The organism is Vibrio sp. YT-18, from assembly GCF_033337345.1.
Lineage (GTDB): Bacteria > Pseudomonadota > Gammaproteobacteria > Enterobacterales > Vibrionaceae > Vibrio > Vibrio alginolyticus.
This window is the reverse complement of sequence record NZ_JAWOQO010000022.1, coordinates 1-57,671: the sequence shown is the minus strand read 5'-3', so window position 1 is coordinate 57,671 and position 57,671 is coordinate 1. Positions and strand designations below refer to the sequence as shown.

The window sequence follows — 57,671 nt, the reverse complement described above, 5'->3', positions numbered from 1 at the left end:
CGTCACCGACTCAAACAAAATGCACAGAGCGTCTACCATTCGATGCAATGTGCATTTTTTATTTCTGACAAAAGTTCCTAGTTCCTAATCGCCAGAAGGCGTAAAATTTGACGATTAGGAACTAGATTCTACTAGTAGCAAGACAATTAGGCGGTAGCATGACACAAGCAAATACAAACAATGCTTACGGTAAAGACATCGCAATGACTGTGATTGGCGCAGGCTCATACGGCACCTCTTTGGCAATCTCACTCGCTCGTAACGGCGCGAACGTTGTCCTTTGGGGACACGAGCCAGAGCACATGGCTCGCCTAGAAGCAGACCGAGCTAACCATGCCTTTTTACCAGGTGTTGATTTCCCTGAAAGCTTGATCATTGAATCGGATTTAGAAAAAGCCGTTCAAGCAAGCCGAGATTTGTTGGTTGTGGTTCCAAGCCATGTCTTTGGCATCGTGCTAAACAGCTGTAAACCATTCTTGCGCGAAGACTCTCGCATCTGTTGGGCAACCAAAGGGCTTGAACCTGAAACGGGGCGCCTGCTGAAAGACGTCGCTTATGACATTATCGGTGAAAACTACTCACTAGCAGTATTGTCTGGCCCAACGTTTGCGAAAGAGCTCGCAATGGGTATGCCGACTGCAATCTCTGTTGCGTCTCCAGATTCTGAATTTGTTGCGGATCTACAAGAAAAAATCCACTGTAGCAAAACCTTCCGCGTATATGCCAATAGTGACTTTATTGGTATGCAATTGGGTGGCGCTGTGAAAAACGTTATTGCGATTGGTGCGGGTATGTCTGATGGTATCGGTTTTGGCGCCAATGCCCGTACTGCATTAATTACTCGTGGCTTGGCTGAAATGAGTCGCCTTGGTGCTGCGCTGGGTGCACAGCCAGAAACCTTTATGGGCATGGCGGGTTTAGGCGATCTTGTCCTGACATGTACCGATAACCAATCACGTAACCGACGCTTTGGCTTGGCATTAGGCCAAGGTAAAGACGTTGATACGGCTCAAGAAGAAATTGGTCAAGTGGTTGAAGGTTACCGCAATACAAAAGAAGTATGGCTACTTTCTCAACGTATGGGTGTTGAGATGCCGATAGTTGATCAAATTTATCAAGTATTGTATCAAGGAAAAGATGCGCGCTTAGCAGCGCAAGATTTACTTGCTCGTGACAAAAAAGCCGAAGGAAAGTAGCAATCTACCGCCCTTTGCAGCTCATCTGAGAAAAATTGAAGTTGTCGGGTCACGGAAGAACCACTCTGGATATTGAGAATGAAACACTGCGAAAAACAAAAAGTCTGGAACAAAATTGTCTCAGAAGCCCGTGAAATGTCAGAACAAGAGCCTATGCTGGCGAGCTTCTATCATGCCACCATTATCAAGCATGAAAGTTTGTGTGCCGCTCTGAGTTATATTCTGGCTAACAAATTGAACACCGCTTCCATGCCAGCGATGGCTGTGCGTGAAGTGGTTGAAGAAGCCTTTGCGGCTGATCCAACCATCACTGACGGCGCGGCTTGTGATATTTGTGCCACGGTCAATCGCGACCCTGCTGTTTCAATGTACTCAATGCCCTTGCTGTACCTAAAAGGCTATCACGCCCTGCAAGGCTACCGAGTAGCAAACTGGCTGTGGAAGCAAGGTCGTCACGCTCTTGCGACTTACCTACAAAATCAGATTTCGGTAGCATGTCAGGTCGATATCCACCCTGCAGCGCGCATTGGTAGTGGTATCATGCTCGACCATGCAACAGGCATCGTGATTGGTGAAACTGCCGTGGTCGAAAACGACGTGTCTATACTGCAAGATGTCACCCTTGGTGGTACTGGTAAAGAGTGCGGTGATCGTCACCCGAAAATTCGCGAAGGCGTAATGATCGGCGCTGGTGCAAAGATTCTTGGCAATATCGAAGTCGGTGAAGGCGCGAAAATCGGATCTTGCTCTGTGGTATTGCAAGCCGTGCCTCCTCACACAACGGTGGCTGGCGTGCCTGCAAAAATCGTCGGACGTCCAAAAACAGACAAACCCTCTCTCGATATGGATCAAGGCTTTAACGGCAAGTCGCAAAGCTTTATCCATGGAGATGGTATTTAATCGTCAACAAACCTTTTTGACAACAACGTGGTAGGTAACTCTCAAGTGCGAAAACAAAATCACCCTGTTCTACGCTCGGCTATTTTATTAACTTGTGCTTTATCTGCCACTTATCCCATTACCTCCTCTGCTGTGAGTCAGCAAGAGCTCAAAGGCGTATCCAGTGAGATAAGCCGTCAGCGCAAATCGCTCTCTTCCCAAGAAAAGCAGCTCAATGAGTTACAGAAATCACTAAAAGATCAAGAGCTTGGTATTTCTAAGCTTGAGCGTGAAATACGACAAACCAAGTCTAACCTCGCACAAGCAGACAAAAACATAGAAAACCTGGAAGAGAAAATTGCCTTGCAAGAAGCACAGCGTCAAGAGCAAGAAGAAGAACTCAAACAGCTGCTGCAAACGTATTACGTAACCGAGCGAGCGAAGGCCAATGGTCACTTGTTAAATCAAGGTGTGGAAGAAGACCGCATGAGCCAATACTTCCAGCATTTAGCTAAAGCACGTGCTGAAGTGATTGATGCGATCACCAAAATAACCCAAGAATTAGCGCACAACAAAAACCAGCTCGAGCTAGAAAAAGAGCAAATCGAGACTCTGCTCAAGCAGCAATCCGAAAAACGTACAGCGCTAGCGAGTACACAATCCAAGCGTAAGCAAACCCTGAATAAAATTCAGAGCAGTATCAAGAATGACAAACGCTACTTAGCCGAGCTGCAACGCAACGAAACCCGTTTAAAAGCAGAGATCGCCAAAGCAGCGAAGCGTAATGCGGTGCCAATGGACGGACTCGGCAAACAGCGCGGTAAGTTGCCTTGGCCACTCAAAGGCAGTGTGTTACACAACTTTGGTACGCGACAAACCGGGCAGGTAAACTGGAAGGGCATGGTGCTGTCTGCCAACTATGGTCAACAAGTGAAAGCCGTTTATCCTGGTACTGTCGTATTTGCTGAGTATCTGCGCGGATACGGTTTAGTGGTACTGCTCGACCACGGAAAAGGTGACATGACCCTCTATGGTTACAACCAAGCGTTAACTAAAAAAGAAGGCGATCGAGTCACCGCAGGCGAAGTGATTGCTCTCGCGGGTGATACGGGCGGTCAAGACAGGCCATCGCTGTACTTCGAAATTCGTCGTAATAGTGAAGCGCAGAATCCGAAATCTTGGTTAAAGCGCTGATTATCTGACTTATTGACTTGTCATAAAAAAGGAGCCACTCGGCTCCTTTGTTGTATTCATGTTTTGGAAAATGCTATGCGTAGTAGGTTTCTACCGCATCAATAAAAGCATGCACATCATCTTTGCTTAACGCGTTGATTCCTGCCGCCGCCTCTCGCCCCCCACCTGTCGGGAACTGACCACACACGGCCACGGCACCTTGTTTATTGTTTAACGGGGCACGAAGTGAAACCGTATAAGTCCCATCTGCATTTTCAGTAAGTACCGCATGCGCAGAGTCAGGGTTTTGGTTTGCCAGCGAGTTGCCATAAACACCACTGATTCGGCGTGATGCCGCCGTGTTTGGTAACTCAAACAACTTCAGCTTACCACTCTCATGCATGGCAGGCACTGCGAGAGCCGCCTCCATGTCTTGTTGGTAAGCCGATTGCAATTGGTAGTATGGCGAGGCCTTATCTTCAATAGCTTCAAATGGCGACGTGTACTTCAGCAAAGCTCGGTACAGCTCCGCAGGATGAAAGTGTAAATCTTCGACCTTCGATCCGTAGCCGTTGTAGTTAATTAAAGTACCCAGCTCTTTTAGCTGCTCTTTCTGTTGCTGCGACAAGCCCGCGTTATTCGCTAACTCATCAGCTTTAGCAATCATGTTATCGCCATAAGCCGCCGTAATCGCCCAGTCATGAAAACGCCCATCAAGCAACTTATCGACAATCAACGCCGTGCACATGTTGGCATCGAGATCGATGTGCGCATCCAAATTACCATGCTGAGGAATGTCGCCCGCTTTGTGATGATCGGCGTAAAAGACGTGCGCGCCTTGAGCCAAAGCTTGCTCTAGACCTGCCATGTTCTTTTCCATCGAAATGTCTAACACAGTCAGCTCATCACCCGCTTGCACGTCTACTTTTTCCACCAGCTTGATGTCGCGCTTTACACCGGTTATTAACTGGGCATCGACAGGATCAGCCAAACGCAATTGTAGAAGAGCAATGATGCCATCAGCATCACCATTAAAAATGTCGTAATTCATGGGGCGATAGTTCCTTTATCGAGAATCTTATCCCTGCAAGGGTTTTTAGCGTATGGGACTATTGTGCGTGGCATATTTGACAAGTCAACTCGAGCCACGACTCGAAAATGAGAGTGACTCTCGAAATATTAAGCAGTTTGACGTTTAACTGTGTAGATTGCTAACCGCATCTTCTAATACCAGTAGCTGCTCTAAGCCCTGCTCAGTTGCTAATGGCTTAACGACATTAAGCATCTGCAACATCCCTTGCTTCACCATTTGCTCGGTAATGTTGGTTTTTGAAGCCATCGCGGATTGATACGCCAACCAACTACACGCAATCAAATGCAATGTACATACCAATGACTTCAACTGTTGTTGATCGACATTCAACAGCTTCATCGTTACGAACTCTTGCATAATAGCAATGAGGTTCGCTTGCAGCTTCTCTTGCACATCGATGTACTGTTCGTGTAGCTGTTCATCTCGTGACAAGATTTCTGGTAAGTTTGCGTAGAAAAAGCGGTATTTCCACATCAAGGTAAAAATAGAGTCTAGGTAGCTCTTCAGCATAGTCAGGCTCTCTTGCGAACCTTGAATAGGGGTAAATCTTTCTAAAAGTTCTGCTGAATAAAGCGCAAAGATCTCACGAACGATTTCTTGCTTATTGCGGAAGTGGTAATACAGATTACCAGGGCTAATTTCGATGTGATCGGCAATGTGATTGGTGGTGATGTTGCGCTCACCATGTTGGTTGAACAACTCCAGTGCCGCGTAGACGATTTTGTCGCGCGTTTTCATTGTTATCGTGTTCCCTCTTCATTAACGAATCGAGTATAGCGACTTCACCAACCTAGGTCGATAGAGGCTCCAAATCCGGTAACATAACAGACCAGTTAAGATGCCAGTTGAGTTGGCGACAAGGTCTAACCAAGAAGTTTGTCGCCCTACATACCCTTGCAACCACTCAATAACGGCGCTGAATAGCAAAATACTAATCGCCACCGCCCAACGTTGACGCCAACGCCACACACAAAAACAACCTAAAAACGCAAAGCCGCTGTACGCCATAGCGTGCTGCATTTTGTCGAGATACGCTATATTGCCCCAGTCTTGCAGTTCACCTGAACTCAGAGATAAAAAAGCGATCAATATGGCGTAGCTAAAGATGACGAAACGTGCAGCCGTCAGGTTCATTGGACGTCCTTATGCAATTGGAAATGGAAAGGCCGTCACTTGATCAATGTGGTCACAACCTAGCGCCAGCATGATCAAACGATCAATACCCAACGCGACCCCTGCACAATCTGGCAACCCTGCTTCCAGTGCAGAGATCAGATGATAATCGATCGGCTGTGGTTTTAAACCCATTTCGATACGCTTTGCGTTATCTTGTTCAAAGCGCGCTAATTGCTCTTTCGGGTTATCCAGTTCATGAAATCCGTTCGCCAGCTCTATCCCCTTAAAGTACACTTCAAAACGATCCGCGACGCGATGATCTTGAGGATTGATTTTCGCAAGCGCCGCCTGTGATGCAGGGAAGTCGTACACAAAAGCTGGCACGTCCTGACCAATTTTGTTTTCTACTCCCACGCTAAATAGTAGTTGCAGCAGCGTATCGCGATCTTCTTCAGGCTCAGCAATGTCACTCAAACCCAGCTTGCTTGCCGCCGCTTTCAGCTCAGTCATCGAGCCTTCCAGTGGACACACACCCAACACATCAATGAAGGCTTGCTGATACGTCATGCGCTGCGCTGCGCCACACTTCAATACCAGCTGCAACAGGTCATCCATTTCATCCATCAATTTATGATGGTCAAAGCCAACGCGATACCACTCCAACATCGTGAATTCAGGGTTGTGGTAGCGACCATTCTCTTCATTACGAAATGCTTTGTTGATTTGATAAATACAACCGCTGCCCGCAGCCAAAAGGCGCTTCATATGGAACTCTGGGCTGGTCATAAAAAACAGCTTACTGCCATCGGCATAGCCTGGGCCAACAAACTCGGTTTGGAAAGTATGCAAATGAATGTCAGTCACGGTTGCGTGACTCATGGCTGGCGTATCGACTTCCATCACCTGTCGGTCAGCGAAGAATTGTCGAATCGACGCGATTAACGTCGCACGTTGACGAAGTTGGTCAATGGAAGCAGTAGGTTGCCAGTTGGTTTGCATAACAAGTCTCTCAAACTTTAATTCAGCGAGGAAAGCCTCATTCTACATGCTTTTTACTCTTCAAGAAGAGAGGAATATCCCTTCTTCTTTTTACTAATGAGCTCGCCAATTTGAGGCAAGCATTACTCGTGCCGCAGCACAAAAAACACTCAGTTAAAAACCTATTATCCATGCGGTTAATGTCACGCAACACAGGTTTAACATCCCTAATGTTAATGCTTGAGGGCCAAAACCTCGATGCCGTGATAGCAGTCACATAACCTATAAATTCTATGCCCTTAAGTGCATTACCGAAGCAAAAACCCAATTACATCAATTTTTCTGCCATGTGGCTCATCTACACTAACCCTACTACTTTTGGGGAGTTCTTTTTAAAGAGCGCCTCGTAATGACAATAACAAGCGGATTTCCGCAATCACACACTGGAGGATAACTGTGCAAATTATCACCACAGATATCGCAGTCATCGGCGCAGGCGGCGCTGGTCTTCGTACTGCTATTGCAGCGGCTGAAGCAAACCCAGACTTAGAAGTCGCTCTGATTTCTAAAGTTTATCCAATGCGCTCCCACACGGTCGCTGCAGAGGGTGGCTCAGCAGCAGTTATCAAGGATGAAGATAGCTTAGACAACCACTTCAACGACACTGTTGGCGGTGGTGACTGGCTATGTGAACAGGATGTTGTTGAATACTTTGTAGAGAACGCGACTCGCGAAATGATCCAAATGGAGCAATGGGGTTGCCCATGGAGTCGTAAAGAGAACGGTGAAGTCAACGTACGCCGCTTTGGTGGTATGAAGGTTGAACGTACTTGGTTCGCTGCAGACAAAACTGGCTTCCACATGCTTCATACGCTATTCCAGACATCAATGAAGTACAGCAACATCAAACGTTTTGATGAGTACTTTGTGGTGGATCTGCTTGTTGATGAAGGCGAAGTTCAAGGTCTGATTGCTATTCACATGTCTGAAGGCGAGCTTGTTACTATCAAAGCAAAATCGGTTGTTCTAGCAACAGGTGGCGCGGGCCGTGTTTACCACTGTAACACCAACGGTGGTATCGTAACGGGCGATGGTATGGCAATGGCTTACCGTCACGGCGTTCCTCTACGTGATATGGAATTCGTTCAATACCACCCAACCGGTCTTCCAGGCACAGGTATCCTGATGACGGAAGGTTGTCGTGGTGAAGGCGGTATCATCGTTAACAAGAACGGCTATCGTTACCTACAAGATTACGGCATGGGCCCTGAAACTCCAGTTGGCCAACCGAAGAACAAATACATGGAACTGGGTCCTCGTGACAAAGTTTCTCAAGCTTTCTGGCACGAACAACAGAAAGGCAACACCATCAAACACCCACTGGGTGACGTGGTGCACCTAGACCTTCGCCATCTTGGTGAAGAGTACCTACAAGAGCGTCTACCGTTCATCTGTGAGCTAGCAAAAGCTTACGTAAACGTGGACCCTGCAAAAGAGCCAATTCCAATTCGTCCAACCGTTCACTACACCATGGGTGGTATTGAAACGGACGGCGGTTGTGAAACTCGCATTAAAGGCCTATTCGCGGTGGGTGAATGTGCGTCTGTTGGTCTTCACGGTGCAAACCGTCTAGGTTCTAACTCACTGGCTGAGTTCGTGGTATTTGGCCGCGTAGCGGGTGAAAATGCAGTGAAACGCGCAGCAGAATTCAAAGGCTGGAACGACGCGGCAATTGACGCGCAAGTCAAAGCCGTTGAAGAGCGCATCGCGAAACTGATGAACCAAGAAGGCGACGAAAACTGGGCAGAAATACGCACAGAAATGGGCCACACCATGGAAGCGGGCTGTGGTATATACCGCCAAGAAGATTTGATGCAAGCGACTATCGACAAAATCACTGAGTTGAAAGAACGCTACAAACGCATCAGCATCAAAGACAAAGGTAAAGTGTTCAACACAGACCTTCTATACGCAATCGAAGTGGGTTACGGCCTAGAAGTCGCAGAAGCGATGGTTCACTCTGCGATTCTACGTAAAGAGTCGCGCGGCGCGCACCAACGTCTAGACGACGGTTGTACAGAACGTGATGACGTGAATTTCCTAAAACACTCACTTGCTTTCTACAAGCCAGAGTCAGCACCAAGTATCGATTACAGCAATGTGACCATCACTAAGTCACAGCCAAAAGCTCGTCTATACGGTGAAGCAGCAGAAAAAGCAGCGGCTGAAGAGAAGAACGCAGAGGAGCAAGCATAATGTCAGCAAATCGCATTCAAAAAGTAGACATCCTGCGTTACGACCCAGAGAAAGATGCAGAACCATACAAGCAAACATTCGAAGTCCCATTCGATGAAACCATGTCTGTACTTGACGCACTTGGTTACATCAAAGACCACCTAGACAAAGATCTGTCTTACCGTTGGTCTTGCCGTATGGCGATCTGTGGTTCTTGCGGCATCATGGTGAACAACGTACCGAAACTTGCTTGTAAGAGCTTCCTACGTGACTACCCAGACGGTGTGACTATCGAGCCTCTAGCGAACTTCCCAATCGAGAAAGACTTGATTGTTGATATGACGCCATTCATCGAGCGCCTAGAAGCAATCAAACCATACATCATTGGTAACGATCGTAAACCAGAAGACGGTACGAACTTGCAAACGCCAGAACAGATGGCGAAATACAAGCAATTCGCTGGCTGTATCAACTGTGGTCTGTGCTATGCAGCATGTCCTCAGTTTGGTCTTAACCCAGAGTTCATCGGTCCTGCTGCACTAACGCTAGCCCACCGCTACAACCTAGACAGCCGTGACAACGGTAAAGATGAGCGCATGAAGCTTATCAACGGTGAAAACGGTGCTTGGGGTTGTACGTTTGTTGGTTACTGTTCTGAAGTTTGTCCGAAGAACGTTGACCCAGCAGCGGCAGTAAACCAAGGCAAAGTGGAGTCTTCTATGGACTTCGTGATTGCTATGTTGAAACCTGATGGTTCACCAAAGAAAGTGGAGGCATAAGGATGAGCAATCGTAAACCTTACGTTCGTGAAGTAAAACGCACTTGGTGGAAGAACCATCCTTTCTACCGCTTCTACATGCTACGTGAAGCTACGGTGCTTCCGTTAATCCTATTCACTCTGTTCCTAACTTTCGGTTTAGGTTGCTTGGTGAAAGGTCCTGAAGCATGGCAAGGTTGGTTAGCATTCATGGCGAACCCAATCGTAGTCGCAATCAACATCGTTGCACTACTCGGTAGCCTATTCCACGCTCAAACTTTCTTCAGCATGATGCCACAAGTAATGCCAATTCGTTTGAAAGGCAAACCAGTGGACAAGAAGATCATCGTATTGACTCAGTGGGCCGCTGTTGCGTTTATCTCACTGATCGTTCTCATCGTGGTGTAAGGAGCTGAGCAATGAAACCGAATTATAGTGTAAACACATCACCAAAACGTTCTGATGAGCCAATCTGGTGGGGTCTGTTTGGCGCAGGTGGTACTTGGTTCGCGATGATCACGCCAATCACGGTATTGGTGCTGGGCATCTTGGTCCCACTAGGCGTGATTGATGCAGAAGCGATGAGCTACGAGCGTGTCTCTGCATTCGCAACCAGCATCATCGGTGCGCTATTCATCATTGGCACGCTAGCATTGCCAATGTGGCATGCAATGCACCGTGTACACCACGGCATGCACGACCTTAAATTCCACACTGGTGTGATTGGTAAAATTGCATGCTATGCATTTGCAGGCCTCATCACTGCACTAGCAGTTATCTTTATCTTCATGATTTAAGAGACTGACCAAAAAAGAAAAAGCTGGCTAAATGCCAGCTTTTTTATTGCTTTGGGTTACCCATGATCTTTTTGCTTTTTAAGCTTTTGACCACCCATGATCTTATTGCTGTGCGACCTTCTTTGTCTGGTCCATAAGACCCAGAGCACCAAAGCCAGTAATCACATCTAGGTTTGTTTTCAAGCCCGTTTCGTCACTTCCACCAATGTAATTTTGTGGCATCTGAACTTGGAAGTTTTGCAAATTGTTGTACAGCGAGTTCGCTACGTCTCGATTCAATTCTGCCAAGTAAACTTCACGGTTTGCTCCTAACGCTGCATACTTACCTTTTAGGACTTCAGATTCTGCGCGACCTTTCGCTAATATCGCTTTCGCTTCAAACTCAGCAGAAAGTGCGTTCGCTTTTTGAATCGCTAAGTTAGCCTCTGCGATAGCTAGCTCTTTCTCCTTCTCTACTTCAGCAAGTCGTTTGGTTTTTTCCACTTCAACGATTTCACGCTCTGCAATCTGACGTGCAACTTCCACTTCTTTTTGCTGAGCAATAATTGCGAGTTCTTTACCACGCTGGGCGTCTTGCACCTCACGTGTTCGTTGAATCTCTTTGCGTAACTGCTCGGTCTCTGCCTGTGCTTTCGACGTTTCTTGTTCCTGAATCGCGCGAATACGATCCGCCACTAAACGCTTTTTATCTGCCAATAGCTGATCTAATTGCTTTTCGGGCTGTGGGTCACCAATGGTCACCTGCGTCACTTGAATACCGTATTGTTGTAACGGATTGTCTTGACGAATCGGTTGCCCGGTTTTGTCTACGACAGGTACGGTTTTCCAAACCAGTTGATTGGTGCGCTGTAATTGGTTCGGATTGGCTTGATTCGCCCCAACAGGCGCAAGATCCAACTCTTCCACTTCAACCTGACGTCGCTCTGTTAGATAAATCCCCTCTCGTAACTGATCGCCAAGTTTCGATTTGAATTGGTTCAAACCACCTTGGAAAAACTCTTCACCCGTGTATTGGGTTGCGGTAATCACCGTTACGTTACGTGCGTTCTTTACAAGCAGCGCATCGATCAAGTTACTGTTGTTGCGGAACTCTTTGTGCATCTTCTTCACCGCTTCAGGGTCATTACTGAGCTTAAAGCGGAATGTTACGGGGATCTGACCAATATAGGTGTCGGCAAATCGAACCTGAATCGCATCAAGGCGTTGATAAAAATCTTCGCCCTTGCTGTTACCGAATGACACGGTGATCACTTGGTCATACTTGGTGATTTTGGACAGAAATGGCATGCGAAAATGAATGCCAGGTTCAGTAAACACATCCAACTCACCAGTAATATTATTCTGATGCACGTAGCTGTAACCCGCATCGGTCATCAGCACCGAGCTATTAATCGTTAAGCCTATTGCCAACAGCGGTACGCCAAATACGGCTGCTTTTAATCCTTTATGTAGTAACTGACGTCTTTCTTCCACCTTTAAACCCCTTCCTAAACCTCTGCTTTCCATTTTGTTCTCCTTTTTGGATTGTTACTGAGTTAAATCGATAAAAATCAGATTGCTATGCAACTCAGCGACAAGTACTAATGTATCAAAATGTTACATTAAGGAATAATCGACAGATTCATGGAATAAATAAGATTTTTACGAATAATACAAAATCATCAAAAATTTGCGGAGGATATCGATGTTTTACGCAGAGGGATTAAAAGAGAAGAATCACAGGCAATAAAAAAGGCCGCCGAAGCGACCTTTCTAACAATCATATAAAGTGCTTACTTCACACGACCTACGTATTCAGCAGTACGAGTATCTACGCGAATCACTTCACCAATTGAGATGAACAGAGGAACACGAACAACAGCGCCAGTTGATAGCGTCGCTGGTTTACCGCCAGTACCTTGAGTATCACCTTTCAGGCCTGGGTCTGTGTCTACAACTTCTAGCTCAACGAAGTTTGGTGGAGTAACAGTAATTGGGTTACCGTTCCAAAGAGTGATCATACAAGTGTTGTTTTCTACCAACCACTTAGCGTTTTCACCTACCGCTTTTGCATCCGCTGCGATCTGTTCAAACGTTTCACTGTTCATAAAGTGGTAGAATTCGCCGTCTGAATATAGATAATCTAGGTCGATATCCATTACGTCTGCCACTTCACAAGTGTCACCAGACTTGAATGTTTTCTCTAGCACTTTACCAGAAAGAAGTTTACGAATTTTAACACGGTTGAACGCTTGGCCTTTACCTGGTTTAACGTATTCGTTTTCCAGAATTACACAAGGCTCGTTATCAAGCATTAACTTAAGACCGCCTTTAAATTCATTGGTGCTAACTGTAGCCATTTTTTCCTCTTACATTCTTAGAGCTAAATTCAATGCCGCACATAATAACCCGAAAAGTCGAATCTGTTGAGCAAAACTGGCTCAAACAGTTGGCGAATGGGATCTCTGATCCTGCAAAATTGCTCGAAATACTGGAAATTGATCCTTCACCGTGGCAAGACGGGTTTGCCGCGCGCAAGCTGTTTGCACAGCGTGTACCGCAAAGTTTTGTCGATAGGATGGAGAAAGGCAACCCTAAAGACCCTCTTTTACGTCAGGTTTTACCACTGAGCGACGAATTTGAGGTGCATCCGGGTTACTCCAATGATCCATTGGAAGAGCAGGACAATGAAGTCCCTGGCCTGCTACACAAGTATCGCAACCGCGCCCTGATGATTGTCAAAGGTGGCTGCGCGGTAAATTGCCGTTACTGTTTTCGTCGTCACTTCCCTTATCAAGAGAACAAAAGCGGGAAACAAGCCTGGACCAAGTGCTTAGAGTACATGGCACAACAACCAGAGTTGAACGAAGTCATCTTCTCAGGTGGTGATCCATTAATGGCAAAAGACGATGAGATTCATTGGCTTTTAGAGCACATTGCTCACATTCCTCACATCAAACGTCTGCGTATTCATAGCCGTTTACCTGTGGTGATTCCAGCTCGAGTCACTGATGAACTATGCCAACTTCTGCAAGCATCAAGGTTACAAATCATCCTCGTCACTCACATCAACCATGCCAACGAAATCAATGACGAATTTGCTGAACAGATGTTCAAGCTCAAAAGAGCGGGCGTTACGCTTCTAAACCAAGGCGTTCTGCTGAAAGGCGTGAATGATTCGGTAGAAGCTCAAGTGGCGTTAAGTGAGGCCTTATTTGACGCGGGTATCTTGCCTTATTACCTCCACGTTCTTGATAAGGTGCAAGGCGCAGCGCACTACTTTATTTCGGACGAAGAAGCGAAAGCTATTATGCGCGGACTCATCACGCGTGTATCGGGTTATCTGGTACCAAAACTCACACGAGAAATTGGTGGCAGGCCAAGTAAAACGCCGTTGGATTTGCATTTAGAGTAAGCTCTGACGCTCAATTAAATTTGTCGTCTAGATTGATTATTTTTGTTCGCTTTGCACGGTAAGTCTATGCATACTCCGCACTTTTGGAGGTCAAGATGCATACAGCATTCGAACAAATTTTCGATCTTGGCCCATTCAGTTGGCCTGCCCTACTATGCTGCGCCATTAATGGGCTCATGATCGGTATAGAGCGCCAAACTCGTGGTAAACCGGTTGGCATTCGCACAGCAATATTAATTATTTCAGGCACCTACCTGTTTATGTCGATGGCAGTGTCGTTATCGCCAAATACACTTGATCAAGCACGAGTGCTTGGTCAGATCATTACTGGCGTCGGCTTCTTAGGCGCTGGCGTTATGATGACACTTGATGGAAAAATCCATGGCGTAACATCCGCGGCTGTAATATGGGTACTAGCAGGTTTAGGTTTGATGATAGGTTTGGGTTATTTAACGCAGTCGGTGGTTATTACTCTCCTGACATTAACCGTGTTGTTAGGTGTGGATAAAGCAGAAAACCACATCAAAGCATTACGCCGCGGTGTTCATCAAAGAATTCAACAACGCAAAACTTCATCACGATTAATTAAATAGTTAACGCTCCGAGAAACTCACTTCATCTCATCAGTAATTAAAGAGCCCTCGACGAACATCGAGGGCTTTCTGTATATAAAGATTCTGACTTTCTCAGGGATTACTTAGCAAAGTTGATGAGTGGGAAACACTTGAAGAAACCGTTATCCGCACAGTTCAAAAGACCAATTTGCACGCCATCGATTTGATCGGTCATGTTGAAGAAACCAAACTGGAAATTAGACTTCTTAGAGATACTCGCTAAGCCCACATCCGCCATGGTGTAGCCTTCAGAATAGTTCACCGCGCTCCAGTTCAAGCCTTTTACGTTGTTCGTAATGTTAACAGCACCCAAGTTAACACCCGTCGTCTGACCTTGGTTCCAGTTAACTAAGCCTAAAGACGCGCCTTTCATTTCTTGATTTACTTTTGCTGCGCCAAAAAACAGACCGAAGTTCACACCTGTCGTACGATCCGTTTCTGACATACCAAGCAGTGAAAAGTCGACACCTTTAACCTCATTTACCTGTCCATGCAACACAGCTAAACGAACGCCACCAACTGAAGAATTAGAAGGTGCGTTTGTGTTATCGATAGTAGAGAACATCACAGGTGTACTGTCGGCAAAAGCAACAGGTGATGCGATAGCGGCTGCAACCGCCAATGACGTCATAAGCTTTTTCATTTTCATCTCCATGATGGGAAGCAACAATTTACAACATAGTGTAATGTTCAGATTTTGCTCTGTCCCCGTTCAAAAAGTGTTAGCAATAGGTCAGATTTAACCATCTGACTCAAAAGAAAAAATATTTCTCTTCGATTTTTTGCTTCTGAAATGGCGCTTTTTACGCTCAAAAATCTCATGATAAGCCACTCCAGAACGTCATGTTTCTCAGGTGACACGCATAAAAAAAGTCGAGGCATCTGCCTCGACTTTTAAAGGTTTGGTCGGTTATCTTTCCGCTATAAGGGCTCCCTTAGAGCGATGAGATAAGCTGGCTTACATCATGCCGCCCATACCGCCCATGCCACCCATGCCGCCCATGTCAGGCATCGCTGGCGCGTCTTTTTGCGGTAGGTCAGTAACCATCGCTTCAGTTGTGATCATCAGACCTGCAACCGATGCTGCGAATTGTAGTGCAGAACGAGTAACTTTAGTTGGATCTAGGATACCCATTTCTAGCATGTCGCCGTATTCGCCTGTTGCCGCGTTGTAGCCGTAGCTACCTTCACCCGCTTTCACGTTGTTCGCAACCACTGAGTCTTCCTCACCTGCGTTCTTCGTGATTTGACGGATTGGCGCTTCCATTGCACGTAGTGCAACGCGGATACCAACGTTTTGTTCTTCGTTGTCACCCGTTAGGTGAGCAATCTTAGATGCCGCGCGGATAAGTGCAACACCACCACCAGCAACAACACCTTCTTCAACCGCTGCACGAGTTGCGGCTAGCGCATCTTCTACACGGTCTTTCTTCTCTTTCATTTCAACTTCAGTCGCTGCACCGACTTTGATTACTGCAACACCGCCAGCCAGTTTAGCAACACGCTCTTGTAGTTTCTCTTTGTCGTAGTCTGAAGTTGCGTCTTCGATTTGTTGACGAATCTGAGCAACACGGCCAGAGATCATCTCTTCTTCACCGATACCATCGATGATAGTCGTGTTTTCTTTCGTGATAGAAACACGCTTCGCTTGACCTAGATCTTCTAGTGCAACTTTTTCTAGCTCTAGACCGATCTCTTCAGAAATCACAGTACCGCCAGTTAGGATAGCGATGTCTTGTAGCATTGCTTTACGACGGTCACCGAAGCCAGGTGCTTTCACAGCTGCAACTTTTACGATGCCACGCATGTTGTTCACAACCAATGTTGCTAGCGCTTCGCCTTCTACATCTTCTGCAATGATAAGCAGTGGACGAGATGCTTTCGCGACAGCTTCTAGCGTTGGAAGAAGCTCACGAATGTTTGAGATCTTCTTGTCTACTAGAAGGATGAATGGGTTTTCTAGATCAACACTGCCTGATTCTTGGTTGTTGATGAAGTAAGGAGACAGGTAACCGCGGTCGAACTGCATACCTTCTACTACGTCTAACTCGTCTTGTAGCGCCTGACCTTCTTCAACCGTGATAACGCCATCACGACCCACACGCTCCATTGCTTCTGCAATGATATTACCTACGCTTGCGTCTGAGTTTGCAGAGATAGTACCAACCTGCGCGATCGCTTTTGTGTCGTTACATTCAACAGAAAGCTCTTTTAGTTGCTCAACTGCCGCAGCAACAGCTTTGTCGATACCACGCTTAAGATCCATTGGGTTCATGCCCGCCGCGACTGCTTTTAGACCTTCGTTAACGATAGATTGCGCTAGTACCGTTGCTGTTGTTGTACCGTCACCCGCTGCGTCGTTTGCTTTAGACGCAACTTCTTTAACCATTTGTGCGCCCATGTTCTGGAATTTATCTTCCAGCTCGATTTCACGCGCTACTGATACACCATCTTTAGTGATAGTTGGTGCACCAAAAGATTTGTCTAGAACGACATTACGTCCTTTAGGACCCAGTGTTACTTTTACTGCGTCAGCCAGAACGTTTACACCTTCCAGCATTTTAACTCGTGCGTCATTACCAAATTTAACGTCTTTAGCAGCCATCTTTGATTTCCTTTCTAAAATTCTTTGTGTGTAATTTCGTAATTGAATCTGAGCAAAAAATTACTCAATGATTGCTATTATTCAACGATCGCCATGATGTCGTTTTCAGACATGACAAGCACTTCTTTACCGTCGATTTTTTCAGTTTTTGTACCGTAACCTTCAGCGAAGATAACGGTATCACCGACTTTAACGTCTAGTGGCAGTACGGTGCCGTTTTCTAGGATGCGGCCTTTACCCACAGCTAGAACAACACCGCGAGTCGATTTTTCTGCAGCAGAACCAGTCAGAACGATGCCACCAGCAGACTTAGATTCAACTTCTTTACGTTCAACGATAACTCGGTCATGTAATGGACGAATGTTCATCGGTCGTCTCTCCTGAAAATTTCCATGTTTATTTGATAATTGTCCTTAGGGACTGTAGCCCCAGACACGTGATCCCTATATAAGGGGTCGAAGCAGCGATCCCAAGGGGGTGGCACAAAATTTTTGTGACTTAGTTAAAATAACGAACAACTAGGCAACGGTTTGCGTTAGAAATGCTCACTCGCTCGACATCTCGCTTTCTTGTATCCTTGCAGTTTGCTCACCAGATAGTTGTCACACATGCAGGAAAATAACAAGCTGGAACCCCAAGCGACCGATAAGCATGGTTTGTTGACCGCACCCATTCCTGAAACGCTGCGGAAAATGACCGTACCCATGACCATGGGCATGATCGCAATTTTGATGTTTAACTTGGTGGACACGTTTTTTATCTCGTTGCTTGGCACTCAAGCGCTAGCAGCTATCAGCTATACCTTCCCTGTCACCTTTGCGGTTAACTGCATTACGATGGGGATTGGGATGGGACTATCGACCAATATTGGTCGCTTGCTTGGGCAAGGTCATGCACCACAAGCTGCTCGGTTCACCACCCACGGTTTGTTATTAGCCGTGTTACTTGTGGCTATCGCGTCTTCTATTGGCTTTACCACCATTGCGCCATTGTTTCGTTTTCTTGGTGCGTCTGATGATCTCATCCCTCTTATTGAGCAGTATATGCAGGTCTGGTATCTCACCATTCCTCTGCTAGTGATCCCAATGGCGGGCAACAGTGCTATCCGAGCTACTGGCGACACAAAAACACCAGCAAAAGTCATGATGTTGGCTGGTTTGATTAATGGCATGCTCGATCCATTGTTGATTTTCGGTTATGGTCCTTTTCCGGAACTTGGCATTCAAGGCGCAGCCATAGCAAGTGCCTTTAGCTGGTTAGGTGCTTTGTGTGGCTCATTCTATGTGCTAATTAAACGGGAAAAATTGCTTGCTCAACCCCAATGGGCTTTGCTGAAACAAGACTGGCAACAGACACTAAAAATTGGTACCCCTGCAGCGCTATCAAACGCGATGAATCCGTTGTCCGGTGCCATTCTGATGATGCTGTTATCCAACCACGGTACAGCGGCGGTTGCTGCTTACGGCGCAGCGCAGCGTATTGAGTCTATATTGATTTTAGTATTGATGTCGCTGACCTCTGCCCTCACACCGTTTATGGCACAAAATTTAGGAGCCAAACAACCGCAACGAGCCTTTTCCGGTTTATTTATTAGCATGCGTTTTGCAGTGGTATTCCAAGGGTTTATCTTCTTGATGATGGTACCGCTGAGCATTCCTCTGGCTGCGCTGTTTTCTCAGGAAGATGCGGTGAAAAACCTGCTTTGGCATTATTTACTGGTGGTGCCATTTAGTTATGGCTTCCAAGGCATCGTGATGATGTTAGTCAGTGGTTTGAATGCGATGCACAAGCCATTGCGTGCATTCCAGTGGAGCTTTATGCGGCTGTTCATTTTTACCTTGCCATCGGCGTGGGTCGGGAGCCAAATCTACAGCATTGAAGGCTTGTTTATCGGTATCGCGGTTGGGAATACGTTGGGTGGGCTACTGGGCTACTTGTTTGCGCTGCGCGAGCGCAAATTAACGCTCATAGAGCAGAGCAGCGTGTCTTAACACTCGTCTATCACTAGTTTCTTTTTGTTGATTATCAAATACAAAAAAACCGCGGAAAGCCGCGGTTTTGTTTATCTATTTCAAGCTTGCTTAGAACAACTCTTCAGCAACTTTGTATAGATCGTTGCGTACTGGACGCTTCATGTTTTCGATTGCGTCGATGATATCGTGGTGAACAAGTTGCTCTTTCACGATACCTACACAACGACCACCATGACCTTCGATCAATAGGTGAACAGCGTAGTTACCCATACGAGATGCTAGTACGCGGTCAAATGCAGTTGGACGACCACCACGTTGGATGTGACCAAGTACTGTTGCACGAGTTTCACGACCTGTCGCGGCTTCGATGTCACGTGCTAGTTCATTAGCATCCATCATTAGCTCAGTAAGCGCGATGATCGCGTGTTTCTTACCTTTAGCGATACCATCTTGGATGTTGCTGATCAGCTTGTCTTTGTCTAGACCAGTTTCCGGAGTGATGATGTATTCACAACCGCCCGCAATTGCAGACATCAGAGTCAAATCACCACAGTGACGGCCCATGATTTCTACAATTGAAATGCGTTGGTGAGATGAAGAAGTATCACGTAGACGGTCGATTGCATCGATAACGGTGTTTAGTGCACTTAGGTAGCCCACAGTGTAATCCGTACCTGCGATATCGTTGTCGATTGTGCCCGGAAGACCGATACATGGGTAACCCATTTCAGTCAGTTTCTTCGCACCCATGTACGAACCATCACCACCGATTACCACTAGTGCATCGATACCATGTTTTTTCAGGTTCTCAATCGCTTTTTCACGAACTTCCACTTGTTTAAATTCAGGGAAACGTGCAGAACCTAGGAACGTACCACCTTTGTTGATCACATCTGAAACGCTAGAACGATCTAGCTTCTCGATGCGGCCTTCGTATAGGCCTAGGTAGCCGTCGTACACACCGAATACTTCCAATCCTTCGGATAGTGCTGTACGTACTACGCCGCGTATCGCAGCGTTCATACCAGGTGCGTCACCGCCACTTGTTAAAACACCGATCTTCTTAATCATGCTCACCCTCGATCTTTGGCAATCAATTATTTAATTTTCTTTTAGGCCCCTTGTTACCAAGCAACCTGCATAATCCAGAACTGTGCGTTATGTTACATTTCCTCTACAGGATTACCAATGAAAACGCACTTTTTTATGTAACTTTTCTACTTATGTAAGAGTATTACAGTTTCTCTATGAAACTTTGTTGATTCATATCAGGATCACGAATCTTAATAAGTATTGATGGAAAGATAGTCAATAAGTACCTGTTTGTCGTCGGGCACTGATGGATTTTTCAAGCCGACCAATCTTGTGCTTTCTGCTCTTTCTCTGGTCCGAAAACGACAGACAATGGATCTTGATGGATCAATACGTCCGCATCAGGAAAAAGAGCCAATAAATTATCTTCCACTTTATCAGCGATGTAATGCGCCTCAATTAATCGTAAGTTATCGTCTAGCTCTAAATGCAACTGTATAAAGCGCGTCGGTCCGGACATTCGCGTGCGTAACTGATGCACGCCCAATACCCCTTTTACGCTCAAACAAGCTTGGTTAATTTGCTCAAGTTCTTCATCGGGCAACTTTCTATCAAGTAAGGTTTGAATCGCTTCGCTGACCATTTTGAAAGCGCTATAAAGAATGAAGACACCAATACCAATCGCAAACACAGCATCCGCTTGAGTCACTCCAAAATAACTGAGCCCCAGAGCAACCATGATCGCAGCATTCATATACAAGTCAGTCTGATAATGCAGAGAATCCGCCGCTATTGCTTGGCTCCCCGTCACGCGAACCACATGTTTTTGGAACATCACCAAGCCAAGTGTGACCACAATCGCAAACAGCGATACATACACACCTAACTCCGGTGCGTGTAAAGCATGCGGGCGGAAAAATCGGTCAATCCCGTTAAGAATCAAAAATACTGCCGAGCCCGAAATAAACATTGCTTGGGCTAGGGCCGCTAAGGACTCAGCTTTACCATGCCCAAAAGTATGTTCGCGGTCTGCAGGTTGTAAGGCGTAACGAACCACCACAAGATTCACAACCGAAGCCGCGATATCTAACATGGAGTCAATCAATGACGCCAATAAGCTCACTGAACCGGTTACCCACCACGTGATGACTTTTACTATCAGAAGAAGCGTCGCCACAATGGTTGCAGTCCAAGCGGCGGTCGTAACTAAACGTGCGTATTGCTGTTTCATAATCAAAGAGTTAACTAAAACCATACGTTGAGTATATTGAATGACCATGAAATAACCAGATCAAAAAGAGGCAACCAATGGCTGCCTCTTTATATAACATCAATTCATGACTTAATTATTGCGCGACTTTTCCATGCGCTTGTGCATTCTGTCGCCACACTCTTGCATACGTTCATTTTGTAGCTCAACAAATTTCGCTTTCTGCTCAGGTGTTAATACGCTAAGCATTTGGTGCTTTCTTTCTAGCATTTGCACGCGACGTTCCGTTTGGCGCTCAACCATCTCTTTTGCTAATTCGGTAGCTTGAGCTTCATCAAAATTATCCGCCAGCAAAAGCGATTGCACTTTTGCATGATGCGCTTGACGCTCAGCCATACGTGCTTCTTTGCCATCAGCGAATTTTGCTTTCATTTCCACTTTGTTTGCTTCACGCATTTCTTTTAGCTGATCTTTTTGTGCATCAGTCAGGTCTAGTTGACGCATGACACCTCGGTCCATACCCATGCCGCATTCGTCACGAGGACCTTTATGATGGTTTTTACCACCGTAAGCGAATGCGCTTGCGGCGCCAAGAGTAAGAGGTAGAACAACAGCAGCTAACACAAGTTTTTTTGCAGACTTCATAATACGATTCCTTACACAGGTGAGTGGTTCTTCTGAGCTGTTCTCACAGCGCTTGAGTATAGAATACGACCCGCTAGGTAAAGCGACGTATAGGGAGCGTAAAGAATCGTAAAGAGTGATTTTTCTCCTCTTCGTTGCGCATCATTCCAATGTAATATTAGGCTATCGGTAACTTACTATAGGTGCCCCCATGGCAAACATTCTTTTAATCGATGACGATATCGAGCTAACCAGCTTATTAAAAGAAGTACTCAGTTTCGAAGGGTTTGACGTCAGCGAAGCAAATGACGGTGAAGCCGGCTTAGCCGCGATCAATGATAAGATTGATTTGATTTTGTTGGATGTCATGATGCCAAAACTCAATGGCATGGAAACGCTGAAACGCTTACGTGAAAATTGGGAAACTCCCGTCTTGATGCTGACCGCTAAAGGGGAAGAAATTGATCGCGTGATCGGCTTGGAACTGGGCGCGGATGATTATTTACCAAAACCTTTTAGTGACCGAGAGCTGTTAGCGCGAATCCGCGCGATTTTACGCCGCACTAGCAGCACACAAAAAAATACCAAAAACAGCGATTGCATTGAGTATCAAGAAATCCGCCTCTATCCCGGTAAGCAAGAAGCGTATTGTGAGCAACAGTTACTCGATCTCACAGCAACCGAGTTTGCGCTACTCACCCACTTCGTACAAAACCCAGGACAAGTGCTGACCAAAGAGACACTGAGCTTAGATGTGCTTGGTAAACGACTCGCTGCTTTTGATCGCGCTATCGATATGCATGTCTCGAACTTACGTAAAAAATTACCAGATCAAAGCAATGGCAAGCCGCGAATCAAAACCCTGCGTGGTCGTGGCTACATGCTGCTTGAGGAGGATTAATGCGCCTATCACGCATCAAACTGCCAAACATCAATAGCCTGTATGGACGCATCTTTGCCATTTTTTGGTTCACCATGTTATTAGTATTGATAGCCGTGCTATCACTGCCACATTTGGACCCACGCAAAGCTCGCGATATTCCAGAAGAACACTACAAACGTATGGTAGAAACGCGTGACTCAATCCAACAAAAATACAGCCAGCAAACAGATTTAGGCCGCATACTTTTTCGTATCGAGGGCAACCGTCACGGCAAGCACGACCCTCGCCCACGAGTCTTTTTTTCTGACTACAGCGGTAATGTTCTTACGACAGAAAAACGCAGCAATTTTCAATTGCGTGCCATGCAAAACTTTGTCACCAGTATCGAAGATTACAATAATCCAAAGCAGAAGCTGTATGGTCGATACATGATTGCGGGCCCAATTCCTATTACTTTGGCAGGTTCCGATATCTTGATGTACGTGGGCTTCAAATGGAATGAGCCACCACCTCTACTCCTGCGTCTGTTTGATCACCCATTCCAGCTCTTGCTTGCGGTCATGTTGGTTAGTACACCATTGCTGTTATGGCTTGCTTGGGCTTTGAGTCAGCCTGCACGTCGTCTTGAAGCCGCTGCTCAACGTGTAGCGAAAGGTGAATTTGTCACAGACCCAAATTTAGAAAAAGGTACGGCGGAATTTCGTCAAGCAGGCAGCAGCTTCAACCAGATGGTCGAAGCGGTTAATCAAATGATTTCAGGACAACAACGTTTGCTATCCGATATCTCTCACGAGCTGCGCTCACCTTTAACTCGTCTGCGCATGGCAAGCGCATTAGCGACGCGTAAACAAGGCGAAAGCCCAGAACTGACTCGTATCGATACCGAAGCGCAGCGCTTGGAACAGATGATCAGCGAACTATTAGAGCTTTCTCGCATGCAGGCGAACAGTCATATGACTCGCGAAACACAGCCACTAGAAAGTTTATGGGAAGAAATCATTAAAGATGCGCAGTTTGAAGCAGAGCAAATGGGCAAACAGCTACACTATTCAGAATTACCTAAGCGCAATATTTCCGGTAACCCTAAACTGCTGATGAGTGCGGTGGAAAATATCGTTCGTAACGCCATTTACTACGGAAAAGATGAGGTACAAATCGACATCAAAGCCGATGACGATACGCTTCGTATCACGGTTGACGATAATGGAGAAGGTGTACCAGAAGAGGAACTGGCCGCGATTTTTCGCCCGTTCTATCGCGTTTCCACGGCACGCGATCGCCACTCTGGCGGCACAGGTCTCGGCCTAACCATTACCGAAAGTGCCATTCGCCAGCACAGTGGCACGATCGCAGCCAGCCGAAGTCCTTTAGGCGGATTGCGTATGAGTATCACCTTACCGATCAATTGTTAGTCTCAATTTGATGAACTAACAATAATTCGCACCATATTTCTAGAGTGAGTGATTAACAGCCCCACCCTCACTTTAGAAATTGGTGAGGCTTCTTAGAATACCCTTACAAAGATCAAAGTTGATAATAATTATCGTTAGCATTAAAGTGAATTTTCCAATTAAGGAGGATTTACTATGTCACATACATTTCCCGCTCTGCCTTACCCGTACGATTCACTAGAGCCGTACATCGACGCGAAAACCATGGAAGTGCATTACAGCAAACACCACAAGACGTACTTTGATAAGTTTGTAAATGCCGTTGAAGGGAGCGAGCTCGAAACTCAGTCATTAGACGAGATCTTTGACAATATCTCTAAGCTCAGTCCAGCAGTACGTAATAATGGTGGCGGCTATTACAACCACATCATTTATTGGAATTGCATGTCACCAAACGGTGGCGGAGAGCCTCAAGGCGCGCTTGCTCAAGCAATTAACGATAAATTTGGTAGCTTTGCGCAATTTAAAGAGGCGTTTGCCCAAGCTGCCATCAATACCTTTGGGTCTGGCTTTGCATGGCTGATCGTAAAAGATGGTGAGATTCACATTACGTCCACCAGTAATCAAGACAACCCTCTGATGGATGTAGTGGATGTGCGCGGTGAACCAATCCTCGCATTAGACGTGTGGGAGCACGCGTATTACATCAGTTACCAAAACCGTCGCCCAGAATATATTGATGCGTGGTGGAACGTCGTCAACTGGCGAGCAGTTGAAGAAAACTATGCTCACGCTCTCTTATAAAGAGCATCACTACTTACGGTATTAACATCCGCGCTAATGCCTGCTTTCATACCCAGGTCAATCTTGCTGAATCTCGCACATCTCGGTGACTTGGGTATATACTGCCCCTCTCTTTGACCAACTCTATTTCAATACCATGTTTGATATCGCTTTATACGAACCAGAAATCGCGCCGAACACCGGCAACATCATTCGACTATGCGCCAACTGCGGTGCAAACCTTCACTTAATTGAACCTCTGGGTTTCGATCTTGAAGAGAAAAAAGTCCGCCGTGCTGGTTTGGATTACCATGATTTAGCTCGCGTAACACGCCATAAAAACTATCAAGCGTTCTTAGAGTATTTAGAGAAAGAGAAGCAAGGTAACTATCGATTGTTTGCCTGCACCACCAAAACCACAGGTCACCACGTTGATGCACAATACCAAGCGGGTGATGTTTTGATGTTTGGTCCAGAAACTCGTGGCTTGCCTGCTGAAATCATCGATAGCTTGCCAATGGAGCAGCGTATTCGCATTCCAATGATGCCGGACGCACGCAGCCTAAACCTTTCGAATGCCGTTGCGATCATTGCTTTTGAAGCATGGCGTCAAATGGGCTTTGAAGGCGCATTGTAAGCAGCACGAATTCCAAATACAGAAAAGGGCGCTTGGTGCGCCCTTTTGTTTTCTTTACTGTCTAACTCAATCAGTTGAGCTTGTTGCGATCATCATCGTCTTTACGCTCGTATTCCCCTTCGAAGGTCTTGCCATTATCTGACTGGGAATCAAATGGGTCACGACGGAACGGGTCTTGCTCAAATGGCCCCTGGTTAGAGAAACCACCTTGGAAGCCACCACCATGCATGGTTTTCACCACCATTTTGCTCATCAAGTATTTAGCTATCGCGGCGCGTGGCGCAGGAAGCAACACCAACATACCAAGGGCATCGGTCATAAAGCCCGGGGTTAACAGTAGCACGCCAGCCACCGCTAGCATTACGCCTTCAAAAATTTGCTGGGCTGGAATTTCACCTTGTTCAAGACGCCCCTGTACTGACATCAGTGTTTGTATACCTTGGCTACGAACCAACGACGCACCAACAAATGCAGTGATTAAGACTAGTGCAATGGTCGGCCATAAACCTAAAAAGCCGCCCACCTGAATAAATAAGCCGATTTCAATGATCGGAACAAAAATAAACGCTAATAATAAGATAGGAAACACACGCCCTCCTTTGTTTAATTCAGTGTAATGGTAAAAGCAGACTAAGCTCAAACGAATCGTTGTAAAAAAGCGTGTTCATACTGGTCTCCTTCTTTTTTAGACAAAGTAGCGGGAGCGCGTTTCATTCAATTGCATACCGATTTTTTCGTGCTTTTAAAGTGCTAATTTCGAACTCTAAAAACTCATGTTTGTCGAGGAAAATCGAGTACCCATAAAGGGTTATTAATAACCCGTTCATACTTTGCAAATTATTGACTCATGAAAAACGAAAAAGGTGATCTAGTTACTATTTTTATGCGCTAGGTGCAGTATCATGTGCCACATAAGTCAGGACGGATTTTCCAGCCAAAAATTCTGATGAATGGATTCTAGATTGCAGAAATGGCTAATAAATAACTTTATTATCAGAATTATCATCTAAGGATCCTGCTATGGCTACCCTATCTGATGCTCCAAAAACAGCAAACCCAGCCACTCGTATTGAAGAAGATCTATTAGGTCAACGTCATGTCCCTGCAGATGCGTACTACGGTATTCATACGCTACGTGCGATCGAGAACTTCAACATCTCTAATATGACCATCTCTGACGTACCAGAATTTGTACGCGGCATGGTAATGACCAAAAAAGCAGCAGCGTTAGCAAACAAAGAACTTGGCGCTATTCCAAAAGACGTTGCAAACTACATCATCGAAGCGTGTGATTTGATCCTAGAAACTGGCAAGTGTATGGATCAGTTCCCATCAGACGTATTCCAAGGCGGTGCAGGCACTTCAGTTAACATGAACACGAACGAAGTGATCGCAAACGTCGCGCTTGAGTTGATGGGTAAAGAGAAAGGCCAATACGAATTTGTTAACCCAAATGACCATGTAAACAAGAGCCAATCAACCAACTGTGCGTACCCAACAGGTTTCCGTATTGCAGTATACAACAGCGTACACAAGCTAATGGAAGCAATTGAGTACCTAAAAGGCGCATTCGAACTTAAAGCCGTTGAGTTTAAAGATGTACTGAAAATGGGCCGTACTCAGCTTCAAGACGCAGTACCAATGACAGTAGGTCAAGAGTTCCATGCGTGGGCGGTAACACTAAACGAAGAGATTCGTGCTCTAGATTACACATCTAAACTCCTCCTAGAAATCAACCTAGGCGCAACCGCAATCGGTACTGGTCTAAATACACCAACTGGCTACCAAGCGCTTGCAGTAAAACACCTAGCGGAAGTAACAGGCCTTGACGTTGTTGCAGCAGAAGACCTTATCGAAGCAACGTCTGACTGTGGTGCATACGTAATGACTCACGGCGCGCTAAAACGCCTAGCAGTGAAACTATCGAAGATCTGTAACGACCTTCGTCTACTTTCTTCTGGTCCTCGTGCGGGTCTAAATGAATTGAACCTACCTGAAATGCAAGCAGGCTCTTCAATCATGCCAGCTAAAGTAAACCCAGTTATCCCAGAAGTAGTAAACCAAGTTTGCTTCAAAGTTCTCGGTAACGACAACACGGTTTCTTTCGCAGCAGAAGGCGGTCAGCTACAGCTAAACGTTATGGAACCTGTGATCGCACAAAGTGTGTTTGAGTCTATCTCTCTACTACACAACGCGTGTGTGAACCTACGTGATAAATGTATCGACGGCATCACTGTGAACAAAGAAGTTTGCGAAAACTACGTTTACAACTCTATCGGTATCGTCACTTACCTAAACCCATACATCGGCCACCACGAAGGTGACATCGTAGGTAAGATTTGTGCAGAAACTGGTAAGAGTGTTCGTGAAGTCGTGCTAGAGCGCGGTCTGCTTACAGCAGAGGAGCTTGATGAAATCTTGTCAGTAGAAAACTTCATGCATCCTACTTACAAAGCAAAACGTTACGAGTAATAACGAATCCGAAGGGGGCCACTCAGGCCCCTTTTTTAGGCTCTCATACGGTTAACCACATTTTTTATATGCTTTTATTGCCGCTAAACCACTAGGTTCTCATTCTCTGAGCATTTACTCCTGTTCCTGAGTGTTCAAAAAATCAGAATCAAATAAAAAACTAAAGAGGTATCAATATGGTCATGGTCGAACTCTTCGTGGTTCTGCTCTTCATCTATTTGGGGGCAAGAATCGGTGGTATCGGCATTGGTTTTGCCGGTGGTGCTGGGGTCATTGCGTTGTCTTTGATCTTGGGCGTACCAACAAGCCAAGCTTACATTCCCGTTGACGTAATTTTGATCATCATGTCTGTAATCACCGCTATCGCAGCAATGCAAGTCGCTGGTGGTTTAGACTGGATGGTGCAAGTTGCTGAAAACTTTTTGCGCAAGCATCCTGAGCGCATCACCTTTTATGCGCCTATCGTAACTTACCTAATGACATTAATGGCGGGTACTGGCCACACGGCATTCTCTACTTTGCCAGTGATTGCAGAAGTAGCGAAAGGCCAAGGCGTGCGCCCTTCTCGTCCACTGTCTATCGCGGTCGTAGCATCGCAAATCGCTATCACCGCATCACCAATCTCAGCGGCTGTTGTAGCGTTCGCGGCAATGCTGCATCCATTTGGCGTTGACTACCTAACACTACTAGCAATCTGTATCCCAACGACGTTCATCGCGTGCATGATCGGTGCGTTCGTGGCGAACTTCATGGGCTGTGAGCTAAAAGACGATGCTGAATACCAAGAGCGTCTAGAAAAAGGCTTAATCAAGCTAAATACAGAAGCAAAACGCGAAATCCTACCAACAGCGAAGAAAGCGACATTCATCTTCCTAGGCGCAATCGCATTCGTAGTATGTTACGCAGCAGCAATTTCTGGCTCTGTGGGTCTTATCGAGAACCCTGCTCTAGGTCGTAACGAAGCTATCATGACGGTAATGCTCGCAGCTGCGGCAGCTATCGTAATGAGCTGTAAAATCGATGCTGGCAAAATCCCAGCAGCAGCAACATTCCGCTCTGGTATGACAGCGTGTGTGTGTGTTCTTGGTGTGGCATGGCTAGGTTCTACGTTCGTTAACGCGCACGTTGACGGCATCAAAGAAGTTGCGGGTGCGCTACTAGCAGACTACCCATGGATGCTAGCACTTGTTCTATTCTTCGCTTCAATGCTGCTTTACTCTCAAGGTGCAACCACGGTTGCGCTAATGCCAGCAGCACTTGCTATCGGTGTGGCACCACTTACCGCAGTTGCATCTTTCGCAGCAGTAAGTGCGCTATTCGTGCTGCCAACTTACCCAACGCTACTTGCCGCGGTTGAGATGGACGACACGGGTTCAACTCGTATCGGTAAGTACGTATTCAACCACCCATTCTTTGTACCTGGTGTGGTAACCATCGCTTCTGCGGTAGCACTTGGCTTCGCATTCGGTGGTCTACTGATCTAGTAGAAACAGAGTCTTACTCGGGGAGCTTCGGCTCCCTTTTTTATTGCCTGTTGTCTTGATTTATGCTCAATAAATCTTCATTTTCATGAAACTTATTGACTCGCCTCCGGGTCTGATTGAGTTACACTAACGGCAATTATCTAAGATGAATTGACTCTTTTATGCGCGCATTACTTTCCGTTTTACTCTTAGGGCTCATTACCTTTTCCACTCCGTCTTTAGCTTTATTTGGCAAAGACCAGTTTAACAGTAGCCAGAACAACAGTTTTAGTACCAGCAGCGACAGTTTTGTTCCTGTTGATCAGGCGTTTCCATTTAACTTCTACCAGCAAGATGACAAATTGATGCTCGATTGGCAGGTACGTGACGGGTACTACCTATATCAAGAGCGCTTGTCTGTAGCTGGTGAGAAAGTATCGCTAAGCGAACTGCAAATGGAAGACGGCACACCGCATAAAGATGAATTCTTTGGTGACGTGCATATCTATACTCAACCTCTCTTCGTTAATGTACCAATGCATGATTGGCAAGACGGTGCTCGCGTAGTCGTGCAATACCAAGGTTGTGCGAAAGCAGGCTTCTGTTACCCGCCAGAAACTCGCGTGATTCCTATCAGCGCGTTTACTTCGTCGAACTCAGATTCAACAACGGCGACAACTGCATCAAAAGCAGAACAGGCACCAATAGCAACGCCACCAGCGGCGCAATCATCTACGTCTGGTGACACATCATCAGCGCCAGTAACACAGCAAGATAGCCTTGCTGCCAACCTTGCTGATAACTGGTGGACACCACTTCTGTTCTTGGCGCTTGGTGTGGGCTTGGCGTTTACACCTTGTGTGCTGCCGATGTACCCAATTCTGACCAGCATAGTGCTTGGCAGTGGCAAGCTAAGCCAACGCCGCGCGCTAGGCTTGTCATTCGTCTACGTGCAAGGCATGGCGCTGACTTACACCCTACTCGGCCTTGTGGTGGCATCTGCAGGTATGCAGTTCCAAGCGGCAATGCAACACCCTTATGTGCTGATTGGTTTGAGCGTACTGTTCATCGCACTCGCTTTGTCTATGTTTGGTCTGTACTCATTACAGCTACCAAGCAACGTTCAAACGTGGTTAAACAACCTCAGCAACAAACAGCAAGGCGGCAGCAGTGCAGGCGTATTCGCCATGGGGGCGATTTCTGGACTGGTGTGCTCACCATGTACCACGGCACCTCTGTCTGGTGCGCTACTTTACGTGGCACAAAGCGGCGATTTGCTGACGGGTGGTATCGCGTTATACGCGCTGGCGATGGGCATGGGTATTCCGCTTATTCTTGTTGCAGTCTTCGGCAACAAACTGCTACCAAAAGCAGGTGGTTGGATGGACAGTGTGAAAACACTCTTCGGCTTTATTCTGCTTGCCGCGCCTATCTTCTTACTAGAGCGCATCATGCCAGAAATGTGGTCAACGATTCTGTGGTCAGCACTGGGTATTGCTGCTTTTGGTTGGCTATACCACATCAAAAACAGTCTAGAGTTTGGTGGCTGGAAACAAAGTGCCGTGGGCATAATCGCCGTCTTAGGTTTGCTAGCCTCAGCACAACCTATCTTAAATTACTGGTTTGGCAACAGCACAACACAAACTCAGCAGGCCACTGTTAGCTTTACTCACATTGCTAACGTGGCGGAGCTTGAAGAACAACTGGCACTTGCGAAAGCGGCAGGTAAACCCGTCATGCTCGATTTCTACGCCGATTGGTGTGTAGCATGTAAAGAGTTTGAAAAGTACACCTTCCATGACCCAAGCGTCGAAGCCAAACTGCAAGACTTCGTTCTTCTGCAAGCGGACGTGACCAAAAACCAAGTGCAAGACATCGAACTACTGAAGCACATGAGTGTGCTTGGTTTACCAACAATTGAGTTTTGGGATGCCAGTGGTGAACACGTTTCAAACGCTCGTTTGACGGGCTTTATGCAAGCCGAGCCTTTCTTAGAGCATATCAAGCAGTTCTGATAACCAGATATTCAAACGCCAGTGATGTCCACTGGCGTTTTTTATTGCTCAGATTTGAATAAGAACATTGCGTTTATATGCAATTTTCCTAATAAAAGTCGATTTGGTTCAGACTTTTAGCGAATAAATATTGTCCACTCTCTCAAAGCTGGACAATAATAAATTTAACGAAATAGTCAAAAGTGTTTAACGTCATGGATTCGACCTACACCATCATTATTGCAGATGATCACCCACTCTTCCGGAATGCCTTGTTTCAATCTATCCACATGGCTATTAGTGGTGCAAATTTGCTGGAAGCGGACTCACTCGACGCACTTCTGGCTTTGTTGGAGCGAGAGGAAGAGCCAGATTTAGTGCTATTGGATCTCAAAATGCCAGGAGCAAATGGTATGTCTGGCTTGATTCATTTGCGAGCAGAGCATCCAGATTTACCTATCGTCGTCGTTTCAGCGAGTGAAGAGCCGGCGATCGTGACGCAGGTGAAAAGCCATGGTGCATTTGGTTTTATTCCCAAGTCCAGCGACATGCGCGAATTAGTGAACGCGCTCAATCAAGTGCTGAATGGCGACCCATACTTCCCTGAAGGGTTGATCACCAATAACGCGGCATGTAATGACTTAGCGGAAAAGATTGCTGCGCTAACACCGCAGCAATATAAAGTGTTGGGAATGTTGTCCGATGGCTTGCTGAACAAGCAAATCGCTTACGAATTGAATGTTTCAGAAGCCACCATAAAAGCGCACATGACAGCGATTTTCCGTAAGCTCGGTGTAAAGAACCGCACGCAAGCCGTGATTATGCTGACGGAAATGAGCGACTAGATTGACGTCTTATCGTCAGACTTACTTTTTTCGTTTGGCAATCGGATACCGACTTTAGTGACCTGCTGATCAACAACATCAGCGACGATCCAATGCAAACCTTGCCACTCGAAATGGTCTCCCAATACTGGCGTGCTACCTAATTGCTCTTCGACAAGGTTTCTCAAACTTTTATCCAGCGGTTCATCCCCCAGATTCAAACCATACATCACGGCAATATCGGCAAGCTTCACTTCAATATCGAGGAAGAAGTCACCGAAGAATCGCGCTAGCGACGCTTTCTCTGGGGCTTCACTAAACAGTAAGCTCAGTGCATCTAAATCCTTTTCTTGTGCTAATACACACAAGGTATCATCTTCCTCAAGACGCGTACTGCCGGATGGGTGCAATAGCTCTTTACTGCGAAATACAGCGGCGATACGCGTTCCTTCCGGCATCGAAAGACTACGTAATGGCTCACCAATGCACCATTTATCTGCTTTAAGTCTATAGATAAACAGCTCCCACTCACTGGTCGGGTAAATCTCTACACCCGTACGCGAAATTGGCTCAGGCTTAGAAGGTAGCTCGACCTTTGCAAGAGACATCGCCTTAGTCAACGTGCCCCCTTGTACTATCAAAGACACCATTACTACAAAGAATGCCAAATTGAAGTACAGTTGAGCATCTGGCAACCCTGCCATCATTGGAAACACCGCGAGGATGATAGGTACAGCGCCACGCAATCCTACCCAAGAGACAAACCACTTTTCACGTGGCGTGAAACTCTTGAATGGCAGTAAACCAATCCAAACTGAGATTGGTCGGGCAAACAAAATCATCCCGAAGGCAAGCGCAAGACCTGGCAACGCAATAGAGAGTAAATTAGATGGTGTAACCAACAAGCCAAGCACCAAGAACATACCAATTTGAGCTAGCCACGTCATACCATCTAAAACATGAAGAATAGAGTGGCGGCTGCGTGTTGGACGGTTACCTAATAAAAGACCAACGAGGTAAATCGACAAAATACCACTGCCACCCAAAGTGTTAGATAAAGCAAAAATAAGCAAGCCACCACTGACCGTTAAAATAGAATACAGCCCATCTGGTAATTGATTGCGATTGATAACTTTCCATAAGATCCAGCCACCAGCGAAGCCAAGTAACGCGCCGATACCAAACTGCTTAAGAAAACTGAACGCCAAAAAGCCCGCACTTAAGTCAGCGCCAGGGTTCGCTAAAATAGCAATCAGAGTTACGGTCAGAAACACCGCCATTGGGTCATTGGTGCCGGATTCAATTTCCAGCGTTGAACCAACACGTTCGTTCAGGCTACGACCTTTGAGTAGAGAGAAGACCGCGGCAGCATCGGTGGAACCAACAATCGCACCAACCAATATGCCTTGCAATAAATCTAAGTCGAATAACCACGTTGCCATCAGCCCGGTCAAAATGGTGGTGATCGCAACGCCAAATGTCGCCAAAGAGACCGAGGGCCATAACGCAACCCTAAAGCTGGCGACCCGCGTTCTCATCCCACCATCAAGCAAAATGATGGCTAATGCGAGGTTACTAACCAAATAAGCGATCGAAAAGTTATCGAATAAGATGCCGCCTAAGCCGTCTTCCCCCGCCAGCATTCCAACGGCTAAAAATACCAAAAGAATTGGGATTCCCAACTTAGAAGACACTGGGCTTAAAAGAACGCTAAGTGCGATTAACAACGCACCTATTAGAAAAAAACTGTTAATGGTGTCTGCGTCCATTCTCACCCTCCCTTAATGAAAAACGATAATAATTGTGATGAGCAAGGCTACTTCGTTAATGAGGTAATGCCCTAATCTGCCTCCCCTTTACACCGTCTCAAAATGCGAGGTTGTACGAGAATGACTCAGTTATATTACTTTATTGTGCGTTAAAACGGTGATTTGATGCGAAAACTTTATGTAAATAAATTACTTGAGAGCTTTCTTATCTACGCCTTCTCTCTTTAAGAGCCACAAGATCACCACCAATATTTACACAGCATCTCCAAGTTCAATGAAGAAAAGATTAATGGCCCGTCTTAATCATGCTTGTTTATCCAATCAACCTTTAGACCTTTGGCTAACTTAACAGTTTATTAACATAACATTTTACCCCTTTGTTCGCTGCAAAAGCCCATAGCATGGGGATTCTTCATTTTTAACACCCCGACTAAAGTTGAAAAGAGTTATTGCCAACACCTTGCTAATGTACATATTGAAACATTTCATTAACAACAATACCAATCGTAAGGAGACGGCAATGGCATTTGAAAGTGAAGAAAGAGCCAAAGCCTATTGGGACAAAAACGTGAAGCTCATGATCGGCCTAATGGTCATCTGGTTCGTCGTGTCTTTCGGCTGCGGCATTTTATTTGTCGACGTACTAAATCAATTTCAACTAGGCGGCTACAAACTCGGTTTCTGGTTTGCTCAACAAGGCTCCATCTATGCCTTCCTAGGAATTATTTTCTATTACGCATGGAAGATGCGCCAAATTGACCGTGAATTCGGCGTGGACGAATAAGGAGTCACTCAGATGGATTTGAAAACTATTACCTACCTGGTCGTTGGCGCCACGTTCATCCTGTACATCGGGATTGCTATTTGGGCTCGCGCCGGATCAACCAAAGAGTTTTATGTTGCTGGTGGCGGTGTAAACCCGATTGCAAACGGTATGGCAACCGCAGCCGATTGGATGTCCGCAGCGTCGTTTATCTCAATGGCAGGCTTAATTGCCTTCATGGGCTATGGCGGCTCAGTATTTCTAATGGGTTGGACTGGTGGCTACGTTCTGCTTGCGCTGTTGCTAGCGCCTTACCTACGCAAATTTGGTAAGTTTACGGTGCCAGAGTTTGTTGGTGAACGCTTTTACTCCAACACAGCACGTATCGTAGCGGTTGTTTGTCTTATCATCGCATCAGTGACTTATGTTATCGGTCAGATGAAAGGCGTGGGCGTTGCGTTTGGTCGCTTCTTAGAAGTGGATTACTCCACCGGCCTGTTAATTGGTATGTGTATCGTTTTCATGTACGCGGTTCTTGGCGGCATGAAAGGCATCACTTACACGCAGATTGCTCAATATTGCGTACTCATTCTTGCTTACACTATCCCTGCAATCTTTATCTCTCTGCAACTCACTGGTAACCCAATCCCACAAATTGGTCTGGGGAGTACCATGGCTGGTACCGATGTCTATCTACTCGATCGGCTTGACCAAGTTGTGACCGAACTCGGATTCAGTGAATACACGACCCAAGTACGTGGCGACACACTTAATATGTTTGTCTACACCATGTCACTGATGATTGGTACTGCCGGTCTACCACACGTAATTATCCGTTTCTTTACCGTGCCGAAGGTTCGCGACGCACGTACATCAGCAGGCTGGGCTCTGATCTTCATCGCAATCCTTTACACTACTGCACCAGCGGTATCAGCGATGGCTCGCCTCAACCTAATGAATACGGTAAATCCAGCTCCGGGTCAGCACCTAGCGTATGACGAGCGTCCTGCGTGGTTCAAAAACTGGGAAACAACTGGACTACTCGGTTTTGACGATAAAAATGGCGATGGCAATATCCAATACACTTCAGATGCGTCCACCAACGAACTGCGCGTTGATAACGACATCATGGTATTGGCTAACCCAGAGATCGCTAAACTACCAAACTGGGTGATCGCACTTGTGGCAGCAGGTGGTCTTGCAGCTGCACTATCTACCGCAGCAGGTTTACTACTCGCCATTTCTTCAGCTATTTCCCATGACTTAATCAAAGGGGTTATCAATCCGAACATATCCGAGAAAAAAGAGCTACTTGCTAGTCGAATATCAATGGCAGTAGCGATAGCAGCCGCAGGCTATCTCGGTTTAAATCCGCCTGGATTTGCCGCAGGTACGGTAGCACTCGCCTTTGGTCTTGCCGCTTCATCCATCTTCCCTGCATTGATGATGGGCATCTTCAGCAAGAGCATCAACAAAGAAGGCGCAATCGCCGGTATGATTGCAGGTATCAGTATTACGCTGTTCTACGTATTCCAACACAAAGGCATCCTTTTCGTTGCTGATTGGAAATATCTAGAAAGCTGGGGAACAAACTGGTTCCTGGGTATTGAGCCAAACGCGTTTGGTGCTATTGGCGCACTATTTAACTTCATCGTCGCATTCGCTGTATCCAAAGTAACAGCAGAAACGCCACAAGAAGTAAAAGACCTAGTCGAACACGTTCGCGTGCCAGTAGGTGCTGGTAGTGCAGTGGATCACTAAAAACTAATCAAAACCACAAAAGCCCCGTTTGGAACCAGCCGTCCGGGGCTTTTTTATTCTCACTTTTCAGTTACCATATTCGCAGTATGTCGTTGCAAGGAAGCCAAGATGTTCAAAAACAAGCACTTTATTCTCGCTCTACTGATTGCGCCAGTTCTCTCTTTGATCGCTTACTTCGGTACCGATATGGCCCTCAGCGAGAAGCCCCACGCGGCGCAAGAAGGGGAAACTTACAAACTCGCGAGTAAGTCTAATTGTCGTTACACCAGCGGTCTGTGTGATATGGAAAATGGCGATTTTAAAGTGAAATTTCGCTCGGAAAAACTCACTAAAAATAACTTAGAATTGTCACTCAACGCCGCTTACCCACTCGAAGGGGTTAAAGTTTCTATTGTGAGTGACAAAGAGAAAAACGCTCAACCGATTGATATGAAGCCCGCCGATCAAGCAGGCCAAAGCTGGTACATCACCTTACCAAAGCCTGCATCTGCAGAAAGCTGGTTAAGAGTCGTCATTCAATCAGGCGGCACACTGTATTATGGTGAAACGCAAACCGCATTTGTGAAGTACGAAACCTTATTTACTGAATAACGCTGACAAGCTAATTCACCGGCCTTCAAACGACAGTGACTTAGTTTCACTCAGCATAAATGAATTCCTACTCAGCCGACGCCTTTGCGTCGGCTTTTGTTTCCGTAAGTCTTTCTTCAACAACCTCTTACTCTAAAAAGGGTTGCCAACTCACAAGTTAATTGATAATAATTATCATTACATTTAATGAGAGGTGGTTATGGACAACAAACGGGACATCTTTAACGCATTTTTTAAAGCCCAAGATAGATTCCTTCTCGCCGCACCACATGGCTTTGAGCCAGACGTGATTCATGACTATATTCATTGGGGAATGGTGTTGTCTTCCTGTTATGAACACGATGCCGATGAAGAAAATCTATTGTTGTGTGAGCTGTTTTTACGTCAGGTTTATTTCCATTTACTAGACGCAATTCAAGACTCAACTCGCAGTCGTATCTTCCGTCGTGTCTGTCTCGATTCTATCCATACGCCATTATTTTGCCTCAAACGCTATTACTACCAGTTTGAACAAGGCGACGTGAAATTTCTCGCACTACAACAACAATTACGCCTGATTCAAATCTCACTCGATTAACCAAAAGGATCCCTACCATGAGCACCGAATTCCGCATAGAAACTGACAGTATGGGCGAAGTAACGGTCCCTGCAGATGCTCTCTACCAAGCCCAGACTCAACGCGCCGTCGATAACTTCTCATTCAGTCAACATAAAATGCCATCTGGTTTTATCAAAGCGTTAGCACACATCAAGCAGACTGCGGCACTCACCAACGCACAGCTAGGGCTGCTTGAGGGAGATATTGCCAACGCGATCGCTGACGCAGCTCAAGAAATTATCGAAGGCAATCATATTGAGCAATTCCCAATTGACGTGTTCCAAACGGGATCAGGCACTAGCTCAAATATGAATGCGAATGAAGTAATTGCAACACTGGCCTCCCAGCATCTAGGCGGCACTGTCAGCCCTAATGATCACGTCAACATGGGACAAAGCAGCAACGATGTGGTACCAACGGCCATTCAAGTTAGCGCAGCATTAGCCATCGAAAAACAGCTCTTCCCGGCCCTGTCACACCTCAGCCAAACACTAGAGTCTAAACAGCAAGCATTGAAAGATGTTGTAAAAACCGGTCGCACCCACTTAATGGACGCGATGCCAATTACCTTTGCTCAAGAACTTGGCGGTTGGCAGTTCCAAATCGAGCATGCAAAACAAGCGATTGAACAAACACTTCCTACTGTAAAAGCCTTAGCCCAAGGTGGTACGGCGGTTGGAACGGGGATCAATGCCGATCCACGCTTTGCAGACTTATTCGCTAGCAACCTAACCCAGTCAACTCGTATTCAGTTCACGGCCAGTGATAACTTCTTTTTCAATTTAAGCAGTCAAGATGCGATCGTCGCTCTGTCGGGACAGCTCAAAACAGCAGCAGTTGCGATCATGAAGATCGCAAACGATCTTCGTTGGATGAATTCAGGCCCATTGGCTGGTTTAGGTGAAATTGAATTACAAGGCTTGCAACCGGGTTCTTCCATCATGCCTGGCAAAGTAAACCCTGTGATCCCAGAAGCCGCAGCTATGGCATCAGCGCAAGTCATTGGTAATGACACCACCATTACCGTCGCAGGCCAAGCGGGCAACTTCCAGCTTAACGTCATGCTGCCAGTTATTGCTCATAACGTATTGGAGAGCATCGAGTTACTCTCTAACAGCGCAACCGCTTTAGCTGACAAAGCCATTGCGACGTTTGAAGTTCGCCAAGATAACTTGGATGTAGCACTCGCCAAAAACCCAATTTTGGTCACGGCTCTCAACCCGGTCATTGGTTACCTAAAAGCGGCAGAAGTCGCGAAAAAAGCCTACAAACAGGGACGCGCGATTATTGATGTCGCGGAAGAAGAAACTGATTTGGATAGAGCCACACTAGAGCGATTGCTTAATCCAGCCAAACTGACCCAAGGCGGCGTCGCAGAATAAACGGCAAACTCAGCCTATCAACTAAGATTACAAATATCGAGACCTCCATTCGGAGGTCTCTTTTATAGTGATTTTTCAAACACTCCAATCCTAAGCGACTCGATTGAGCACCGAACGCAGCTTAAGCGGCTTAACTGGCTTAGCAATAAAGCTGAACCCATTTGCTTTGATGCCATCAAGCATATCATCGGTACGATCTGCACTGATGATGACGCCTTCAAAGCTGTGGCCTAATCTCAGGCGGCATTGCTGTAGCACTTCTAAACCAGTACGACCATCATCAAGTCGGTAATCGGAGAAAATTACATCCGGAATCCAACCATCCTCAAGCGCTTGTAGACTTTCAACTAAATCAATCGCAACTCGTGTATCGCAGCCCCATCGGGAAAGTAAGTTTTCCATGCCGACTAGAATGTCAGGCTCATTATCGACACATAGGATTCTCAGATGACCAAGTTCAGATTGCTTACTCATTGCCACGTGAACTGGATGAGGCTGAACATGATCAGCTTTATCTAGGGTGATGGAAAAAACACTGCCTTTTCCAACCCAAGAGCGCATCGAAATTTCATGCCCAAGTACCTGAGCAATTCCTTTCGAAATCGCCAAACCAAGTCCGAGGCCTTGGTCGGAACGAACTTGAGTTCCGCGATTAAACTCTTCAAAAATCTCTTGCTGCTTCTCTTCTTCAATCCCCACTCCATTATCCCATACATCAATACGCACTCGCCCTTTCACGCGGCGAACACCGAGTGCGACTTTGCCATTCGGGTTATAACGAAACGCATTGGTCAGGAAGTTTTGCACCACACGGCGCAGCAGTTTGGGATCCGACTTAACCATGAGTGAGGACGGAATCATGGTGAACTCTATGCCTTGCTGTTTGGCTAACGCACTAAACTCAGCATTCAAATTCGACAACACATCATTTAACGCAAAGCCGTGCACGTTGACTTCCAACTTGCCCGATTCCAAACGCGAGATATCCAGCAAATCTCCAATTAAGTCTTCGGCAGCCTCTAAAGCACTTTCAATGTGTGCTGACAGCTTTTTGGCTTCGCTGTCTTTGGCGACTTCCGATAGTGAAGACGCGAATAGACGCGCCGCGTTGAGCGGTTGCATCAAGTCATGGCTTACTGCCGCCAAGAACCGTGATTTGGACTTCGATTCCAAATCCGAGCGCTGCGTCGCTTCCACCAGCTGCTTGTTAAGTTGTTCTAATTCTCGAGTCCGCAGACGTACCCTTTCTTCCAATGTCTCGTTGGCGTCTTTCAGTGCTTGCTCTGCATCACGGAATACGGTGATGTCGGTAAAGCTCATCACAAAGCCACCACCTGGCATTGGGTTACCTTGCACCTCTATCACGCGACCATCGGGACGAACCCGAGAAGAGGTGTGCCGAGTCCCTTGCTCAAGGTGATAAACACGGCGACGGACGTGGTCATCAGGGTCACCAGGGCCACACAACCCCTGCTCTGCATTGTGCCGAATCACATCCGCAATCGGTCGACCTACTTGAATTAGGCCTGGCGGAAATTCAAAGAGTTCTAAATAGCGTTGGTTCCACGCTACCAAGCGTAGTTGCTTATCGACGACCGCAATACCTTGTCCAATATGCTCAATCGCGCCTTGGAGTAAACCCCGACTAAAATCGTACAGTTCAGAGGCTTCATCGACGATAGTCGCTACCTCTTCAAGCTGCATGTTTCTGCCTTGCAGGGCCGAAGTAAGTACTAACTTAGCAGAAGATGCACCAAATACCCCTGCTAGCACACGCTCCGTATGCCGAATCAGAGAAGATGGCGCTTGTTGATTCGGCATCAACTCTTCTCGTTGCTGGCTCCAGTAGGCTTGAAACGCCGCTTTAACTCGCGTTCGTCCTACAAATCTGGACGCTAGCATTTCCAGTTCTGCAACCGTAACGCGGCTCTGGTACAGACTCATATTTTCGCTTTCAGGCAACGGTGTACCAACGAATGATGCCGATTGTAAGCGCTCACTTAGGCTTGGTCGGGTAGCCATAGAAACCACAACAAAACACACTGCATTAGCGACCACGCTGAGGATCATCCCCCAATCTGAAATCGCGATATCAAAGCTAGCCAATACCTCTGGTGGCGTAATCAACCAGATCAGGAAGTTATTACTGGCGTCTCCGGCAAGCATGTCTGTTTGGCTCATTAACGTAATCAACCAGGTAGCAAAACCCACCGCGAGGCCAACATACACACCTTTCTTATTCCCTTGACGCCAATACATACCGCCAACCAGCGCAGGAGCGAATTGCGTGATAGCCGCGAACGAGAGAAAGCCGATAGCAGACAGTGAATGAATGGTGTCCAACGCTTGATAGAAACACCACGCGCCAATCAACAAAACTAAAATCAAACCACGGCGGATCCGCAGTAATAATTCAGAAAAATGGTGATGGTTACGCTGCGTCAGTCGCATGCGACGCAATAGCAATGGCATAACCAAGTCATTCGAGACCATGATCGCTAAGGCAATCGTCGATACGATAACCATGCCACTTGCCGCTGAAGTACCGCCTAGAAACGCAAGTAAGGCGATTTCACTCGCCCCTACCGACATCGGCACACTGATGACATAAGTATCAGGCGAAGCGCCACTCAAAAGACCTTGCCCTACCCACGCAATAGGTAAAACAAAAATCCCCATTAAGATCAGATAAATGGGGAACAACCAACGAGCCACATGCAAATCTTGAGCACGTTCATTTTCCACCACCATCGTATGGAATTGTCGCGGAAGGCAAACGATCGCCAGCATGGTCAGTACAGTATGAATCAATATAGTCGGGATATTTGGTGACTGATACGTCTGCGCGGCAACATCAATTAAGCTCAAATTCTCGGTGTTCATCGCCAACCAAACAATGAAAACACCAACCACTAAAAAAGCCAGCAGTTTGATAATGGATTCGAAGGCAATTGCCATCATCATCCCACGATGGTGTTCCGTGTTATCAATGTGGCGGGTACCGAATAGCATCGTAAAAATCGCCAATGCGACCACAACAAACCACGACACGCTATCGTTTTGATAACCAAAATCAGTAGCCAGCTCCGGAGCAATGATTTCAAGCCCCATAGTGATACCACGCAGCTGTAAAGCGATGTACGGCAAAATTCCCGCAACCGCTATGAGCGTAACAACCACGGCCAAACCTTGGGATTTACCGTAGCGTGCTCCGATAAAGTCAGCAATCGACGTGATGTGTTCCCGTTTAGCAATCAAAATAAGCCGAGCTAAAACGCGCCATCCGATGGTAAACACTAAAATGGGAGCAATATAGATGGGCAAGAAAGACCAAGGATTACTGCTGGCCTGCCCGACCGTGCCGTAGAAGGTCCATGATGTACAGTACACCGCAATGGAAAGACTATAAATCCAAGGCCGCCAGCGCGCTAGCCACCTTTTCTGAATGTCGCCGTACCACGCGATGATAAATAAAGCTCCCAAATACGCTAAAGAAACGGGAACCACCAGCCATCCTTGCATCCGATATCCTTTCTTGCCTTTCTTGCTACTTTTAAAGCAAGAGAATAAAAAAACCTCTCCATGAGGGAGAGGTTTCATTTAACACCGCTTTGATAACGGAGACAAAGCTTAGTTTTTAACCTTTGTTACATAAGTCTAATTCTGTGTTTCAAGTGGCTTGTCTGATACATCAACCACCTGATGTGGGTCTTGTGAATCAAGCTTGATGAACAGAGCCAATAACCCCATCGCGGCCATGCCCCAGAACACAAGCGGTCCCCAGTGCTCATAACCCCAACCACTCAATACGGTCATTAACGCGATAAATGCGCCCAACGGAATCGCGTTATACAACGCTTGCAACGCTACGATCTTATTTTCTTCGGAGTTTTGGATATATTGGATCGCGGCAATGTGTGCGGTAGCGAAAGTCACACCATGTAGTAGTTGAACAATCACCAAAGCAATAATCGATGTTGTCGACGCCGTAATACCCCAACGCATCATTACACCAACGGCAGCAGCAATAAACAGCGCGCGTATTGACCAACCTACGAATAAGCGCTTACTCAGTGCAAACACTGCCACTTCTGCGGCCACTCCTAAGCTCCACAAGTAGCCAATGACATCTTCCGAGTGACCAGCGGCCTTCCAGTGAATCGCACTAAAGCCGTAGTAAGCCGCATGACTGCCCTGAATTAGTGACACCAACACTAAGAATTTTAGTATCGGCTTGTCAGTCAAAAGAGCGGTCAGCTTTGGACGTTCTGCGCTTTGCCCACCGTGCGTTACAGGCATTGGGTTAGTCGGTCGCATAGCAAACAGCAACGAGATAAACACGCCGAACATCGCAGTGTACAAGATCATATCGGGGCCAAATTCAGCCACCAAGTAGCCCACTGCCGTCGAGCCTGCGATAAAGGCGATCGAACCCCATAGCCGCGTGCGGCCATAATCGAGCATTTTCAGGCGAGCGTAGTAATTTGCCATCGCGTCCGACAACGGAATAATCGGTCCACAACAAAGATTGAACAACACTGTCGCTAGTGCCATTAACCAAAAGCTACCACCCGTAAAAAAGTGAAATCCAACAAAAAGGAGGGCAGCGAAACTCAACCAACGTAAAGCAGGCATAAGATGTTCGACTTTGTGTACTCGTGGGGTGATCACGATATTGGCAACACAACGTGTCGCAAGGCCTAACCCGACCAGCAAACCGATATCTGTCGAAGATACGCCCTGATCCTTAAACCAAAGTGACCAAAATGGCAGATACACGCCATACGCAAAGAAGAATCCGAGAAAGTACTGGGAAATCCAGCCATACGGAGAAGGTTTCAACATTACTAATATCCTAAAACGGGAACACCAACGTTCGAGCCGGGAATTATGGATCGCCATGCGTATTATAAAAAGGGAAGAATAAGAAACTTATCGTTTCCTCGATGGAATACTAACTTTGCGACATTTGGCATCTTCAAGCGAAAACATCGTAATTTAGACCAAAGTCGTCTGGCTTCCGGTAAGAAATTTGTCAGACTTAGAGAGTGTTCCTTCCATCATTATTGGGTGTTCTCATGCCTGACAAATTTAACATGCAATCTCCACCGTTCGATCGCTTAACTGAAGCACAACAAACGCGACTGCGATCGTCTCTGGACGTTGCCTACTATCGAGCTCGAGATGTTATTTTATCCTGCGGACAGAAGAACCCCCACTTACATATTCTGATCAAAGGCGCGGTAGAAGAGCGCTCCAACGATCAACAGGAAGTGTTCGCACATTATGCCAACGACGATATGTTCGATGTACGCTCGTTACTTGAAGACAAGGTACGTCATCACTACATCGCGCTTGAGGACACGCTCTCTTACCTACTGCCGAAAGAAGTTTTCCTTGCCCTTTACAACGAAAATGGCCAGTTTGCAGCCTATTTCGATAACAATTTATCGAAACGGCAAGAGCTCATCGAAGCGGCCCATCAACAGCAAAACTTAGCGGAGTTTATTCTCACTAAAGTTGACCGCAGTATTTATCACCCACCGATGATCCTTGAACCAAATACACCAATTAACGAGGTAACACGTTCCTTAAAAGAGAATGGGATTGACGCTGCATTGGTTCAACTCCATGGCGATGATCCACGATTGGAAAAATGGCCATCAGCCCACCCGTACGCAATAGTGACTCGTACTAATATGCTGCATTCTGTGATGATAGATGGTTGCGCGCTCGACACACCAGTGGGTGAGATCGCGAGCTTTCCTGTTTATCACGTTGATGATGGTGACTTTCTATTCAACGCCATGATCACAATGACCAGAAATAGAATGAAACGCCTCATGGTATGTGAAGGCAACAGAGCCGTCGGCATGCTGGATATGACCCAAATTCTCAGCGCGTTCTCAACCCACTCTCACGTGTTAACGCTCAGTATTGCTCGAGCAAGCAGCGTGGAAGAGCTCGCTTTGGCCTCAAACCGCCAACGTCAATTGGTCGAGAGCTTATTGAAAAACGGCATCCGCACTCGCTTCATCATGGAGCTTATCTCAGCCGTAAACGAACAAATTATCGAGAAAGCGTTCGAGTTAGTGATACCACCAGCCTTGCACGACCATTGTTGCTTGATCGTACTCGGCTCTGAAGGCCGAGGAGAGCAAATTCTCAAAACCGATCAAGACAATGCCCTGATTATTCAAGATGGTTTGGAATGGCCTCATTGCGAACAAGTGATGCGATCCTTCACACACACCCTACAACAGCTCGGTTATCCACTTTGCCCTGGTAAAGTGATGGTTAACAACCCGAAATGGGTCAAAACACAGCAAGAATGGATAAGTACCCTAAACCACTGGATAGCTAAAGCCGAACCAGAACAAATCATGGACTTAGCTATTTTCAGTGACGCCCATGCTGTTGCTGGGAATTGCGAGCTGCTGGCTCCAATTGCGGCGCATCTTCGTGACACAATGAAAGATCGCATGTTGATATTGTCTGACTTTACTCGCCCTGCCTTGCAGTTTTCGGTGCCCCTAACTCTATTTGGCAACGTAAAAAGTGCTAAAGACGGATTGGACATTAAACGCGGCGGTATTTTCCCAATTGTACACGGCATTCGCGCCTTGTCTTTGGAGTATGCCATTGAAGAGAAGAACACGTTTGAACGCATTGAAGCTCTGAGAAATAAGCGCATCTTAGAATCCGAAACGGCAGATAATCTCAACGAAGCACTGAAATTGTTCTTTAAACTTCGTCTTAATCAGCAACTCAAAAAGCAAGAAGCGTTGAATAACATTGATATTAAACAACTGGATAGAACTGAGCGTGATTTGCTTCGCCACAGCTTACATGTGGTGAAGAAATTTAAGCAATTTTTAGGCTTCCATTATCAAATTCGTGATTAACCCTGATTTTCATAAATCACAGAGGCGTAGGCAATGAACTGGTTACAACGCAAATACTGGCATTACAAATTGAAAGGCTCGCCTTATCAGTCGCTGTTTTGCACGCCAGATAAAACAGAATACGTCTCTCTTGACTGCGAAACCACCAGCCTTGACCCAAATCGCGCCGAGCTGGTGACTATTGCAGCCACCAAGATCATCGACAACCGCATCATCACCAGTCAACCATTTGAAGTCCGCTTACGCGCGCCGCAATCGCTCGACTCAGGCTCGGTCAAGATCCATCGAATTCGCCACCAAGACTTAGTCGATGGCATCAGTGAAAAAGAGGCGCTGCTCGAGCTGCTCGACTTTATCGGCAACCGACCACTTGTGGGCTATCACATTCGTTACGATAAAAAGATCTTAGACCTTGCTTGTCTGCGGCAACTTGGCTTCCCACTTCCTAACCCACTTATCGAGGTCAGTCAGATTTATCACGATAAGTTGGAACGACATTTGCCGAATGCCTATTTCGACTTAAGTCTGGATGCCATTTGTAAACACCTCGAACTTCCTATCCAAGACAAACACGACGCCTTGCAAGACGCGATTTCTGCCGCTTTGGTCTTTGTCCGCTTAACGAAAGGCGATTTACCCAACCTAACCGCGCCGTATACATAAAAATCAGTTGACCTAGCTCCCAGAAATACTTTTGTTTCAGCGATTTCCCGGCGCTTCCATCACTCTCATCCTAAAGTCTAATTGTGGAAATACGCGCGGTGACTGACAGTTATAAGCACAACGTCGTCATTACCACGACCAAGTTATTTAGAACCAAAAAACAGCCCTACAAAAATATATTCAAAATCTTATCTAGATTGGTGTAAGGCCGAGAAATAAGGCACAAGGAGAGAAGCCATGAGCGAAGCCCACGTTTATCCGGTAAAAGAAAATATTAAAACTCATACACACGCGGATAATGATACTTACTTAGCCATGTATCAGCAGTCGGTAACCGATCCAGAGGGCTTCTGGAGCGAGCACGGCAAAATCGTTGATTGGATCAAACCTTTCACCAAAGTAAAAAGCACTTCTTTCGACACTGGCCATGTTGATATTCGCTGGTTTGAAGATGGCACACTGAACGTCTCGGCTAACTGTATTGACCGTCATCTTGCAGAACACGGGGACGACGTCGCCATCATTTGGGAAGGCGATGATCCAGCCGACGACAAAACACTCACTTTCAACGAACTGCACAAAGAAGTGTGTAAATTCTCCAACGCATTGAAAGAGCAAGGCGTACGCAAGGGCGACGTGGTGTGTCTATACATGCCAATGGTGCCAGAAGCCGCAGTGGCGATGCTCGCTTGTACCCGTATTGGTGCGGTTCACACCGTAGTATTTGGCGGTTTCTCACCAGAAGCACTATCCGGCCGTATCATCGACTCTGACGCTAAAGTCGTGATCACCGCTGACGAAGGCGTACGTGGCGGACGCGCTGTTCCACTGAAAAAGAACGTGGATGAAGCACTAACCAACCCAGACGTAAAAACCATCAATAAAGTCGTCGTGCTTAAACGTACAGGTGGTGATGTTGAATGGCATGAACACCGTGATGTTTGGTGGCACGAAGCAACAGCCAACGTTTCTGACGTTTGCCCACCAGAAGAGATGAAAGCCGAAGACCCGCTGTTCATCCTCTACACATCTGGCTCGACAGGTAAACCTAAAGGCGTACTACATACTACAGGCGGTTACCTCGTCTACGCGGCAATGACCTTTAAATATGTCTTCGATTATCAACCAGGTGAAACCTTCTGGTGTACCGCGGATGTGGGCTGGATTACAGGCCATACTTACCTAATTTATGGTCCACTAGCGAACGGGGCCAAAACCATTCTGTTTGAAGGTGTTCCAAACTACCCAAGCACGGCTCGTATGAGTGAAGTGGTTGATAAGCACCAAGTGAACATTCTCTACACTGCGCCAACCGCTATTCGTGCACTAATGGCAAAAGGTAACGAAGCGGTAGCAGGGACATCACGTTCAAGCTTACGTGTAATGGGTTCAGTAGGTGAGCCTATCAACCCTGAAGCGTGGGAGTGGTACTACAAAACGATTGGTAACGAGAGCTCGCCTATCGTTGATACTTGGTGGCAAACAGAGACCGGCGGTATCTTAATTGCACCACTACCAGGCGCAACAGACTTAAAACCAGGCTCAGCAACTCGACCATTCTTCGGAGTCCAACCTGCACTGGTTGATAACATGGGCAACATCATTGAAGAAACCACAGCAGAAGGTAACTTGGTGATCCTTGATTCATGGCCAGGTCAGATGCGTACTGTTTATGGCGACCACGAACGCTTTGAACAGACCTACTTCTCAACCTTCAAGGGAATGTACTTTACTAGTGATGGTGCTCGTCGTGACGAAGACGGCTACTACTGGATCACTGGCCGTGTTGATGACGTACTAAACGTGTCGGGTCACCGTATGGGTACCGCTGAAATTGAATCAGCGCTAGTGGCGCACCACAAGATTGCAGAAGCGGCGATTGTTGGTATTCCACATGACATCAAAGGCCAAGCTATCTACGCTTACATTACATTGAACGATGGTGAATTCCCGTCAGCTGAGCTGCACAAAGAAGTTAAAGATTGGGTGCGTAAAGAGATTGGTCCAATCGCGACACCAGATGTACTGCACTGGACAGATTCCTTACCGAAGACTCGTTCTGGTAAGATAATGCGTCGAATCCTGCGTAAGATTGCAACGGGCGATACAAGCAACCTCGGAGACACGTCAACGCTTGCCGATCCGAGCGTGGTAGACAAGCTTATCGCAGAGAAAGCAGAATTGGCATAAATTCAACCAACTGTTTTAAAAGCACTTTAAAAACCGCCATCACTCATGGCGGTTTTTTGCTTTAGTGCACAAATTGGCCACAAAAAAAATATGGCAATTATGTTGTTTTTGTTAACTTGGTTACAGAAACGAGAGTGGCTATTAGGAGATTAGACCAGTAAATTGCTGCTAATTGCTATGAATTAGCTATAATCTTGGTCGATTTTTTAAAATTTGCTCGGTTTTAACAAAAAAATCGTGCTGAACTATCGTATATTTGGGAATATAAACGTTCCACTCACGATAAGGGAAGATAGCAACACAATGTCTGCAAAGTCACGGATTCTTGTTCTAAACGGACCAAATCTTAATCTATTGGGTCTGCGCGAACCGACACACTATGGTCACAGTACCTTAGCTCAAGTTGTGGATACTCTTACAGAGCAAGCCCATAACGCTGGGGTAGAACTGGAACACCTACAATCAAATCGTGAGTACGAACTGATTGAAGCCATTCACGCTGCCTATGGCAAGATTGACTTCATCATCATCAATCCAGCGGCTTTCACTCATACTAGTGTGGCGCTGCGAGATGCATTACTTGGCGTCGCCATCCCATTTATTGAGGTGCACTTATCAAATGTGCACGCACGTGAACCATTCCGTCATCACTCTTATCTGTCAGATAAAGCAGAGGGTGTGATTTGCGGTTTAGGCGCACAAGGTTATGAATTTGCTCTGTCTGCAGCGATCAATAAGCTACAGGCAAAGTAACCCTAACACTCTGCAACCCTACGAGGGTTGTCTTAATCACAAGATAAAAGAGAAAGAAAAGATGGATATTCGTAAAATCAAGAAGCTAATTGAGTTAGTTGAAGAGTCTGGCATTGCTGAGCTAGAGATCTCTGAAGGTGAAGAGTCAGTGCGCATCAGCCGTCATGGCACTGCAGCCCCTCAAGCACCAATTCACTACGCAGCAGCTCCAGCGGCGGCACCTGCTCCAGTAGCAGCGGCACCAGTAGCGGAAGCGCCAGCAGCAGAAGCTCCAGCAGCAACACCTGCAGGTCACCAAGTTCTTTCTCCAATGGTTGGTACTTTCTACCGCTCTCCAAGCCCAGACTCTAAAGCATTCGTAGAAGTGGGTCAGAAAGTAAATGCTGGCGATACTCTATGTATTGTTGAAGCAATGAAAATGATGAACCAAATCGAAGCGGACAAATCTGGCGTTGTTACAGCAATCCTAGCTGAAGACGGCCAACCAGTTGAATTCGACCAACCTCTTGTTGTAATCGAATAAGCGGGGCTTGCCTTATGCTAGACAAAGTAGTCATCGCGAACCGAGGTGAAATTGCACTTCGTATTCTTCGCGCTTGTAAAGAATTAGGTATTAAGACCGTCGCTGTTCACTCAACAGCGGACCGCGATCTTAAGCACGTACTACTCGCAGACGAAACCGTATGTATCGGCCCTGCTCGTGGTATCGACAGCTACCTAAACATTCCACGCATCATTTCTGCAGCAGAAGTGACTGGTGCTGTGGCTATCCACCCAGGTTACGGCTTCCTGTCTGAGAACGCAGACTTCGCAGAGCAAGTTGAGCGCAGTGGTTTCATCTTCGTTGGTCCAAAGGCAGACACTATCCGCCTAATGGGCGATAAAGTATCTGCTATCAATGCAATGAAGAAAGCAGGCGTTCCTTGTGTACCGGGTTCTGACGGCCCTCTAGACAATGACGAAGAGAAAAACAAAGCATTTGCTAAGCGCATTGGTTACCCAGTAATCATCAAAGCATCTGGCGGCGGCGGCGGTCGTGGTATGCGTGTTGTTCGCGCAGAGAAAGACCTTATCCAAGCCATTGCAATGACACGTGCTGAAGCAAAAGCGGCGTTCAACAATGACATGGTTTACATGGAGAAATTCCTAGAAAACCCTCGTCACGTTGAAGTTCAGGTTATTGCTGACGGTCAAGGCGGCGCAATCCACCTTGGTGAGCGTGACTGTTCAATGCAACGCCGTCACCAAAAAGTAGTGGAAGAAGCTCCAGCACCTGGTATCACCGAAGAAATGCGTAAGTACATCGGTGAACGCTGTACTCGTGCATGTATCGAGATCGGTTACCGCGGCGCAGGTACGTTTGAATTCCTATACGAGAACGGTGAGTTCTACTTCATCGAAATGAACACTCGTATTCAGGTAGAGCACCCAGTAACAGAGATGGTTACTGGCATCGACCTAATCAAAGAACAGCTTCGTGTTGCAGCGGGTCAGCCTCTGTCATTCACTCAAGATGATATTAAGATCCGTGGCCATGCGATTGAGTGTCGTATCAACGCAGAAGACCCTGAGCGCTTCCTACCATCTCCGGGTAAGATCGAGCGTTTCCACGCTCCTGGCGGTATGGGTGTACGTTGGGAATCTCATATCTACACAGGCTACACAGTACCACCTCATTACGATTCAATGATTGGTAAACTGATCACTTACGGTGAGAACCGTGATGTAGCGATTGCACGTATGAAGAACGCACTGGGTGAGATGATCATCGAAGGCATCAAAACTAACGTGCCACTGCAATTCTCCATTATGAATGACGAAAACTTCCAACACGGTGGTGCAAACATCCACTACCTAGAGAAGAAGCTTGGCTTACAATAAGCCTAAGCAAACGTCTTAAAAAATGCCCACTCCCGTGGGCATTTTTGTTTTATATGTACGCGAAGGGCTCAACATATAAATCGGCTTATTTGGGTATATACTCAAACAAATCGTAGAGTTCTGGTAAACTCTGCGCCACTTCATTCACTTTAAGAGCAAAAACCAATGCCTTGGATTCAAATCAAACTCAACGCGACCAATGAAAACGCTGAGCAAATCGGCGATATGCTAATGGAAGAGACTGGCGCGCTGTCTGTTACATTCTTAGACGCGCAGGATACACCTGTATTCGAACCTCTACCTGGCGAAACTCGCTTATGGGGCGATACTGATATTCTGGCACTGTATGATGCAGAAGCAGACACTAACTTCATCATCGACCAAATTAAAGCGAGCAATATGCTGGCTGACAATTTTGCTTACAAAGTAGAACAGCTTGAAGATAAAGACTGGGAACGCGAATGGATGGAAAACTTCCACCCAATGAAATTTGGTGAACGCTTATGGATTTGTCCAAGCTGGCGCGACATTCCAGATCCTGACGCTGTTAATGTTATGTTGGATCCAGGCCTTGCATTCGGTACGGGTACTCACCCTACAACAGCACTTTGTCTTGAGTGGCTAGAAAGCATGGACTTAAGCGGTAAGACCGTTATCGACTTCGGTTGTGGCTCAGGTATTCTTGCGATCGCAGCGATCAAACTGGGCGCTGAAAAAGTGATAGGGATCGACATTGATCCTCAAGCCCTGCTTGCTTCAAAAGACAATGCTGAGCGTAATGGCGTTGCAGACAAACTAGAAGTTTACTTACCGCAAAATCAACCAGAAGGTCTCGTCGCTGACGTCGTTGTGGCCAACATCCTTGCGGGACCTTTACGTGAACTTGCACCTATCATCAAAGGACTAGTTAAGCCAAATGGCGACCTCGCTATGTCCGGCGTATTAGACACTCAAGCTGAAGATGTTGCGAACTATTACCGTGACGAGCTTCACATTGACCCGATTGTTGAGCAAAGTGAATGGTGTCGCATCTCTGGTCGTAAGCAAGGCTAGACAAGGTTTTCAGAGCTAATTGTTTGAAATTCATACAATTTACAAAAACAATTTGTAAATGCTCAAATATTAGTCTTTTCACGCAGTGAAAAAATGCGTAAAATGCGCGCCCTTGCTGGTACAGAACTGTGATGACGTTTTGAAAATCGGAAACTATCAACTTAAGAACAATCTAATCGTAGCCCCTATGGCTGGTGTAACGGATAGACCGTTTCGCGAGTTGTGTCTTCGCTATGGTGCGGGAATGGCCGTCAGTGAAATGATGTCTGCTAACCCAAAACTATGGGGAACGTCAAAGTCGAAACAGCGCATGGTACACGAGGGCGAATCGGGCATTCGCTCTGTACAGATTGCGGGTTCCGATCCACAGCTTATGGCGGACGCAGCTCAATTCAGTGTTGAGAACGGTGCACAAATCATCGACATCAACATGGGCTGCCCGGCAAAAAAAGTGAATAAGAAGCTAGCGGGCTCTGCTCTGCTTCAATACCCAAACATTATCGAAGAGATTTTGAAAGCGGTCGTGAATGCAGTGGACGTTCCTGTAACGTTAAAGACTCGAACTGGCTGGGATACAGACAACAAGAACTGTGTCCAGATCGCTAAATTAGCCGAAAACTGCGGCATACAAGCTCTTGCTCTGCATGGCAGAACGAAAGCATGTATGTACAAAGGTGAGGCCGAATATGACAGCATTAAAGCGGTAAAAGAGGCGATTTCAATTCCGGTTATCGCGAACGGTGATATCGATAGCCCGGAGAAAGCCAAATTTGTACTGGAGTACACCGGTGCGGACGCTTTAATGATTGGACGCCCTGCCCAGGGTCGTCCTTGGATTTTCCAGGAAATCCATCACTATTTGGAAAACGGCACCACAATGGAGGAACTTCCAACTGAGGAAGTGAAAACCATTATGCTTGGTCATGTAAATGCTCTGCATGAGTTTTATGGGGAGTTCTTAGGTCCACGTATCGCGCGCAAGCACGTTGGGTGGTACCTGAAAGAGCATGAACAGGCAAGTGAGTTTCGCCGTACCTTCAACGCTATCGACGCAGCTCCGCTGCAAATTGAGGCGTTAGAAGGTTATTTTGATAACGTTGCATCATAATTAAGAGAAGAGCTAGACCGAATATGTTCGAACAAAATCTGACTTCAGAAGCATTAACAGTAACTACAGTAACGTCACAAGACCAGATTACTCAGAAGCCTTTACGTGACTCTGTTAAAGCGTCTCTTAAAAACTACCTTGCTCAACTAAACGGCCAGGAAGTAACAGAACTATACGAATTAGTTCTAGCTGAAGTTGAACAGCCACTACTAGATACTATCATGCAGTACACTCGCGGTAACCAAACTCGCGCAGCAACTATGATGGGTATCAACCGCGGTACTCTTCGCAAGAAACTTAAGAAATACGGCATGAACTAAGACCGTTTTTCAAAAAGTATTTGGAACAAGCCGTTACCTTTTTAGGTAACGGCTTTTCTTTATCTACTAAAACACTACGAATAACGCTCACTTTGTTCAGTATTACCAACTGGCTTTAAGATAACTACTGCTGAGCCAAACAATAGGAAAGCCACGAAAGCGACCCATTCATTGCCTACAGAATACGCGAAGCCCGCCAAGGCAGACCAAATCGCGACACCAAAGTGCATCATACTCATTCCAAAAGACATTAACACACCTCGATATTCATCAGATAAGCTTGCGATATGTGCTTGTAATGCCGGAGAACCAACCCCTCCAGCAAGAGACCAGAGCACTAGAGCTGGAAGATAAGCGGTCACCGTACTCATCTCATTTGAGAACACCCATGCACTGCAAGGTATGCACACCATTAAAGCCACTCGCATAACGGCTCGAGAGCTACCAAGCCAGCGAGAAGCTCTCGCCACGCACATATTTCCAACCACACTCACGATCCCTAGAGCTGCATAAATAGCGCCCACCCAACCGAGCGCCAAATCGCTGGTATCTCGAATATGAAGGCCTATCAGGTTAAATACACCAATACCTCCCCCTAGACCTAAACACATCGCTAAAATCGCCCTCAACGCGCCAGGAACATGAATTACACCTGTTATAGGTGGCAGAGCATCTGACATTTTGGACTCATCATGCTGGTCATTCATGAACACTACGCTCATAGCACTGACAAGAAGAGCCGCAACGCCCAAAATAATAAAAGCGGCACGCCATGATAAAAGCTGGGTCAACAATGCTCCGATCGCAGGGCTAGTTATCATACCTAGCGTTAATCCCGCCTGAACCATCACAATTTGACGCATCGCTCTATTACCCTTCGCGTCTCCCGCTAACGCGAATGCAATTGGCAACATGCCTGCACTTGCAATACCAGTGATCACTCGAGTTGCAATAGCAAGTTCAAAATCATGAACTATGCCCGTCGTAATAGACGCAACCCCAAATACAAAGCAAGCAGGCACCATGATACGAATACGCCCAACTCGGTCTGAAAAACGGCCCAAGTAAGGAGCGCAAATTGCTATGGCTAAACTATATGCCGTAATAAATAAGGTAACCTGACTCGGTTGAACACTTAAATCATTTCCGATGGGTTCAAGAATAGATCCAAGCATCAACTCATCAACACCAACAAGAAAAGCAACGAGAAATAGGACCATGGACTGCATCATAGCTCCACCTCCTGTTCTGTTTCCGATTCAGCACAAGTGAGCAACGAAATATCTAAAACTCTATCAGGCCAAGATTGCAAAAATGCCTTCTCATGAGATACCACAATCACGCTACCGGAAAAGCGCTGGAGAGCCTCTTTAAGCGCATTTTTACTGCTGCTATCCAAATGTGTTGTTGGTTCGTCCAACAGCAAAACATTGCATTTCTGAACCGATAAACAACACAGTTTCACCCGAGTTTGCTCACCACCGCTCAATGTATCTAAGTGGCGCTGCGTCTTATCCCCCGAGATCCCAAAGCGAGCTAATAGCTTGCGTGACTCTTTGCTTGAGATTGTTGGCGCACAAGAGCACAGCTCCTGTTCAGGCGTGTTCTGAGGATGGCGCCAAGACAAATCTTGAGAAAAATAACCAATCATTGCACCTTTTGCCAATACCACCTCACCAGAGAGTGGCTCGATCTCCCCCATCAGGGTTTTAAGTAAGGTCGACTTACCCACGCCGTTAAAGCCAGCAACAACCAACTTTTCCCCGCGCGCTAACGTGATATCAAATACTGGAAGCAGAGGCTGCTGATAACCGATCATCAACGCTTTTGCCTCAACCACATTCGGTTGCTCAATGGGCTGGTAAGCAAAGTCAAACGTCGATACTTTCTCTACATTATTCAGTTGAATACGTTCGATTTTATCCAGTTTTTTCTTACGCCCTTTAGCAAGACTCGCGTTAACTCCTGCACCATTTTTGGCAATAAATTGCTCTAGCTTTCGAATTTCACTTTGCTGAGCCTTATATTGCTTTTCTAATAAAGCACCGTCGTGCTGCTTTTGCTGCATTGCTTTGACATAAGTACCGCTGTATTTTCGAACCGTTTGATAATCAATATCACAAATACTGGTCGCTACTTGATTAAGGAAATCAACATCATGAGAAACCAGTAAAACTGTGCCAATGTAATCATTGAGAAACGTGACTAGCCATTCAATGTGCGGAGCATCAAGATAGTTTGTCGGCTCATCAAGAATTAACACATCGGGGTTGCGAAGTAACAACCTGCCTAAAAGGACTTTGTGTCTTTGACCGCCACTTAGCGAGACAAGCGGTGTATCTAAGCCAAATTGATAAATACCAAGACCTACAGCAACTCGTTCAATTTTGGTATTAATTGCATAGAAGTCTTCATCTTCTAAATATGCCTGTAGCCGAGCGACTTGGCTTAAAAGAGATGTAGAGTGAGACTCGGTCATCGCCTGATACAAAGTCCAAAGCTTCTGCTCGGCAGCGTATAAGTTCTCAAAAGCACTCTTTAAGCATTCATAAACCGTCAGCGCATTATCCATCTTAAAATGTTGCTCTAAATACCCCACCTCAAGGTTTGGTAACCAGTCAATGCAGCCCTTATCTGCAGATAATTCACCAATAAGCAGTTTTAATAAGGTGCTTTTTCCAACGCCATTCGCTCCAGTGATACCTATTTTCTCTCCCACGTTAATTCGAAATGTCGCGTTGTTATATAAACTCTTATCAGCGATCTGATAAGACAAATTTTTAACTTGTAAAATACTCATGCTTTTAACCAAATAAAAAGGGCCGGTGATCAATACCGGCCCTTATTTCAATACTGGATAATGCTTTGTAGCTGCTTAACAGATACAAAAAGGCCGATGATGAAATATCACCGGCCATCTCTTCTCTTTTATCAGGTGTACAGACGCCTGCGTATAACTTCAGCGAAGTTACTCACGCATAAAACACCTGATGAAGATTAATTTAAGACTCCGGGCAACACTTCATCGCGTTTTTTGCACGGAGTTCAGCCTTCTTACAAAGCTTTTAAACAAGAGATATAACATGATTTACTGTCGAAAAAATATTCGATGTGAAGCGTACACCTTTAGAATAAAAAGTACCAGATAATTATTAAAACTATCGTGACTTACACGAAGGTCCACAGAAAGAAGACTTTTCCTCAGTCAATGTGCCAGGTGAACTGCTTACTCAGCAAACACAGCTATGAAAGCACCTATACCGCTCACGTTATACGTACGTAGTGGTGGCTTTGAAGGTTGGAGAGGGTTAGAGGGAAGAAGTAGCGAATATACTTTAAGACACTGGCTTAAATAGGTCGACAAAACAAAATCCATGTTTGGAAAGTTTTAAATGCGCTGAGTTTATATTAATAAGCGCCTATGGCTAAATCAAAACATCTAAAGCAGAGAAATCTCCCCCGAAAATAACATAACCTAGTGAATAAATTTTCCAGGTAATAATAAAGGAAGCTTTGGTAAGTAAGCACAAGGGCTGAGAACTAGCGCTCGATACTAGGACCCGGTTCAGTAGAAACCACACAAAACTGAGTTCCACTTCACTCATAACAGGGCTTAGAAAGCATCGCCAGAGGGAAGCCGGCCTCTCGATGCAAGGTTTCAATACGAAAGTGGGTTTAAGGTAAGTCGGGGAACCAAAACGAAAAAAGCCCCAGTCTTTCGACTGGGGCTTAATATAAGTGGCGGAGTGGACGGGACTCGAACCCGCGACCCCCGGCGTGACAGGCCGGTATTCTAACCAACTGAACTACC

General features: G+C 46.3%; 50 protein-coding genes. 32 read left to right on the top strand and 18 right to left on the bottom strand.

Annotation, left to right across the window (positions count from 1 at the left end):
• The first annotated feature begins 158 nt into the window (after positions 1-158).
• From gpsA to R7M72_RS21225, 3 genes are all read left to right on the top strand, one after another.
• Complete coding sequence (gene gpsA, locus R7M72_RS21235; RefSeq protein WP_005381474.1) at positions 159-1,196, top strand: NAD(P)H-dependent glycerol-3-phosphate dehydrogenase; 1,038 nt, start codon at positions 159-161, stop codon at positions 1,194-1,196.
• Between the two features lie 78 nt (positions 1,197-1,274).
• A complete protein-coding gene (cysE, locus tag R7M72_RS21230) occupies positions 1,275-2,096 on the top strand; it encodes a serine O-acetyltransferase (RefSeq protein ID WP_005381475.1) in 822 nt (273 codons plus the stop codon).
• A gap of 27 nt (positions 2,097-2,123) precedes the next feature.
• Positions 2,124-3,269, top strand: coding sequence for a murein hydrolase activator EnvC family protein (locus R7M72_RS21225; protein WP_005381476.1), 1,146 nt, complete (start codon positions 2,124-2,126; stop codon positions 3,267-3,269).
• Positions 3,270-3,342: 73 nt separating this feature from the next.
• On the opposite strand, the gene R7M72_RS21220 is transcribed toward R7M72_RS21225, so the two are convergent.
• From R7M72_RS21220 to epmA, 4 genes are all read right to left on the bottom strand, one after another.
• A complete protein-coding gene (locus R7M72_RS21220) occupies positions 3,343-4,299 on the bottom strand; it encodes an acetyltransferase (protein WP_017635569.1) in 957 nt (318 codons plus the stop codon).
• A gap of 144 nt (positions 4,300-4,443) precedes the next feature.
• Complete coding sequence (locus R7M72_RS21215) at positions 4,444-5,079, bottom strand: TetR/AcrR family transcriptional regulator (protein WP_017635568.1); 636 nt, start codon at positions 5,077-5,079, stop codon at positions 4,444-4,446.
• Between the two features lie 21 nt (positions 5,080-5,100).
• Complete coding sequence (locus R7M72_RS21210) at positions 5,101-5,475, bottom strand: VanZ family protein (protein WP_017635567.1); 375 nt, start codon at positions 5,473-5,475, stop codon at positions 5,101-5,103.
• Between the two features lie 9 nt (positions 5,476-5,484).
• Entirely contained in the window at positions 5,485-6,456 is a 972-nt protein-coding gene (gene epmA / locus R7M72_RS21205; protein ID WP_005381485.1) for an elongation factor P--(R)-beta-lysine ligase, read from the bottom strand.
• A gap of 435 nt (positions 6,457-6,891) precedes the next feature.
• On the opposite strand from epmA, the gene frdA reads away from it, so the two are divergent.
• From frdA to frdD, 4 genes are read left to right on the top strand one after another with little or no spacing between them, the layout of a single operon-like run.
• Positions 6,892-8,691, top strand: a complete 1,800-nt coding sequence (gene frdA, locus R7M72_RS21200) for a fumarate reductase (quinol) flavoprotein subunit (RefSeq protein WP_005381487.1) — start codon at positions 6,892-6,894, stop codon at positions 8,689-8,691.
• On the top strand, positions 8,691-9,449 hold the full coding sequence (locus R7M72_RS21195; protein ID WP_005381489.1) for a succinate dehydrogenase/fumarate reductase iron-sulfur subunit: 759 nt from the start codon (positions 8,691-8,693) through the stop codon (positions 9,447-9,449). The genes frdA and R7M72_RS21195 overlap by 1 nt, the downstream gene beginning before the upstream one ends.
• A 2-nt stretch (positions 9,450-9,451) precedes the next feature.
• Positions 9,452-9,835 (top strand): fumarate reductase subunit FrdC, encoded by a 384-nt coding sequence (gene frdC, locus R7M72_RS21190; protein ID WP_005381491.1) that lies wholly within the window; start codon positions 9,452-9,454, stop codon positions 9,833-9,835.
• An 11-nt stretch (positions 9,836-9,846) separates the two neighbouring features.
• A complete protein-coding gene (gene frdD / locus R7M72_RS21185) occupies positions 9,847-10,224 on the top strand; it encodes a fumarate reductase subunit FrdD (RefSeq protein ID WP_005381493.1) in 378 nt (125 codons plus the stop codon).
• A gap of 102 nt (positions 10,225-10,326) precedes the next feature.
• Here the strand turns inward: frdD and R7M72_RS21180 are convergent, their stop codons facing one another.
• Together R7M72_RS21180 and efp are read right to left on the bottom strand one after the other, a co-directional pair.
• On the bottom strand, positions 10,327-11,730 hold the full coding sequence (locus R7M72_RS21180; protein WP_005386397.1) for an SPFH domain-containing protein: 1,404 nt from the start codon (positions 11,728-11,730) through the stop codon (positions 10,327-10,329).
• Between the two features lie 266 nt (positions 11,731-11,996).
• Positions 11,997-12,563 (bottom strand): elongation factor P, encoded by a 567-nt coding sequence (gene efp / locus R7M72_RS21175; RefSeq protein WP_005381500.1) that lies wholly within the window; start codon positions 12,561-12,563, stop codon positions 11,997-11,999.
• A gap of 32 nt (positions 12,564-12,595) precedes the next feature.
• On the opposite strand from efp, the gene epmB reads away from it, so the two are divergent.
• Together epmB and R7M72_RS21165 are read left to right on the top strand one after the other, a co-directional pair.
• A complete protein-coding gene (gene epmB / locus R7M72_RS21170) occupies positions 12,596-13,618 on the top strand; it encodes an EF-P beta-lysylation protein EpmB (protein ID WP_005381502.1) in 1,023 nt (340 codons plus the stop codon).
• A 95-nt stretch (positions 13,619-13,713) separates the two neighbouring features.
• Positions 13,714-14,211, top strand: a complete 498-nt coding sequence (locus R7M72_RS21165) for an MgtC/SapB family protein (RefSeq protein WP_005381504.1) — start codon at positions 13,714-13,716, stop codon at positions 14,209-14,211.
• Positions 14,212-14,311: 100 nt separating this feature from the next.
• Here the strand turns inward: R7M72_RS21165 and R7M72_RS21160 are convergent, their stop codons facing one another.
• From R7M72_RS21160 to R7M72_RS21150, 3 genes are all read right to left on the bottom strand, one after another.
• Positions 14,312-14,875, bottom strand: a complete 564-nt coding sequence (locus tag R7M72_RS21160) for a VC2662 family protein (protein ID WP_005381507.1) — start codon at positions 14,873-14,875, stop codon at positions 14,312-14,314.
• A 315-nt stretch (positions 14,876-15,190) separates the two neighbouring features.
• Entirely contained in the window at positions 15,191-16,837 is a 1,647-nt protein-coding gene (gene groL, locus R7M72_RS21155) for a chaperonin GroEL (RefSeq protein ID WP_005381509.1), read from the bottom strand.
• Positions 16,838-16,914: 77 nt separating this feature from the next.
• On the bottom strand, positions 16,915-17,205 hold the full coding sequence (locus R7M72_RS21150) for a co-chaperone GroES (RefSeq protein ID WP_005381516.1): 291 nt from the start codon (positions 17,203-17,205) through the stop codon (positions 16,915-16,917).
• Between the two features lie 240 nt (positions 17,206-17,445).
• Between R7M72_RS21150 and R7M72_RS21145 the strand changes: the two genes are divergently transcribed.
• Positions 17,446-18,828: an MATE family efflux transporter gene (locus tag R7M72_RS21145; protein WP_017635565.1), complete on the top strand. Its 1,383-nt coding sequence runs from the start codon at positions 17,446-17,448 to the stop codon at positions 18,826-18,828.
• 90 nt (positions 18,829-18,918) lie between these two features.
• On the opposite strand, the gene pfkA is transcribed toward R7M72_RS21145, so the two are convergent.
• The 3 genes from pfkA to R7M72_RS21130 all read right to left on the bottom strand — a co-directional run bounded on the left by pfkA (position 18,919) and on the right by R7M72_RS21130 (position 21,697).
• Positions 18,919-19,881, bottom strand: a complete 963-nt coding sequence (pfkA, locus tag R7M72_RS21140) for a 6-phosphofructokinase (protein ID WP_005381521.1) — start codon at positions 19,879-19,881, stop codon at positions 18,919-18,921.
• 277 nt (positions 19,882-20,158) lie between these two features.
• Entirely contained in the window at positions 20,159-21,073 is a 915-nt protein-coding gene (fieF, locus tag R7M72_RS21135) for a CDF family cation-efflux transporter FieF (protein WP_025998696.1), read from the bottom strand.
• Between the two features lie 111 nt (positions 21,074-21,184).
• Positions 21,185-21,697: a CpxP family protein gene (locus R7M72_RS21130; RefSeq protein ID WP_138940508.1), complete on the bottom strand. Its 513-nt coding sequence runs from the start codon at positions 21,695-21,697 to the stop codon at positions 21,185-21,187.
• 190 nt (positions 21,698-21,887) lie between these two features.
• Here R7M72_RS21130 and R7M72_RS21125 point away from each other — a divergent pair, with 190 nt between their 5' ends.
• The 4 genes from R7M72_RS21125 to trmL all read left to right on the top strand — a co-directional run bounded on the left by R7M72_RS21125 (position 21,888) and on the right by trmL (position 25,370).
• The gene (locus R7M72_RS21125; RefSeq protein ID WP_005382384.1) at positions 21,888-22,577 is read left to right on the top strand and encodes a response regulator; all 690 of its coding nucleotides are present in this window, start codon (positions 21,888-21,890) and stop codon (positions 22,575-22,577) included.
• A complete protein-coding gene (cpxA, locus tag R7M72_RS21120; protein ID WP_005382383.1) occupies positions 22,577-23,971 on the top strand; it encodes an envelope stress sensor histidine kinase CpxA in 1,395 nt (464 codons plus the stop codon). The genes R7M72_RS21125 and cpxA overlap by 1 nt, the downstream gene beginning before the upstream one ends.
• A 174-nt stretch (positions 23,972-24,145) precedes the next feature.
• On the top strand, positions 24,146-24,754 hold the full coding sequence (locus R7M72_RS21115; RefSeq protein WP_005382382.1) for a superoxide dismutase: 609 nt from the start codon (positions 24,146-24,148) through the stop codon (positions 24,752-24,754).
• Positions 24,755-24,890: 136 nt separating this feature from the next.
• Positions 24,891-25,370, top strand: a complete 480-nt coding sequence (gene trmL / locus R7M72_RS21110; protein WP_005382381.1) for a tRNA (uridine(34)/cytosine(34)/5-carboxymethylaminomethyluridine(34)-2'-O)-methyltransferase TrmL — start codon at positions 24,891-24,893, stop codon at positions 25,368-25,370.
• A 70-nt stretch (positions 25,371-25,440) separates the two neighbouring features.
• On the opposite strand, the gene R7M72_RS21105 is transcribed toward trmL, so the two are convergent.
• Positions 25,441-25,959 carry an FxsA family protein gene (locus R7M72_RS21105; protein WP_005386383.1) on the bottom strand — a complete coding sequence of 173 codons (519 nt, stop codon included), beginning with the start codon at positions 25,957-25,959 and terminating at the stop codon, positions 25,441-25,443.
• Between the two features lie 431 nt (positions 25,960-26,390).
• Between R7M72_RS21105 and aspA the strand changes: the two genes are divergently transcribed.
• The 4 genes from aspA (at position 26,391) to R7M72_RS21085 (ending at position 32,144) form a co-directional block, all read left to right on the top strand.
• Positions 26,391-27,842: an aspartate ammonia-lyase gene (aspA, locus tag R7M72_RS21100; protein ID WP_005382379.1), complete on the top strand. Its 1,452-nt coding sequence runs from the start codon at positions 26,391-26,393 to the stop codon at positions 27,840-27,842.
• 176 nt (positions 27,843-28,018) lie between these two features.
• Positions 28,019-29,326, top strand: a complete 1,308-nt coding sequence (locus R7M72_RS21095; RefSeq protein ID WP_005382378.1) for an anaerobic C4-dicarboxylate transporter — start codon at positions 28,019-28,021, stop codon at positions 29,324-29,326.
• 161 nt (positions 29,327-29,487) lie between these two features.
• Positions 29,488-31,320 carry a protein-disulfide reductase DsbD gene (locus tag R7M72_RS21090; RefSeq protein ID WP_053307397.1) on the top strand — a complete coding sequence of 611 codons (1,833 nt, stop codon included), beginning with the start codon at positions 29,488-29,490 and terminating at the stop codon, positions 31,318-31,320.
• Between the two features lie 194 nt (positions 31,321-31,514).
• Positions 31,515-32,144 (top strand): response regulator, encoded by a 630-nt coding sequence (locus R7M72_RS21085; RefSeq protein ID WP_005382375.1) that lies wholly within the window; start codon positions 31,515-31,517, stop codon positions 32,142-32,144.
• Here R7M72_RS21085 and R7M72_RS21080 read toward each other — a convergent pair.
• Positions 32,141-33,892, bottom strand: coding sequence for a potassium/proton antiporter (locus R7M72_RS21080; protein ID WP_005382374.1), 1,752 nt, complete (start codon positions 33,890-33,892; stop codon positions 32,141-32,143). The genes R7M72_RS21085 and R7M72_RS21080 overlap by 4 nt on opposite strands.
• Positions 33,893-34,412: 520 nt before the next feature.
• On the opposite strand from R7M72_RS21080, the gene R7M72_RS21075 reads away from it, so the two are divergent.
• From R7M72_RS21075 to R7M72_RS21055, 5 genes are all read left to right on the top strand, one after another.
• Positions 34,413-34,676, top strand: coding sequence for a DUF4212 domain-containing protein (locus R7M72_RS21075; protein WP_005382373.1), 264 nt, complete (start codon positions 34,413-34,415; stop codon positions 34,674-34,676).
• A 12-nt stretch (positions 34,677-34,688) separates the two neighbouring features.
• On the top strand, positions 34,689-36,416 hold the full coding sequence (locus tag R7M72_RS21070) for a sodium:solute symporter family protein (protein WP_005382372.1): 1,728 nt from the start codon (positions 34,689-34,691) through the stop codon (positions 36,414-36,416).
• 108 nt (positions 36,417-36,524) lie between these two features.
• On the top strand, positions 36,525-37,007 hold the full coding sequence (locus tag R7M72_RS21065) for a hypothetical protein (RefSeq protein WP_005382371.1): 483 nt from the start codon (positions 36,525-36,527) through the stop codon (positions 37,005-37,007).
• 199 nt (positions 37,008-37,206) lie between these two features.
• Entirely contained in the window at positions 37,207-37,584 is a 378-nt protein-coding gene (locus R7M72_RS21060; protein ID WP_005382370.1) for a hypothetical protein, read from the top strand.
• Between the two features lie 17 nt (positions 37,585-37,601).
• The gene (locus tag R7M72_RS21055; RefSeq protein WP_248525361.1) at positions 37,602-38,987 is read left to right on the top strand and encodes a class II fumarate hydratase; all 1,386 of its coding nucleotides are present in this window, start codon (positions 37,602-37,604) and stop codon (positions 38,985-38,987) included.
• 90 nt (positions 38,988-39,077) lie between these two features.
• Here the strand turns inward: R7M72_RS21055 and R7M72_RS21050 are convergent, their stop codons facing one another.
• Together R7M72_RS21050 and R7M72_RS21045 are read right to left on the bottom strand one after the other, a co-directional pair.
• Complete coding sequence (locus R7M72_RS21050) at positions 39,078-42,509, bottom strand: PAS-domain containing protein (RefSeq protein ID WP_054577283.1); 3,432 nt, start codon at positions 42,507-42,509, stop codon at positions 39,078-39,080.
• Between the two features lie 135 nt (positions 42,510-42,644).
• Complete coding sequence (locus R7M72_RS21045; protein ID WP_315956658.1) at positions 42,645-43,832, bottom strand: 3-phenylpropionate MFS transporter; 1,188 nt, start codon at positions 43,830-43,832, stop codon at positions 42,645-42,647.
• A 233-nt stretch (positions 43,833-44,065) separates the two neighbouring features.
• Between R7M72_RS21045 and R7M72_RS21040 the strand changes: the two genes are divergently transcribed.
• The 9 genes from R7M72_RS21040 to fis all read left to right on the top strand — a co-directional run bounded on the left by R7M72_RS21040 (position 44,066) and on the right by fis (position 53,860).
• Positions 44,066-45,892, top strand: coding sequence for a DUF294 nucleotidyltransferase-like domain-containing protein (locus tag R7M72_RS21040; RefSeq protein WP_213874995.1), 1,827 nt, complete (start codon positions 44,066-44,068; stop codon positions 45,890-45,892).
• A gap of 33 nt (positions 45,893-45,925) precedes the next feature.
• Positions 45,926-46,555, top strand: a complete 630-nt coding sequence (locus tag R7M72_RS21035) for a 3'-5' exonuclease (RefSeq protein WP_005382363.1) — start codon at positions 45,926-45,928, stop codon at positions 46,553-46,555.
• A gap of 237 nt (positions 46,556-46,792) precedes the next feature.
• On the top strand, positions 46,793-48,745 hold the full coding sequence (gene acs, locus R7M72_RS21030) for an acetate--CoA ligase (RefSeq protein ID WP_054577285.1): 1,953 nt from the start codon (positions 46,793-46,795) through the stop codon (positions 48,743-48,745).
• Between the two features lie 303 nt (positions 48,746-49,048).
• Positions 49,049-49,498 (top strand): type II 3-dehydroquinate dehydratase, encoded by a 450-nt coding sequence (gene aroQ, locus R7M72_RS21025; RefSeq protein ID WP_005382360.1) that lies wholly within the window; start codon positions 49,049-49,051, stop codon positions 49,496-49,498.
• 61 nt (positions 49,499-49,559) lie between these two features.
• Positions 49,560-50,021 (top strand): acetyl-CoA carboxylase biotin carboxyl carrier protein, encoded by a 462-nt coding sequence (accB, locus tag R7M72_RS21020; protein ID WP_005386355.1) that lies wholly within the window; start codon positions 49,560-49,562, stop codon positions 50,019-50,021.
• A 14-nt stretch (positions 50,022-50,035) separates the two neighbouring features.
• Positions 50,036-51,379, top strand: a complete 1,344-nt coding sequence (accC, locus tag R7M72_RS21015; RefSeq protein WP_005382509.1) for an acetyl-CoA carboxylase biotin carboxylase subunit — start codon at positions 50,036-50,038, stop codon at positions 51,377-51,379.
• A 165-nt stretch (positions 51,380-51,544) separates the two neighbouring features.
• Positions 51,545-52,432, top strand: a complete 888-nt coding sequence (gene prmA, locus R7M72_RS21010) for a 50S ribosomal protein L11 methyltransferase (protein WP_005382507.1) — start codon at positions 51,545-51,547, stop codon at positions 52,430-52,432.
• 139 nt (positions 52,433-52,571) lie between these two features.
• A complete protein-coding gene (dusB, locus tag R7M72_RS21005; protein ID WP_005382505.1) occupies positions 52,572-53,540 on the top strand; it encodes a tRNA dihydrouridine synthase DusB in 969 nt (322 codons plus the stop codon).
• 23 nt (positions 53,541-53,563) lie between these two features.
• Positions 53,564-53,860 carry a DNA-binding transcriptional regulator Fis gene (gene fis / locus R7M72_RS21000; protein ID WP_000462885.1) on the top strand — a complete coding sequence of 99 codons (297 nt, stop codon included), beginning with the start codon at positions 53,564-53,566 and terminating at the stop codon, positions 53,858-53,860.
• 74 nt (positions 53,861-53,934) lie between these two features.
• On the opposite strand, the gene R7M72_RS20995 is transcribed toward fis, so the two are convergent.
• Complete coding sequence (locus R7M72_RS20995) at positions 53,935-55,092, bottom strand: MFS transporter (protein ID WP_315956666.1); 1,158 nt, start codon at positions 55,090-55,092, stop codon at positions 53,935-53,937.
• A complete protein-coding gene (locus R7M72_RS20990; RefSeq protein ID WP_064354390.1) occupies positions 55,089-56,660 on the bottom strand; it encodes an ABC-F family ATP-binding cassette domain-containing protein in 1,572 nt (523 codons plus the stop codon). The genes R7M72_RS20995 and R7M72_RS20990 overlap by 4 nt, the downstream gene beginning before the upstream one ends.
• Between the last annotated feature and the right edge of the window lie 1,011 nt (positions 56,661-57,671).

What these genes read in the sequence shown, in the direction of transcription:
- R7M72_RS21070 (WP_005382372.1), top strand. Translation starts at nt 34,689, where the DNA reads ATGGATTTGAAAACTATTACCTACCTGGTCGTTGGCGCCACGTTCATC.
- R7M72_RS20990 (WP_064354390.1), bottom strand. Translation starts at nt 56,660, where the DNA reads ATGAGTATTTTACAAGTTAAAAATTTGTCTTATCAGATCGCTGATAAG.
- R7M72_RS21220 (WP_017635569.1), bottom strand. Translation starts at nt 4,299, where the DNA reads ATGAATTACGACATTTTTAATGGTGATGCTGATGGCATCATTGCTCTT.
- R7M72_RS21055 (WP_248525361.1), top strand. Translation starts at nt 37,602, where the DNA reads ATGAGCACCGAATTCCGCATAGAAACTGACAGTATGGGCGAAGTAACG.
- R7M72_RS21215 (WP_017635568.1), bottom strand. Translation starts at nt 5,079, where the DNA reads ATGAAAACGCGCGACAAAATCGTCTACGCGGCACTGGAGTTGTTCAAC.
- R7M72_RS21060 (WP_005382370.1), top strand. Translation starts at nt 37,207, where the DNA reads ATGGACAACAAACGGGACATCTTTAACGCATTTTTTAAAGCCCAAGAT.
- cpxA (WP_005382383.1), top strand. Translation starts at nt 22,577, where the DNA reads ATGCGCCTATCACGCATCAAACTGCCAAACATCAATAGCCTGTATGGA.
- fis (WP_000462885.1), top strand. Translation starts at nt 53,564, where the DNA reads ATGTTCGAACAAAATCTGACTTCAGAAGCATTAACAGTAACTACAGTA.
- epmB (WP_005381502.1), top strand. Translation starts at nt 12,596, where the DNA reads ATGCCGCACATAATAACCCGAAAAGTCGAATCTGTTGAGCAAAACTGG.
- R7M72_RS21035 (WP_005382363.1), top strand. Translation starts at nt 45,926, where the DNA reads ATGAACTGGTTACAACGCAAATACTGGCATTACAAATTGAAAGGCTCG.
- gpsA (WP_005381474.1), top strand. Translation starts at nt 159, where the DNA reads ATGACACAAGCAAATACAAACAATGCTTACGGTAAAGACATCGCAATG.
- R7M72_RS21180 (WP_005386397.1), bottom strand. Translation starts at nt 11,730, where the DNA reads ATGGAAAGCAGAGGTTTAGGAAGGGGTTTAAAGGTGGAAGAAAGACGT.
- R7M72_RS21090 (WP_053307397.1), top strand. Translation starts at nt 29,488, where the DNA reads ATGCGCGCATTACTTTCCGTTTTACTCTTAGGGCTCATTACCTTTTCC.
- R7M72_RS21045 (WP_315956658.1), bottom strand. Translation starts at nt 43,832, where the DNA reads ATGTTGAAACCTTCTCCGTATGGCTGGATTTCCCAGTACTTTCTCGGA.
- R7M72_RS21160 (WP_005381507.1), bottom strand. Translation starts at nt 14,875, where the DNA reads ATGAAAAAGCTTATGACGTCATTGGCGGTTGCAGCCGCTATCGCATCA.
- frdD (WP_005381493.1), top strand. Translation starts at nt 9,847, where the DNA reads ATGAAACCGAATTATAGTGTAAACACATCACCAAAACGTTCTGATGAG.
- pfkA (WP_005381521.1), bottom strand. Translation starts at nt 19,881, where the DNA reads ATGATTAAGAAGATCGGTGTTTTAACAAGTGGCGGTGACGCACCTGGT.
- R7M72_RS21085 (WP_005382375.1), top strand. Translation starts at nt 31,515, where the DNA reads ATGGATTCGACCTACACCATCATTATTGCAGATGATCACCCACTCTTC.
- fieF (WP_025998696.1), bottom strand. Translation starts at nt 21,073, where the DNA reads ATGAAACAGCAATACGCACGTTTAGTTACGACCGCCGCTTGGACTGCA.
- frdC (WP_005381491.1), top strand. Translation starts at nt 9,452, where the DNA reads ATGAGCAATCGTAAACCTTACGTTCGTGAAGTAAAACGCACTTGGTGG.
- R7M72_RS21145 (WP_017635565.1), top strand. Translation starts at nt 17,446, where the DNA reads ATGCAGGAAAATAACAAGCTGGAACCCCAAGCGACCGATAAGCATGGT.
- R7M72_RS21040 (WP_213874995.1), top strand. Translation starts at nt 44,066, where the DNA reads ATGCCTGACAAATTTAACATGCAATCTCCACCGTTCGATCGCTTAACT.
- aroQ (WP_005382360.1), top strand. Translation starts at nt 49,049, where the DNA reads ATGTCTGCAAAGTCACGGATTCTTGTTCTAAACGGACCAAATCTTAAT.
- R7M72_RS21095 (WP_005382378.1), top strand. Translation starts at nt 28,019, where the DNA reads ATGGTCATGGTCGAACTCTTCGTGGTTCTGCTCTTCATCTATTTGGGG.
- R7M72_RS21080 (WP_005382374.1), bottom strand. Translation starts at nt 33,892, where the DNA reads ATGGACGCAGACACCATTAACAGTTTTTTTCTAATAGGTGCGTTGTTA.
- accB (WP_005386355.1), top strand. Translation starts at nt 49,560, where the DNA reads ATGGATATTCGTAAAATCAAGAAGCTAATTGAGTTAGTTGAAGAGTCT.
- R7M72_RS21115 (WP_005382382.1), top strand. Translation starts at nt 24,146, where the DNA reads ATGTCACATACATTTCCCGCTCTGCCTTACCCGTACGATTCACTAGAG.
- prmA (WP_005382507.1), top strand. Translation starts at nt 51,545, where the DNA reads ATGCCTTGGATTCAAATCAAACTCAACGCGACCAATGAAAACGCTGAG.
- R7M72_RS21210 (WP_017635567.1), bottom strand. Translation starts at nt 5,475, where the DNA reads ATGAACCTGACGGCTGCACGTTTCGTCATCTTTAGCTACGCCATATTG.
- R7M72_RS21065 (WP_005382371.1), top strand. Translation starts at nt 36,525, where the DNA reads ATGTTCAAAAACAAGCACTTTATTCTCGCTCTACTGATTGCGCCAGTT.
- R7M72_RS21125 (WP_005382384.1), top strand. Translation starts at nt 21,888, where the DNA reads ATGGCAAACATTCTTTTAATCGATGACGATATCGAGCTAACCAGCTTA.
- R7M72_RS21195 (WP_005381489.1), top strand. Translation starts at nt 8,691, where the DNA reads ATGTCAGCAAATCGCATTCAAAAAGTAGACATCCTGCGTTACGACCCA.
- R7M72_RS21130 (WP_138940508.1), bottom strand. Translation starts at nt 21,697, where the DNA reads ATGAAGTCTGCAAAAAAACTTGTGTTAGCTGCTGTTGTTCTACCTCTT.
- epmA (WP_005381485.1), bottom strand. Translation starts at nt 6,456, where the DNA reads ATGCAAACCAACTGGCAACCTACTGCTTCCATTGACCAACTTCGTCAA.
- groL (WP_005381509.1), bottom strand. Translation starts at nt 16,837, where the DNA reads ATGGCTGCTAAAGACGTTAAATTTGGTAATGACGCACGAGTTAAAATG.
- trmL (WP_005382381.1), top strand. Translation starts at nt 24,891, where the DNA reads ATGTTTGATATCGCTTTATACGAACCAGAAATCGCGCCGAACACCGGC.
- R7M72_RS21165 (WP_005381504.1), top strand. Translation starts at nt 13,714, where the DNA reads ATGCATACAGCATTCGAACAAATTTTCGATCTTGGCCCATTCAGTTGG.
- R7M72_RS21150 (WP_005381516.1), bottom strand. Translation starts at nt 17,205, where the DNA reads ATGAACATTCGTCCATTACATGACCGAGTTATCGTTGAACGTAAAGAA.
- aspA (WP_005382379.1), top strand. Translation starts at nt 26,391, where the DNA reads ATGGCTACCCTATCTGATGCTCCAAAAACAGCAAACCCAGCCACTCGT.
- R7M72_RS20995 (WP_315956666.1), bottom strand. Translation starts at nt 55,092, where the DNA reads ATGATGCAGTCCATGGTCCTATTTCTCGTTGCTTTTCTTGTTGGTGTT.
- efp (WP_005381500.1), bottom strand. Translation starts at nt 12,563, where the DNA reads ATGGCTACAGTTAGCACCAATGAATTTAAAGGCGGTCTTAAGTTAATG.
- R7M72_RS21075 (WP_005382373.1), top strand. Translation starts at nt 34,413, where the DNA reads ATGGCATTTGAAAGTGAAGAAAGAGCCAAAGCCTATTGGGACAAAAAC.
- accC (WP_005382509.1), top strand. Translation starts at nt 50,036, where the DNA reads ATGCTAGACAAAGTAGTCATCGCGAACCGAGGTGAAATTGCACTTCGT.
- R7M72_RS21050 (WP_054577283.1), bottom strand. Translation starts at nt 42,509, where the DNA reads ATGCAAGGATGGCTGGTGGTTCCCGTTTCTTTAGCGTATTTGGGAGCT.
- cysE (WP_005381475.1), top strand. Translation starts at nt 1,275, where the DNA reads ATGAAACACTGCGAAAAACAAAAAGTCTGGAACAAAATTGTCTCAGAA.
- acs (WP_054577285.1), top strand. Translation starts at nt 46,793, where the DNA reads ATGAGCGAAGCCCACGTTTATCCGGTAAAAGAAAATATTAAAACTCAT.